This is a genomic window from Oceaniglobus indicus (assembly GCF_002751875.1).
GTDB lineage: Bacteria > Pseudomonadota > Alphaproteobacteria > Rhodobacterales > Rhodobacteraceae > Oceaniglobus > Oceaniglobus indicus.
In genome coordinates this window covers 57,672-113,127 of sequence record NZ_NMZM01000006.1, presented here as the reverse complement: position 1 = coordinate 113,127, position 55,456 = coordinate 57,672, and the positions used below count along the sequence as shown (strand labels likewise).

The 55,456-nt window shown below is 65.6% G+C and carries 58 protein-coding genes and 1 tRNA gene (2 of these 59 only partly in view); 30 read left to right on the top strand and 29 right to left on the bottom strand.

Features of this window, described 5'->3' with window-relative positions; translation table 11 throughout:
* Positions 1–494 carry the 5' portion of a DNA/RNA nuclease SfsA gene (gene sfsA / locus CFP68_RS11025; protein ID WP_099826981.1) on the bottom strand. Its footprint begins 211 nt before the window's first position, so the window shows 494 of its 705 coding nt (coding positions 1–494); the start codon lies at positions 492–494; its stop codon lies off the left edge, out of view.
* 106 nt (positions 495–600) lie between these two features.
* Between sfsA and CFP68_RS11020 the strand changes: the two genes are divergently transcribed.
* Genes CFP68_RS11020 through CFP68_RS11005 form a run of 4 tightly spaced genes read left to right on the top strand, consistent with a single transcriptional unit; the run spans position 601 to position 3,549 of the window.
* Positions 601–1,332, top strand: a complete 732-nt coding sequence (locus CFP68_RS11020; protein ID WP_099826980.1) for a competence/damage-inducible protein A — start codon at positions 601–603, stop codon at positions 1,330–1,332.
* Positions 1,329–2,057, top strand: coding sequence for a GNAT family N-acetyltransferase (locus CFP68_RS11015; protein ID WP_099826979.1), 729 nt, complete (start codon positions 1,329–1,331; stop codon positions 2,055–2,057). The genes CFP68_RS11020 and CFP68_RS11015 overlap by 4 nt, the downstream gene beginning before the upstream one ends.
* Complete coding sequence (locus tag CFP68_RS11010) at positions 2,054–2,626, top strand: peroxidase-related enzyme (RefSeq protein WP_099826978.1); 573 nt, start codon at positions 2,054–2,056, stop codon at positions 2,624–2,626. The genes CFP68_RS11015 and CFP68_RS11010 overlap by 4 nt, the downstream gene beginning before the upstream one ends.
* The gene (locus CFP68_RS11005; protein ID WP_099826977.1) at positions 2,623–3,549 is read left to right on the top strand and encodes an OmpA family protein; all 927 of its coding nucleotides are present in this window, start codon (positions 2,623–2,625) and stop codon (positions 3,547–3,549) included. The genes CFP68_RS11010 and CFP68_RS11005 overlap by 4 nt, the downstream gene beginning before the upstream one ends.
* A gap of 1 nt (position 3,550) precedes the next feature.
* On the opposite strand, the gene CFP68_RS11000 is transcribed toward CFP68_RS11005, so the two are convergent.
* The 6 genes from CFP68_RS11000 to CFP68_RS10975 all read right to left on the bottom strand — a co-directional run bounded on the left by CFP68_RS11000 (position 3,551) and on the right by CFP68_RS10975 (position 9,817).
* The gene (locus CFP68_RS11000; RefSeq protein WP_099826976.1) at positions 3,551–4,456 is read right to left on the bottom strand and encodes a LysR family transcriptional regulator; all 906 of its coding nucleotides are present in this window, start codon (positions 4,454–4,456) and stop codon (positions 3,551–3,553) included.
* 153 nt (positions 4,457–4,609) lie between these two features.
* Positions 4,610–5,569, bottom strand: coding sequence for a 2-hydroxyacid dehydrogenase (locus CFP68_RS10995; RefSeq protein WP_206601911.1), 960 nt, complete (start codon positions 5,567–5,569; stop codon positions 4,610–4,612).
* A gap of 15 nt (positions 5,570–5,584) precedes the next feature.
* A complete protein-coding gene (locus tag CFP68_RS10990; RefSeq protein ID WP_099826975.1) occupies positions 5,585–6,433 on the bottom strand; it encodes a fumarylacetoacetate hydrolase family protein in 849 nt (282 codons plus the stop codon).
* A gap of 23 nt (positions 6,434–6,456) precedes the next feature.
* Positions 6,457–8,241 carry an IlvD/Edd family dehydratase gene (locus CFP68_RS10985; protein WP_099826974.1) on the bottom strand — a complete coding sequence of 595 codons (1,785 nt, stop codon included), beginning with the start codon at positions 8,239–8,241 and terminating at the stop codon, positions 6,457–6,459.
* 104 nt (positions 8,242–8,345) lie between these two features.
* The gene (locus CFP68_RS10980; protein ID WP_099826973.1) at positions 8,346–9,092 is read right to left on the bottom strand and encodes an SDR family oxidoreductase; all 747 of its coding nucleotides are present in this window, start codon (positions 9,090–9,092) and stop codon (positions 8,346–8,348) included.
* Between the two features lie 47 nt (positions 9,093–9,139).
* Positions 9,140–9,817: a GntR family transcriptional regulator gene (locus tag CFP68_RS10975; protein ID WP_099826972.1), complete on the bottom strand. Its 678-nt coding sequence runs from the start codon at positions 9,815–9,817 to the stop codon at positions 9,140–9,142.
* A 180-nt stretch (positions 9,818–9,997) separates the two neighbouring features.
* Between CFP68_RS10975 and CFP68_RS10970 the strand changes: the two genes are divergently transcribed.
* From CFP68_RS10970 to CFP68_RS10935, 8 genes are all read left to right on the top strand, one after another.
* Positions 9,998–11,014, top strand: a complete 1,017-nt coding sequence (locus CFP68_RS10970; protein ID WP_099826971.1) for a TRAP transporter substrate-binding protein — start codon at positions 9,998–10,000, stop codon at positions 11,012–11,014.
* Between the two features lie 128 nt (positions 11,015–11,142).
* The gene (locus CFP68_RS10965; protein ID WP_241524047.1) at positions 11,143–11,688 is read left to right on the top strand and encodes a TRAP transporter small permease subunit; all 546 of its coding nucleotides are present in this window, start codon (positions 11,143–11,145) and stop codon (positions 11,686–11,688) included.
* Between the two features lie 65 nt (positions 11,689–11,753).
* Positions 11,754–13,343: a TRAP transporter large permease gene (locus CFP68_RS10960; RefSeq protein WP_099826969.1), complete on the top strand. Its 1,590-nt coding sequence runs from the start codon at positions 11,754–11,756 to the stop codon at positions 13,341–13,343.
* A 160-nt stretch (positions 13,344–13,503) separates the two neighbouring features.
* The gene (locus tag CFP68_RS10955) at positions 13,504–15,006 is read left to right on the top strand and encodes a UxaA family hydrolase (RefSeq protein WP_099826968.1); all 1,503 of its coding nucleotides are present in this window, start codon (positions 13,504–13,506) and stop codon (positions 15,004–15,006) included.
* Positions 15,007–15,030: 24 nt separating this feature from the next.
* A complete protein-coding gene (locus CFP68_RS10950; protein ID WP_099826967.1) occupies positions 15,031–15,924 on the top strand; it encodes a phytanoyl-CoA dioxygenase family protein in 894 nt (297 codons plus the stop codon).
* Positions 15,921–17,033, top strand: coding sequence for an NAD(P)/FAD-dependent oxidoreductase (locus tag CFP68_RS10945; RefSeq protein ID WP_099826966.1), 1,113 nt, complete (start codon positions 15,921–15,923; stop codon positions 17,031–17,033). Before CFP68_RS10950 ends, CFP68_RS10945 begins: the two co-directional genes overlap by 4 nt.
* The gene (locus CFP68_RS10940; RefSeq protein WP_099826965.1) at positions 17,030–17,911 is read left to right on the top strand and encodes an NAD(P)-dependent oxidoreductase; all 882 of its coding nucleotides are present in this window, start codon (positions 17,030–17,032) and stop codon (positions 17,909–17,911) included. The genes CFP68_RS10945 and CFP68_RS10940 overlap by 4 nt, the downstream gene beginning before the upstream one ends.
* Positions 17,912–17,916: 5 nt before the next feature.
* On the top strand, positions 17,917–18,828 hold the full coding sequence (locus tag CFP68_RS10935) for a DMT family transporter (RefSeq protein ID WP_099826964.1): 912 nt from the start codon (positions 17,917–17,919) through the stop codon (positions 18,826–18,828).
* Here the strand turns inward: CFP68_RS10935 and CFP68_RS10930 are convergent.
* The 4 genes from CFP68_RS10930 to ilvD all read right to left on the bottom strand — a co-directional run bounded on the left by CFP68_RS10930 (position 18,825) and on the right by ilvD (position 23,872).
* Entirely contained in the window at positions 18,825–20,852 is a 2,028-nt protein-coding gene (locus CFP68_RS10930) for an NADPH-dependent 2,4-dienoyl-CoA reductase (RefSeq protein WP_099826963.1), read from the bottom strand. The two genes, CFP68_RS10935 and CFP68_RS10930, sit on opposite strands and share 4 nt — an antisense overlap.
* Before the next feature lie 78 nt (positions 20,853–20,930).
* Positions 20,931–21,308, bottom strand: a complete 378-nt coding sequence (locus CFP68_RS10925) for a hypothetical protein (RefSeq protein WP_099826962.1) — start codon at positions 21,306–21,308, stop codon at positions 20,931–20,933.
* Between the two features lie 15 nt (positions 21,309–21,323).
* A complete protein-coding gene (locus tag CFP68_RS10920) occupies positions 21,324–22,097 on the bottom strand; it encodes a DUF6478 family protein (protein WP_099826961.1) in 774 nt (257 codons plus the stop codon).
* An 11-nt stretch (positions 22,098–22,108) separates the two neighbouring features.
* Positions 22,109–23,872 (bottom strand): dihydroxy-acid dehydratase, encoded by a 1,764-nt coding sequence (gene ilvD, locus CFP68_RS10915; RefSeq protein WP_099826960.1) that lies wholly within the window; start codon positions 23,870–23,872, stop codon positions 22,109–22,111.
* A 132-nt stretch (positions 23,873–24,004) separates the two neighbouring features.
* On the opposite strand from ilvD, the gene CFP68_RS10910 reads away from it, so the two are divergent.
* The 4 genes from CFP68_RS10910 (at position 24,005) to CFP68_RS10895 (ending at position 28,151) form a co-directional block, all read left to right on the top strand.
* Entirely contained in the window at positions 24,005–24,892 is an 888-nt protein-coding gene (locus CFP68_RS10910; protein WP_099826959.1) for a CPBP family intramembrane glutamic endopeptidase, read from the top strand.
* Between the two features lie 86 nt (positions 24,893–24,978).
* Entirely contained in the window at positions 24,979–25,935 is a 957-nt protein-coding gene (gene accD, locus CFP68_RS10905) for an acetyl-CoA carboxylase, carboxyltransferase subunit beta (protein WP_099826958.1), read from the top strand.
* Complete coding sequence (locus tag CFP68_RS10900) at positions 25,922–27,211, top strand: bifunctional folylpolyglutamate synthase/dihydrofolate synthase (RefSeq protein ID WP_099826957.1); 1,290 nt, start codon at positions 25,922–25,924, stop codon at positions 27,209–27,211. Before accD ends, CFP68_RS10900 begins: the two co-directional genes overlap by 14 nt.
* 130 nt (positions 27,212–27,341) lie before the next feature.
* Positions 27,342–28,151 carry a division plane positioning ATPase MipZ gene (locus CFP68_RS10895; RefSeq protein ID WP_099826956.1) on the top strand — a complete coding sequence of 270 codons (810 nt, stop codon included), beginning with the start codon at positions 27,342–27,344 and terminating at the stop codon, positions 28,149–28,151.
* Here CFP68_RS10895 and CFP68_RS10890 read toward each other — a convergent pair.
* Positions 28,091–29,080 carry a hypothetical protein gene (locus tag CFP68_RS10890; RefSeq protein ID WP_099826955.1) on the bottom strand — a complete coding sequence of 330 codons (990 nt, stop codon included), beginning with the start codon at positions 29,078–29,080 and terminating at the stop codon, positions 28,091–28,093. The genes CFP68_RS10895 and CFP68_RS10890 overlap by 61 nt on opposite strands.
* 166 nt (positions 29,081–29,246) lie before the next feature.
* Between CFP68_RS10890 and CFP68_RS10885 the strand changes: the two genes are divergently transcribed.
* A tRNA-Met gene (locus CFP68_RS10885) sits at positions 29,247–29,323 on the top strand.
* 95 nt (positions 29,324–29,418) lie between these two features.
* Here the strand turns inward: CFP68_RS10885 and CFP68_RS10880 are convergent.
* The 4 genes from CFP68_RS10880 to ubiT all read right to left on the bottom strand — a co-directional run bounded on the left by CFP68_RS10880 (position 29,419) and on the right by ubiT (position 32,819).
* A complete protein-coding gene (locus CFP68_RS10880; protein ID WP_099826954.1) occupies positions 29,419–30,240 on the bottom strand; it encodes a Crp/Fnr family transcriptional regulator in 822 nt (273 codons plus the stop codon).
* Between the two features lie 149 nt (positions 30,241–30,389).
* Positions 30,390–31,295, bottom strand: coding sequence for a ubiquinone anaerobic biosynthesis protein UbiV (gene ubiV / locus CFP68_RS10875; protein WP_099826953.1), 906 nt, complete (start codon positions 31,293–31,295; stop codon positions 30,390–30,392).
* A gap of 4 nt (positions 31,296–31,299) precedes the next feature.
* Positions 31,300–32,277: a ubiquinone anaerobic biosynthesis protein UbiU gene (gene ubiU / locus CFP68_RS10870; protein WP_099826952.1), complete on the bottom strand. Its 978-nt coding sequence runs from the start codon at positions 32,275–32,277 to the stop codon at positions 31,300–31,302.
* A complete protein-coding gene (gene ubiT, locus CFP68_RS10865) occupies positions 32,277–32,819 on the bottom strand; it encodes a ubiquinone anaerobic biosynthesis accessory factor UbiT (protein ID WP_241524046.1) in 543 nt (180 codons plus the stop codon). The genes ubiU and ubiT overlap by 1 nt, the downstream gene beginning before the upstream one ends.
* A 138-nt stretch (positions 32,820–32,957) precedes the next feature.
* Here ubiT and CFP68_RS10860 point away from each other — a divergent pair, with 138 nt between their 5' ends.
* From CFP68_RS10860 to CFP68_RS10850, 3 genes are all read left to right on the top strand, one after another.
* Complete coding sequence (locus CFP68_RS10860; RefSeq protein WP_099827117.1) at positions 32,958–34,466, top strand: UbiD family decarboxylase; 1,509 nt, start codon at positions 32,958–32,960, stop codon at positions 34,464–34,466.
* A complete protein-coding gene (locus CFP68_RS10855) occupies positions 34,463–35,041 on the top strand; it encodes a UbiX family flavin prenyltransferase (RefSeq protein WP_099826951.1) in 579 nt (192 codons plus the stop codon). Before CFP68_RS10860 ends, CFP68_RS10855 begins: the two co-directional genes overlap by 4 nt.
* Before the next feature lie 286 nt (positions 35,042–35,327).
* Positions 35,328–36,074, top strand: a complete 747-nt coding sequence (locus CFP68_RS10850) for a Crp/Fnr family transcriptional regulator (protein ID WP_099826950.1) — start codon at positions 35,328–35,330, stop codon at positions 36,072–36,074.
* Here the strand turns inward: CFP68_RS10850 and CFP68_RS10845 are convergent.
* The 13 genes from CFP68_RS10845 to CFP68_RS10785 all read right to left on the bottom strand — a co-directional run bounded on the left by CFP68_RS10845 (position 36,071) and on the right by CFP68_RS10785 (position 45,356).
* The gene (locus tag CFP68_RS10845) at positions 36,071–36,487 is read right to left on the bottom strand and encodes a CBS domain-containing protein (protein ID WP_099826949.1); all 417 of its coding nucleotides are present in this window, start codon (positions 36,485–36,487) and stop codon (positions 36,071–36,073) included. The genes CFP68_RS10850 and CFP68_RS10845 overlap by 4 nt on opposite strands.
* Before the next feature lie 12 nt (positions 36,488–36,499).
* A complete protein-coding gene (locus tag CFP68_RS10840) occupies positions 36,500–37,402 on the bottom strand; it encodes a F0F1 ATP synthase subunit gamma (RefSeq protein WP_099826948.1) in 903 nt (300 codons plus the stop codon).
* Complete coding sequence (locus tag CFP68_RS10835) at positions 37,386–38,900, bottom strand: F0F1 ATP synthase subunit alpha (RefSeq protein WP_099826947.1); 1,515 nt, start codon at positions 38,898–38,900, stop codon at positions 37,386–37,388. Before CFP68_RS10835 ends, CFP68_RS10840 begins: the two co-directional genes overlap by 17 nt.
* Positions 38,890–39,648 (bottom strand): F0F1 ATP synthase subunit B family protein, encoded by a 759-nt coding sequence (locus tag CFP68_RS10830; RefSeq protein ID WP_099826946.1) that lies wholly within the window; start codon positions 39,646–39,648, stop codon positions 38,890–38,892. Before CFP68_RS10830 ends, CFP68_RS10835 begins: the two co-directional genes overlap by 11 nt.
* A 1-nt stretch (position 39,649) precedes the next feature.
* The gene (locus CFP68_RS10825; RefSeq protein ID WP_099826945.1) at positions 39,650–39,934 is read right to left on the bottom strand and encodes a F0F1 ATP synthase subunit C; all 285 of its coding nucleotides are present in this window, start codon (positions 39,932–39,934) and stop codon (positions 39,650–39,652) included.
* Complete coding sequence (locus CFP68_RS10820) at positions 39,931–40,617, bottom strand: F0F1 ATP synthase subunit A (protein WP_099826944.1); 687 nt, start codon at positions 40,615–40,617, stop codon at positions 39,931–39,933. The genes CFP68_RS10825 and CFP68_RS10820 overlap by 4 nt, the downstream gene beginning before the upstream one ends.
* Positions 40,617–40,904 carry an ATP synthase subunit AtpR gene (locus tag CFP68_RS10815; protein ID WP_099826943.1) on the bottom strand — a complete coding sequence of 96 codons (288 nt, stop codon included), beginning with the start codon at positions 40,902–40,904 and terminating at the stop codon, positions 40,617–40,619. Before CFP68_RS10815 ends, CFP68_RS10820 begins: the two co-directional genes overlap by 1 nt.
* Entirely contained in the window at positions 40,901–41,182 is a 282-nt protein-coding gene (locus CFP68_RS10810; protein ID WP_099826942.1) for an AtpZ/AtpI family protein, read from the bottom strand. Before CFP68_RS10810 ends, CFP68_RS10815 begins: the two co-directional genes overlap by 4 nt.
* Complete coding sequence (locus CFP68_RS10805) at positions 41,179–41,592, bottom strand: ATPase (protein WP_099826941.1); 414 nt, start codon at positions 41,590–41,592, stop codon at positions 41,179–41,181. Before CFP68_RS10805 ends, CFP68_RS10810 begins: the two co-directional genes overlap by 4 nt.
* Complete coding sequence (gene atpD, locus CFP68_RS10800; RefSeq protein WP_099827116.1) at positions 41,589–42,986, bottom strand: F0F1 ATP synthase subunit beta; 1,398 nt, start codon at positions 42,984–42,986, stop codon at positions 41,589–41,591. The genes CFP68_RS10805 and atpD overlap by 4 nt, the downstream gene beginning before the upstream one ends.
* Before the next feature lies 1 nt (position 42,987).
* On the bottom strand, positions 42,988–43,758 hold the full coding sequence (locus CFP68_RS10795; RefSeq protein ID WP_099826940.1) for an SDR family NAD(P)-dependent oxidoreductase: 771 nt from the start codon (positions 43,756–43,758) through the stop codon (positions 42,988–42,990).
* A 316-nt stretch (positions 43,759–44,074) separates the two neighbouring features.
* Positions 44,075–44,425: a DUF1127 domain-containing protein gene (locus CFP68_RS10790; protein WP_206601910.1), complete on the bottom strand. Its 351-nt coding sequence runs from the start codon at positions 44,423–44,425 to the stop codon at positions 44,075–44,077.
* A gap of 289 nt (positions 44,426–44,714) precedes the next feature.
* Positions 44,715–45,356 (bottom strand): peroxiredoxin, encoded by a 642-nt coding sequence (locus tag CFP68_RS10785; RefSeq protein ID WP_099826938.1) that lies wholly within the window; start codon positions 45,354–45,356, stop codon positions 44,715–44,717.
* Between the two features lie 85 nt (positions 45,357–45,441).
* Between CFP68_RS10785 and CFP68_RS10780 the strand changes: the two genes are divergently transcribed.
* From CFP68_RS10780 to CFP68_RS10735, 10 genes are all read left to right on the top strand, one after another.
* Positions 45,442–45,894 carry an RrF2 family transcriptional regulator gene (locus tag CFP68_RS10780; protein WP_099826937.1) on the top strand — a complete coding sequence of 151 codons (453 nt, stop codon included), beginning with the start codon at positions 45,442–45,444 and terminating at the stop codon, positions 45,892–45,894.
* The gene (locus tag CFP68_RS10775; protein WP_099826936.1) at positions 45,891–46,559 is read left to right on the top strand and encodes a Crp/Fnr family transcriptional regulator; all 669 of its coding nucleotides are present in this window, start codon (positions 45,891–45,893) and stop codon (positions 46,557–46,559) included. The genes CFP68_RS10780 and CFP68_RS10775 overlap by 4 nt, the downstream gene beginning before the upstream one ends.
* A gap of 117 nt (positions 46,560–46,676) precedes the next feature.
* The gene (locus CFP68_RS10770; protein WP_099826935.1) at positions 46,677–46,889 is read left to right on the top strand and encodes a YgaP family membrane protein; all 213 of its coding nucleotides are present in this window, start codon (positions 46,677–46,679) and stop codon (positions 46,887–46,889) included.
* 338 nt (positions 46,890–47,227) lie between these two features.
* The gene (locus tag CFP68_RS10765; RefSeq protein ID WP_099827115.1) at positions 47,228–48,901 is read left to right on the top strand and encodes a bifunctional protein tyrosine phosphatase family protein/NAD(P)/FAD-dependent oxidoreductase; all 1,674 of its coding nucleotides are present in this window, start codon (positions 47,228–47,230) and stop codon (positions 48,899–48,901) included.
* Between the two features lie 26 nt (positions 48,902–48,927).
* Positions 48,928–50,685: a SulP family inorganic anion transporter gene (locus CFP68_RS10760; protein WP_099826934.1), complete on the top strand. Its 1,758-nt coding sequence runs from the start codon at positions 48,928–48,930 to the stop codon at positions 50,683–50,685.
* Positions 50,686–50,698: 13 nt separating this feature from the next.
* Positions 50,699–51,139: a YeeE/YedE family protein gene (locus CFP68_RS10755; protein ID WP_099826933.1), complete on the top strand. Its 441-nt coding sequence runs from the start codon at positions 50,699–50,701 to the stop codon at positions 51,137–51,139.
* Entirely contained in the window at positions 51,139–51,570 is a 432-nt protein-coding gene (locus CFP68_RS10750; protein WP_099826932.1) for a DUF6691 family protein, read from the top strand. Before CFP68_RS10755 ends, CFP68_RS10750 begins: the two co-directional genes overlap by 1 nt.
* A gap of 3 nt (positions 51,571–51,573) precedes the next feature.
* The gene (locus CFP68_RS10745; RefSeq protein ID WP_099826931.1) at positions 51,574–52,485 is read left to right on the top strand and encodes an MBL fold metallo-hydrolase; all 912 of its coding nucleotides are present in this window, start codon (positions 51,574–51,576) and stop codon (positions 52,483–52,485) included.
* Positions 52,486–52,765: 280 nt separating this feature from the next.
* The gene (locus CFP68_RS10740) at positions 52,766–53,926 is read left to right on the top strand and encodes an efflux RND transporter periplasmic adaptor subunit (protein WP_099826930.1); all 1,161 of its coding nucleotides are present in this window, start codon (positions 52,766–52,768) and stop codon (positions 53,924–53,926) included.
* A gap of 34 nt (positions 53,927–53,960) precedes the next feature.
* Positions 53,961–55,456, top strand: partial view of an efflux RND transporter permease subunit gene (locus CFP68_RS10735; RefSeq protein WP_099826929.1) — the start only. The gene runs 1,621 nt beyond the window's last position; the window shows 1,496 of its 3,117 coding nt (coding positions 1–1,496); its start codon is at positions 53,961–53,963; its stop codon lies off the right edge, out of view.

The following is a 55,456-nucleotide window of genomic DNA, read 5'->3' as shown; positions in this document are numbered from 1 at the left end:
ACCAGTTCGCGCAAGTGTTTGGCCCCGCGTTCGGTGACGCAATCGGGAAACTCGGCCCAATCTTCGGTGCGCCGCAGATGCACGTTCTTCACCTCGACATAGGCGTCGGGCAACCCGTCGCCGCGCAGCAGGAAATCCACCCGGCTGCGGGTGCCATAGGCGACTTCGGGGCGCACGGTGTCATAGGCGGCCAGTTCCGGCACCGCCCGGGCGCGCAGCGCTTCGCCAACAACACGGTTCGGCACGGCGGTGTCGATGCCCGCCCAATGCCCGCCGCCCAGATCGACCAGCCGCCAGCCATACCGCAGCTTGCGCCTTGGATCGTCGTTCGGCTCGACCCAGACGCGCATCCCCGGATCCTTCAGCCCCAGCATCGCGCCGGGATTGGGGCAATGGGCGCGCACCGTTTCGCCGTTGTCCAGCGTCACTTCGCACAGGAACCGGTTCCAGCGTCGCACAAGGCGACCGGGCAGCAGGGGGGAGGCGAACTTCATGCGCGGTCCCTATCAGACCGGCACATGGTGGAAAAGTCGTCGTGCATCTGGTCCGGTCGCGCGATCCGGCCTAGATCTGGGGCGCAACAACCAGGAAAGCCGCGCCATGCCGAATCCCACCGCTGCCATGCTCGTCATCGGGGACGAGATCCTGTCGGGCCGCACCCGCGACGCCAACATGCACCATCTGGCGGCCGAGCTGACGCGCCACGGGATCGCCCTGTCCGAAGTGCGCATTGTGTCGGACCAGCGCGACGCCATCGTCGCGGCGGTCAAAGCGCTGAGCGACGGCTTCGATCACGTATTCACTTCGGGCGGGATCGGGCCGACCCATGACGACATCACCGCCGATTGCATCGCCGCCGCCTTTGGCGTGTCCATCGACGTGCGCGACGATGCCCGCGAGTTGCTGGCGGCACATTACGACCGGCAGGGATCGGCGCTGAACGAGGCCCGCCTGCGCATGGCGCGTATTCCCGAGGGGGCGACCCTGATCGAAAACCCGGTGTCCATCGCGCCGGGCTTCACGATCAACAACGTGCACGTCATGGCCGGCGTGCCGAACGTGTTCCAGGCCATGGTCGCCACCGTCCTGCCGACCCTGACCGGTGGCGCACCGTTGCAAAGCCAGACCTTGCGCGTGGACCGCGGCGAAGGCGACGTGGCCGGGCCCCTGGGCCGGCTGGCCGAAGAATACCCCGAATTGTCCATGGGTTCCTATCCGTTCCAGCGCAACGGCGCCTATGGCACCAACGTCGTGATCCGGGGCAGCGATGGACCGATGGTCAGTGAAGCGATGGCGAAACTGGTGGCATTGTTTCCCGGCACCCCCGCATGACACCGACCCCCGACGCGCTGTTCACGGCGATGGAGGCGACGTGGCCGCCCGCGCGCCGGATCGCGCTGAACCCTTTCGTTCTGCGCGACGGACAGGGGGGTGGTCAGCGGGTGTCGGCGGCCACCGCCGATGGCCCGGTCGGTCCGGGCGATATCGATGCGGCGGCCATGGCCATGCGCGCCATGGGGCAGGCGGCGCTGTTCCGGCTGGACGAGGCGGGCGGTGACCTGGACGCGCAACTGGCCGATGCCGGATACCGCATGGCCGATCCGACCTTGGCGCGTTGCTGCCCGATTGCGCGCCTGTGTGATGCGCCATTGCCGCCGGTCTCGGGCTTCACGATCTGGCAGCCGTTGCAGATCATGCGCGACATCTGGGCCGAGGCCGGCATCGGGCCCGCACGCCTGGCCGTGATGGCGCGCGCGCCGGGTCCGAAGACCGCGCTTCTGGGCCGCACCGACGACAAGCCGTCGGGCGTGGGCTTCGTCGCCCTGCACGACGGCATCGCGATGGTGCATGCGCTGGAAGTGCGCGCCGCCTTTCGGCGTCGCGGCACGGCCGGCCACCTGATGCGCCACGCCGCGCGTTGGGCCGACACGCAGGGCGCCCATACCATGGCCGTGCTGGTGACCGAGGCGAACACCGGCGCCAGCGCATTCTATGAAACGCTTGGGATGGATGTGCACGCGCGCTACCATTACCGCATCAAGGGAGATGAAACATGACCGACACCGACCGACCGACCGCGCTGGACCTGCCGCAGGTCGATCCGCTGCCCGCCGACAAGCAGAAGTATTTCGACATTTGCCAGGAAAAGCTGGGAATGGTGCCGAATGTGTTGCGGTCTTACGCCTTCGACATGGCCAAGTTCGATGCATTCACGGCGATGTACAACGACCTGATGCTGGGCGACAGCAACCTGACCAAGCTTGAGCGCGAGATGATCGCGGTGGTTGTTTCATCCATAAACCGTTGTTTCTATTGCCTTGCGGCCCATGGTGCGGCGGTTCGCCAGTTGTCGGGCGATCCGATCCTGGGGGAACAGATCGTGTTGAACTGGCGTGTGGCCAAGCTGGACGCACGCCAGGCAGCGATGCTGGGCTTTGCCGCAAAATTGACAGAATCATGCCATACTGTCGTGGATGCGGATCGGCAGGCGCTGCGCGACGCAGGGTTTTCCGACCGCGATATCTGGGACATCGCATCGGTCGCGGCGTTCTTCAACATGAGCAATCGCGTTGCCAGCGCAACGGACATGAAACCAAACCCGGAGTATCACGCTTCATACCGATGATGATACGAACCGCCATAACCGCGTCGGCCCTTGCCATTGTCCCGCTTGCGAGTGGGGCCCTGACGCTTGACCTTCCGGCGCAGGGGCGGGTCACGGTCGATGCGGTCGTCGCGGGCGACCGGACACGGCTTCCGGTGTCGCCCTTCGCCAACGGCACGGTCGAGACGCGCGCCTTCACCGGCCAGATCCGCCGCACGGCGTGGAAGCTGTCGTCGCAGGGTCTGACCACGTTCCAGATTCTCGATCCGTTGCGTGCCCAGCTGACCGCAAACGGATACGACGTGGTTTTCGATTGTGCCGACCGCACCTGCGGCGGGTTCGACTTCCGCTTTGCCACCGATGTGGTGCCGGCGCCGGCCATGTATGTCGATCTGGGCGATTTCCGCTATCTTCTGGCCGAGCGTGGGAAGGACGACGCCATTGCCCTGATGGTCAGCCGCGCCCCCGGTGCCGGCTTCGTCCAGATGACCGAGGTGACGCCGCAAGACAGCGAAGCCGTGCGTGTGGTCACATCAAGCAAGTCGATGGATCCGCTTGCGACGGTGGCCGAGGGCGATCTTGCCGATGCCTTGCGCAACACGGGCGCGGCGCCGCTGGATGACCTGTTGTTCGATACCGGGTCGTCGGACCTGTCGGACGGCGATTTCACGTCGCTGCGGGATCTGGCGGATTACCTGCGCGATACGCCGGCGACGGTGGTGACACTGGTGGGCCATACCGACGACGAAGGCGGCCTGGCCGGCAACATCGCCCTGTCCAAGCGGCGCGCGCAATCCGTACGCCAAAGGCTGATCCGCGATTATGAGGTTCCGGCCGATCGCCTGCGCGCCGAAGGTGTGGGGTTTTTGGCCCCCCGGGCCGCGAACACATCGGACGAGGGGCGATTGGCGAACCGGCGGGTCGAGGCGATCGTGACGCGCTGATCTACCAGGTGTCCGGACCCTTGTCGGAAAACGAATGGGCCAGGAAGTCGATGAACGCGCGCACCTTGGGCTGGGTGAACCGGCCCGGCGGATAGACGGCATAAATGCCTTGGGTTTCCATTGGCAGGTCGGGAATCGCCTCTTCGACCAACCCCTTTGCCATCGACTCGGCATAGAGGAACGAAGGCAGATAGGCGATGCCGAGACCCGAGATCGCGGCGTTCAACAGGCTTTGGCCATCGTTGACGGAAAGCCAGCCGGCGGTGCGCACCTGACGTTTTTCGCCCGATGGCGCGGTCAGTTTCCAGACGGCGCCGTTTGACTGGCTGGAATAATGCAGCAGCTTGTGCTCGTTCAGATCGTCGATCTTCAAGGGCCGGCCGTAGCGCTGGAAATACGCGGGCGCGCCGATCATGCGCTTGTTGGTTTCGGTCAGCTTGCGCGCGCGCAGGGTGCTGTCTTCCAGCTCGCCGATCCGCACGGCCATGTCGAAGCCTTCCGAGATCAGTTCGACGAATCGGTTGTTCAGCACCATGTTGACCGTGATGTCGGGAAATTCGGACAGGAATTCGCCCAGGATCGGCGACAGGTGATTGACGCCGAAATCGGTGGCAACGCTGATGCGCAGCAACCCCGAGGGTGCCGATTGCATGGCGGTCACCAGTGAATCCGCCTCACCTGCGTCGTTCAGCACGCGGCGCGCGCGATCGTAATAGGCCAGGCCGATTTCCGTCGGGCTGACCCGTCGGGTCGTGCGGTTCAGCAGTCGCGCGCCCAGACGCGCCTCGAGCGACGAGACATGTTTGGACACCGCGGATTTGGAAATGCCCATCTTCTTGGCCGCATCGGTGAAACCGCCCTGGTCCACCACGGTCGCGAAGGCCTCCATCTCGGTCAGTCTGTCCATCTTCGTCCTCGATTCCGTTGGCCGCTAGAACCCGAGTGATCGCAGGCAATTCAGGCAGGAATGCGGAGAGGCGAAGACAATAAGGGGGTCAGGCCGTAATCGTGAAGGGATTGGAAACGCCCCGCGGCCAGACGGCGGGGCGTTTCCGAACGCTTATTGCAGGTGCGCGCACTCGGGCACCGGCGTTTCGACCGTGCCATCCTTCAGGAAGGAGGACAGGTTCTGGCAGACCAGATCGCCCATGGCCTGCCGGGTCTCGTGCGTGGCGCTGGCCACGTGGGGCAGCAGGGTGACGTTGTCGAGGTCATAGAGTTCGGACGGAACCTTGGGTTCCTCGCGGAACACGTCCAGACCGGCCCAGCCCAGGCGCCCGTCGCTGAGCGCCTTCACCATCTCCTCCTCGTCCACGACCGTGCCGCGGGCGACGTTGATCAGGGTGCCTTGCGGTCCCAGCGCCTCGATCACCTGCTTGTTCACCAGCTTGTCGGTGGCGGCGCCACCGGGTGTGATGACGATCAAGTAATCGCTGTCCTCGGCCATCTTCACCAGGTCGGGATAGTATTCGTAATCGACCCCGTCCTTCTTGTTGCGTGAATGATAGACGACCCTGGCGTTGAACGCCGCCAGCTTTTCGGCGATCGTTTCGCCGATCCGGCCCAGCCCGACGATGCCGTAGGTCTTGCCTTCCGGTGATCGGGTCAGGGGCGTGTTGCCCTCTTTCTCCCACCGTCCGGCGCGCACGTAGGCATCGTTGAATACCAGATCGCGCGAGGCCGCCAGCATGAGCAGGATGGCGGTGTTGGCCACGTCGTCGTTCAGAACGTTCGGCGTGTGGGCCACCAGGATGCCGCGTTCGACACAGGCGTCGGTGTCGACGCCGTCGTATCCCACGCCATAGCAGCTGACGACCTTGAGGTTGGGCAGCCCCGCCATGATCTCGGGCTTCACACCCGCATGACCGTTGGTGGCGACGGCTATGATGCCCTCACCGTTCTCGGCCAGCCAAGCCTGCAGATCGTCGATCTCGGCCAGCTTGTGCACCGTGAATTCGGCGTCGAAACGGTCCAGCATCCGCTGGGTCGCGTCGCCGATAAGAAGAAGTCCGGGTTTCATCGCGGGGCCTTTCGCTCAAGCGTCCATCTTCACGGACTGTTTCTGTTCACCCAGCTTTTCGATCGACAGGGTGATGGTATCGCCCGCCTTCAGATAGACCGGGTTCGGCTTCATGCCCATGCCCACGCCCGGAGGTGTGCCGGTCGAGATCACGTCGCCCGGATGCAGGGTGAACATGCTGGACAGGTGCGCGATGATCTTGGCGACCGTGTGCACCATGGTGTCGGTGTTGCCGGTCTGCATCCGCTTGCCGTTCACGTCCAGCCACATGCCCAGGCTCTGGGGGTCGCCCACCTCGTCGCGGGTGACGAGCCACGGACCGGTCGGCCCGAAGGTGTCACAGCTTTTGCCCTTGGTCCACTGACCCGACAGCTTGTTCTGGAACGACCGTTCGGACACGTCGTTGATCACGCAGTAGCCGGCGACGTAGTCCAGCGCGTCGGCTTCGCTGACGTATTTCGCCGCCTTGCCGATGACGACGCCCAGTTCGACTTCCCAATCCGAGGTTTCGGAATTGCGCGGGATCGAGATGTCGTCGTTCGGGCCGACGACGGCGCTGGTGGCCTTCATGAACAGCACCGGATGCTCGGGCACTTCCAGGCCGGATTCGGCGGCGTGATCGGAATAGTTCAGCCCGATGCACATGAATTTGCCGATGCTGCCGACACAGGGGCCGAAACGCGGGTTGCCTTCGACAACCGGCAGGTCGTTCACATCCAGCGCGCGCAGCTTTTCCAGCCCGGCGTCGGACAGGGTATCACCGGCGATGTCGGACACATGGGCCGACAGGTCGCGGATCTTGCCATCGGCGTCGATCATGCCCGGCTTTTCGGCACCGGCTTCGCCATAACGGACGAGTTTCATTCACATTTCTCCTTGGTCTGTGATCAATGGTTGTCGCGGGGCAGGCCCTTGTGGGCGATGTCCTGATACTTGTCGGCACCGTCCAGGATCATGCCTTCGCTGAACGGGCGCACCTTTTCGCGGAACAGCTCCTGCCAGGGCGTCTGGCTAGGGGGCGAGAACGGCCGTTCGGGCAAGGCGGCGCGGCGCTTCTCCAGTTCGGCGTCATCCACCAGCATGTTGGCGGTGCACTTGCGCAAGTCGATGCGCACGCGGTCGCCGGTCGCCACAAGGCCCAGACCGCCACCATCCGCCGCCTCGGGCGAGGCGTTGAGGATCGACGGGCTGCCCGATGTGCCGGACTGGCGTCCATCCCCCAGGCAGGGCAGGGCGTTGATGCCGCGTTTCAGCAGATACGCGGGCGGGCGCATGTTGACCACTTCGGCGCCACCGGGATAGCCGATCGGCCCGGCGCCACGCATGATCAGGATGGAGTTCTCATCGATGCCCATGCTTTCGTCGTCGATGCGGGCGTGGAAATCCTCGGGTCCGTCGAACACGAACGCGGTGCCCTCGAAGGCCTCGGGATCGTCGGGGTTCGACAGGTAACGGTCGCGGAATTCCTTGGAAATCACCGAGGTCTTCATAATCGCGCTGTCGAACAGGTTGCCCTTGAGGTTGATGAACCCGGCGTCCTTCAGCATCGGCGTGTCGATGGAATAGATGACGTCGGCGTTTTCGGTCAGCTTGCCTTCGCAGTTCTCGCGCATGGTCTTGCCATTGGCGGTCATCGCGTCCGGATGCGGCAAAAGCCCCGCCTTCAGCAATTCGCCGATGACGGCCGGCACACCCCCGGCGCGGTGGTAATCCTCGCCCAGGTATTCGCCGGCGGGCTGCAGGTTGACCAGCAGCGGGATCTTGTGACCCAGCCCCTGCCAGTCGTCGTTGTTCAGCGCCACGTCCAGATGCCGCGCAACGCCGTTCAGGTGGATCGGCGCGTTGGTCGATCCGCCAATGGCCGAGTTCACCACGATGGCGTTCTCGAACGCCTCGCGGGTCATGATGTCCGACGGTTTCAGGTCCTCGTGGACCATCTCGACGATGCGTCGCCCGGTCTCATAGCTGATCTGCCCGCGCTCGCGGTAGGGCGCGGGAATCGCCGCCGATCCGGGCAGCTGCATGCCAAGCGCCTCGGCCAGCGAGTTCATCGTCGTCGCCGTGCCCATGGTGTTGCAATAGCCGACCGACGGGGCCGAGCTGGCCACCAGTTCCATGAAGCCGTCGTCGTCGATCTCGCCCTTGGCGTGCATCTCGCGGGCGGTCCACATGATCGTGCCCGATCCGGTGCGCTTGCCCCGATGCCAGCCGTTCAGCATTGGGCCGACCGACAGGGCGATGGCGGGGATGTTCACCGTCGCCGCCGCCATCAGCAGGGCCGGCGTCGTCTTGTCGCAGCCGATGTTCAGAACGACACCGTCCAGCGGGTAGCCGAACAGCGTTTCCACCAGCGACAGATAGGCCAGGTTGCGGTCCAGCATCGCGGTGGGCCGCTTGCCGGTTTCCTGGATCGGATGCACCGGAATCTCGATCACGGTGCCACCGGCGGCGATCACGCCGTCGCGCACCCGCTTGCTCAGCTCGATGTGGTGGCGGTTGCACGGCGACAGGTCGCTGCCGGTCTGGGCGATGCCGATGATCGGCTTGCCCGACTGCAATTCGCCCCGTGTCAGGCCATAGTTAACATACCGTTCCAGATACAGGGCGGTCATTTCCGGGTTTTCCGGGTTGTTGAACCACTTCTGTGAACGAAGCTCGGTTTTCTTGGTCATGGGATGTCCTTGGAACATGCGGGCCGCCCGTGTGCGAACCCGCTTTTTCTTGCCAGAAATACTCGCCCCGCAGGGCCGCTTTCATCCGTGTCCGGCCGGGGCGATCAGCCGGACCAGCCGCCGTCGATGATGTGGGGCTGGCCGGTGGTGAAGCCGCTCTCGTCGCTGGCCAGATAGACGGTCAGCGCGGCAATCTCTTCCGCCTTGGCGATCCGGCCCATGGGCTGGCGTGCGACAAAGGCCTTCATCGCGGCCTCGTAATCGCCCGTGGCCTTCAGCCGTTCGTGCAGCGACGGCGATTCGACGGTGCCGGGGCAGATGCAGTTACAGCGGATCCCCTTGGTGATGTACTCGATCGCCACCGATTTCGTCAAACCGATCACGGCCGCCTTGGTGGTGCCATAGACGAAACGGTTCGGCGCGCCGATGATCGACGAACAGGCCGACGACATGTTGATGATCGATCCGGTGCCGCGCTCCAGCATGCCGGGGAGGGCGTTGCGGATGGTGCGCCATTGCGACCGCACGTTCAGGTCGAACGCGAAATCCCAATCCTTGTCGGTGCAGTCCAGGACCGTGTTGGCATGGACGAACCCGGCGCAGTTGAACAGCACATCGGGCTGTGCGCGCTCGACGCCGGCCTTGACCGATTCGTCGCTGCAGGCATCCAGCACGAAGGTTTCGATGTTGTCATGGCCCATGGCGGCCAGTTCGGACAGCGCGTCCTCGTTGACGTCGGTGGCGAAGACATGGGCGCCCTCGGCCGCCATGGCCAGCGCCGAGGCGCGGCCGATGCCCTGTCCTGCGGCCGTGATCAGCGCGCGCTTGCCGGAAAGTCTCTGGTTGGTCATGTGATCGTCCTTCGTTTCGGTTGGTGTCTCAGGGAAGGTTGGGTGTCTCAGGCGAGCTTTCGCATCGGTGCCGTCGCGTCAAGGGGCAGCAGGTTGCGGGCCAGGTGTTCGTGGATACGGCGCCGGCACAACGCTTCGTCGCGAGCCAGGGCCGCTTCGACGATGCCAAGGTGTTCGGCGACGTTGTTGGGATAATAGCCGAAGTTCGTCTCGCGGGTGACAAGCTGTTGGCGAAACTGATCATAGATCGCGGCATAGGTCTGGCGCATCAGGTCGGACCCGCACGCCGATATCAGCGTCTCGTGAAACTCCCATTCGGCGGCGCACCAGGTGTCCAGCACCGGCTCGACCGCGCCCAGGGCCGCGATTCGGGCCTCGATGTGCGACAGCTTGTGATGGGCGGCGGTCAGTTGCGCTTCCCATTCAAGGCCGCCGTCCCGCATCGAGATCGCGACGCCTTCCTGTTCCAGCAGCACCCGCATCTGCGTCAATTCGTGCTGATGACGCAGCGATGATTCGCGGGCGCGAAAGCCGCGCTGATCTTGGAAGGTGACCAATCCGGCCGACGACAGCCGCAGCAGGACTTCGCGCACGGTGTTGATCGAACAGCCATAGGCGCCACGCAATTCGTCCGGCTTCAGCTTCTGGCCCGGCACGAAGCCACCGGTGATCAGCCGACGGCGCAAATCCTCATGTATATCGGGCGTTCCGATCTTGTCGGTCATCACCGCGGCCCCCTCCCAAGGTTCACGGCGATAAAATCGATATCGGGTCGAAATTTCAAGATTTATATTTTTAAATTACGTTCTTGCCCGGGCTGATCGACGTTGATACGATTTTGCGACGCGGCTAATGCGGGACGAACACGCGGCTGTCGTGACATTCATCCAGTCTGGGAGGACTCCATGACATTTATTAAGACAGCTGCGGCGACGCTCGCAGCAACGACCCTGGTGGCAACCGGTGCGTTTGCAGAAACCACGACGTTGCGGATCCAGTCGCACTACAACCCCGAGCAGACGTCGGGCAAGCTGGCACAGGAATTCGTCGACAAGATCGAGCTGATGAGCAACGGCGAGATCGAGATCGAGATGTTCTTCTCGTCCTCGGTCGTGAAAACCGTCGAAACCTTCGATGCGGCCGCAACCGGCATCCTCGATTGCGACTTCACCGGCGGCGCCTATCAGACCGGCAAGAACAGCGCGTTCCAGTTCGTCGGTGACATCATGGGCGGCTACGCGACCCCGTATCAGCAGCTGTCGTGGCTGTATTACGGCGGTGGCATGGAAGCCGCGCAGGAACTTTACAACGAATACAACATGCAGCTGGTCGGCTGGTGGATCTATGGTCAGGAAAGCCTGGCCTCGAAGAAGCCGATCACCAAGGTCGCCGACCTGGAGAACTGGAAGTTCCGCTCGCCCCCGGGCATGGAAACCAAGATCTTCGAAAAGCTGGGCGCCAAGCCGATCGTGATGGACTTCACCGAGGTTTTCACCGCGCTGGAAACCGGCATCATCGATGCGACGGACTATTCCGGCCTGGCCAACAACAAGTCCATCGGCCTCTATGACCTGGTGAAATACGCCAACTATCCCGGCTTCCATTCGATGCCGTCCGACCACCTGGCCTGCAACAAGGACAAGTGGGATTCGATGCCCGAGCATCACCGCGCGATCATCTCGACCGCGATGGAATCGCTGGCGCTGCGCACCGCGCTGACCTTCGAGAAGCTGAACGCCGAAGCCGCGGCCGAGCTGCGCGAAGAAGGCGTCACGGTGAGCGCATGGGCCGAGGAAGACATGGCCGAATTCCGTGCCGCAGCCCAGGCCACCTGGCCCGAGTTCGCCGATACGCCGGAAGCCAAGGCCCTGGTCGAATCGCACCTCGAGTATCTGGACCAGCTGGGCCTCGTCGCCAAGTAATCCCGATCGACGCTTTGGCGGGGCCGATCATGGCCCCGCCTTTTGCCAATTTCCACTAACCGGAGGCCATGATGGTCGAACATGAACGTACGGGACCGGTAGACTTCTTCACGTGGCGGTTCAGTCGGATGGCGATGATCCTGCCCGCCGTGATCGTTACAATCATGTTCTACGAAGTCTTCATGCGGTACGTCGTCGAAGAACCCACCCTGTGGGTGAACGAGGCGTCGTTGTGGATGGGGGGCATGGTTTACCTGCTGTCCGGGCTTTACGCGATGCAGCAACGCAGCCACATCCGCATCGTCATTCTCTATGATGTCGTGCCGCGCTGGGTGCGCCGGGTCTTCGACATCATCTCGGTCTTCTGCATCATCATCTTCTGCTTTGCGGTGATCTGGGGCGGTTACGGCGAAGCGATCACCAAGCTGATGCGTTGGGAGCGGTTCGGCACCGCGTGGGATCCACCCATTCCCGCCACCATGAAGCCGCTGATCCTTCTGACACTGTTCCTGGTGACGATTCAGGCCGTATCCAACCTGATCTATGATTGGAACCGGGATCCGGTGGTCCACGATCCGTCCGACGAGGTCGACTTCGATATCGAGGAACTGCGCCGCGCGCAGGCCGAGATCGACGCCCGTCTGGCCGCAAAGAACAACGCGCCCAAGGTCTGAAGGGCGCGCCATCCTCCAAAAATAAGAAGCGCCGGCACGCGCCCGGTGGTGCAAGGGACGACATAATGGATATTGGAACGATTTCTCTGGTGCTGCTGGTCGGGATGCTTGTCCTCTTGGCCATCGGGATGCCGCTGGGGTTTGCAAGCGGGTTCCTTGCCGTGGTGGTCATGGTGATGAAGTTCGGGCCCGACCTGCTGTTCGGCAACTTCGGCACCGGACCGCTGAACATCCTTGCCCAGAGGATGTATGGCCTGACCACCGATTACGTGCTGATTTCCGTTCCGTTGTTCATCCTCATGGCGACCCTGCTGGAACGTTCGGGCATCGCGCGCGACATGTATTCGTCGCTTTCGATCTGGCTGAACCGGACTCGTGGCGGCATCGCCCTGGTGACCTCGGTCATGGCGGTCATCATGGCGGCGATGTCGGGCATCATCGGCGGCGAAGTCGTGTTGCTGGGCCTGATCGCGCTGCCGCAGATGCTGCGCCTCGGCTACAACCAGAACCTGGCCGTCGGCACGATCTGTGCGTCCGGCTCGCTTGGCACGATGATCCCGCCGTCGATCGTTCTGATCTTCTATGGCCTGATCACCGAAACCTCGATCCAGGCGCTGTTCAAGGGCGCCTTCGTCCCGGGCTTTATCCTGGCGTCGTTCTACATGCTCTACATCATCGTGCGCACGAAGATCGACCCGTCGCTGGCTCCCTTGCCCGAGCCGTCGGATGACGACATGACCGGCCCGCAAAAGCGGCTTTACGGTTCCGCCCTGATTGCGATGCTGGCCATCCTGTTCATGGGTGTCACCCTGATCCGGACGCTGTTCCTGATCGGCTTTGACCGCGTCGATGACCAGACCTCGATCCTGAGCAACGCGCAGATGATGACGCGCGGTGCGATCATCGCCGCCCTGCTGGCCTATCTGTTCCTTGTGGTGAAGCCTGCGCGGGTCAAGGCAGCCTGGGACGTGGGCAAGGGCATGATCGCGCCGTTGCTTGTGGTCGGCGTCGTTCTCGGCTCGATCTATGGCGGCATCACCGGCATCACCGAAGCGGCCGGCATGGGCACCATTGCGGTGATGGTCCTGATCGTGCTGCGCGGCGAATTCTCGCTCAGGCTGGTGAAAGAGGCGCTGATGCGCACCTGGCGTTCGACCGGCACGATCATCTGGGTGACGTTCGGTGCCACCGCACTGGCCGGGGCCTATACGATCGCGGGCGGACCGACCTATGTCGCCAACCTGATCTCGGGCTATGAACTGCCGACGCTGGGCGTTCTGCTGGTGATGATGGTGATCTTCCTGTTCCTCGGCGCGTTCATGGACTGGGTCGGCATCGTGCTGCTGGTCATGCCGGTGTTCCTGCCCATCGTTCTGAAGCTGCCGATCGAGGAAATCGGCGTGTTCGGCCCGCTGGCTGCCGATCCGCGGTTCCTGTCCGTGTGGTTCGGGATCCTGTTCTGCGTCAACATGCAGGTGTCGTTCCTGTCGCCGCCCTTCGGTCCGGCCGCGTTCTACCTCAAATCGGTGGCGCCGGCGCACATCACGCTGCCCGACATCTTCCGCGGCTTCCTGCCGTTCATCGGCATCCAGCTGGTCGTCCTGATGCTGATCCTGTTCTTCCCGGAACTGACGATGTTCTTCCGCGACTCGTGACGCGGCCGCGTCCGGGTGATCTTGTGACCCGGATGATATTGGATGACAGTGCGACAAGGGGTGCCGTTCGTTCGGCACCCCTGCGATATACACCGCCGGATGCGTGCGGTGCCCGGCAACACCCGAGGCAGCCCTCCGGCCACCATAACGAGGATCGACCATGACCGATTTCATTCGTCTCGACGCCGACGACAACGTCGTCACCGCAACCCGCAGTCTTGCCGCCGGACATGCGGTCGAAGGGATCGAAACCACGGGGCTGATCCCGTCCGGTCACAAGATCGCGGTGCGCGACATCGCCAAGGGCGAACAGATCCGCAAATACGCCCAGTTCATCGGTCTCGCATCCGAAGACATTCCCGCCGGCGCCCATGTCCACACCCACAACGTCGAGTTTCGCAATACAGACGTGGAATACGAATACTCGACAGATCTGCGCCCGGTCAAACCGGCCAGCGGCGATACGTTCATGGGATACCGCCGTGAAAACGGCAAGGTCGGCACCCGCAACTATATCGCCATCGTCACCTCGGTGAACTGCTCGGCTACGGCGGCACGCCGGATCGCCGATCACTTCGGCCCCGAAGAACTGGCCGCCTATCCCAACGTCGATGGCGTGGTCGCCTTCGTCCACGGCACCGGCTGCGGCATGGCCGGTGACGGTGATGGGTTCGAGGCGTTGCAGCGTGTCATGTGGGGCTATGCGCGCCACCCGAACCACGCCGGCGTGATCATGGTCGGTCTCGGGTGCGAGATGAACCAGATCGACTGGCTGCTCGAGGCATGGGGCCTGAAGCAGGGCCCGACCTTCCAGGCCATGAACATCCAGGGCGTGGCGGGCCTGCGCCGCACCATCGAGATGGGGATCAAGAAGGTCGAGGCGATGCTGCCCATCGCGAACGAGGCGCGGCGCACCGAATGCCCGGTTTCCGAACTCAAGGTCGCGCTGCAATGCGGCGGCTCGGACGCATGGTCGGGGATCACGGCGAACCCCGCGCTGGGCTATGCCTGCGATCTGCTGGCGGCCCAGGGCGGCACCGGTGTTCTGGCCGAAACGCCCGAGATCTATGGCGCCGAGCACCTGTTGACCCGTCGCGCGACGGACCGCGCCACCGGCGAAAAGCTGGTCGCGCTGATCGACTGGTGGAAGGATTACACGACCCGCAACAAGGGCTCGATGGACAACAACCCGTCCCCGGGCAACAAGAAGGGCGGGCTGACCACCATTCTGGAAAAATCGCTGGGCGCCGCGGCCAAGGGCGGCACGTCACCCCTGATGGGCGTCTACAAATACGCCGAAGAGGTGACGGCCAAGGGCTTTACCTTCATGGATTCGCCCGGCTACGACCCGGCCTCGGTGACCGGCCAGATCGCCGGCGGGTGCAACGTCGTGGTGTTCACCACCGGTCGCGGATCGGCCTTCGGCAGCAAACCCGCGCCGACGATCAAGGTCGCGACCAACGGCGAGATGTATGCCCGCATGACCGAAGACATGGACATCAACGCCGGCGAGATGCTGACCGATGGTGTGTCGTTGGAACAGAAGGGCCGCGAGATCTATGAAAAGATCCTGCGCGTCGCGTCGGGCGAGCAAAGCAAATCCGAAGCGCAGGGACTTGGCGACTTCGAATTCGTGCCATGGCAGATCGGCGCGGTGATGTAACACGGTCGACCAAGGGGGGGAGACATGACAAAGCTTGAAACGCTGAGCGCGGAGCAGGCCGCGTTCTATAACGAAAACGGGTATCTGGTTCTTGAGAACCGGATACCCATAGACATCATCCAGGGACTGCGCGACGAGATCGCCAAGTACATCGAAAGCGCGCGCGGCCTGACCCGCAGCAACGCCGAGATCGACCTGGAAGACACCCATACCCCCGAAGCGCCGCGCGTGCGGCGCATCAAGCTGCCCCATACCCACAACGCACTGATGCGGGATCTGATGTTCTCGGACCACGTTCTGGCGCCGGTGCGCGACCTGATCGGGCCCGATCTGCGGCTGCACACCACAAAGCTGAACATGAAGTCGGCCGGGTATGGCGCGGCGGTCGAATGGCACCAGGATTTCGCCTTCTACCCCCACACCAACGACGACGTTCTGGCCGTGGCCGTCATAATCGACGACATGGAAGACGAAAACGGCCCGTTGCAGGTGTTTCCCGGCTCGCACCGTGCGCCGATCCACGACCATCACGTCGACGGCGTGTTCGCGGGCGCGATGGACCTGGCCGCCTGCGGCTATGACATGAAGGATGCCGTGCCGCTGAAGGGGCCGGCGGGGTCGATCAGCATTCACCATGGCCGGATCGTGCACGGATCATCCCTGAACCGCAGCGACCGCGACCGCCGGTTGCTGTTCTACGAAATGATGGCTGCCGATGCCTTTCCGATCACCGGCGGGCTGACCAAATGGAACGGTCTGGCCGATTACGACGACCGGATCCTGTGCGGGCAGGGCACGCTGACGCCACGGGTGGACAGCATCGGATGCCGCATTCCGGCACCCGTGCCCAGCGATGATTTCACGCTCTACGAAGTGCAGAAGCGGCTGAAAACCCGGGCGTTCGAGGTCGCCAAGTGACACGAACGGCGGTGATCGGGCGGGGCCTGTTCGGCGCGGCCGCCGCGCGGCACCTGGCGCGCGCCGGCGTCGACGTCACCCTGATCGGCCCGTCCGAACCCGCCGACACCGCATCGCATCGCGGTGTCTTCGGCTCGCACTACGACGAGGGGCGCATCACGCGCAAGAACGCGGCCCATCCGTTCTGGGTCGAGGCGTCGATGGCCTCCATCGCCCGCTATGCCGAAATCGAAGCCGAAAGCGGCATCCGGTTTTATACCGAAACCGGCGCGATGATCGCCGGGTCCGCCGCTTTCATGGCGCGGGTCGATGTGGGCCGCCGCCGGTTCGATGTGCCATGCGACAGGTTGGATGATGCGGCCCTGGCGTCGCGTTTTCCGTTCTTTCGCTTTCCGGAACATTTCAGCGGCTTTCACGAACGAACCCGCGCCGGCCACATCAGCCCGCGCCGCCTGGTGGCGGCACAGACGAAGGCGGCGCAAGGCCACGGCGCAAGGATCATCGACGCCACCGTGCAGGGCCTGGACGAAAGCGGCACCGCCGCCACGGTGACAACCGACAGCGCCGTCCAGAGTTTCGACCGCGTTCTGGTTGCCGCGGGCGGGTGGAGCGACAGCGTGCTGGCCCGTGCGCCGCGGCTGGAGGTCTATGCGCGCACGGTCGCATTGTTCGAAATCAGCGATGGCGAGGCCGCGCGACTGGCCACCATGCCGTCGCTGGTCTATGAAGCCCCGGAAGATCCCTATCTTTTGCCGCCGGTCCGCTATCCGGACGGACGGATCTGCGTCAAGCTCGGGGGTGATCCCGAGGACGTGAAGCTGGACGGGCCGGGCGCCGTCGGAGACTGGTTCCGCAGCGGCGGCAACGCGCAGGTGCGCGACCGCCTGCACGAGATGGTACGCGACCTGATGCCCGATCTGGTGATCGAGTCGGTTTCGATGGCGGCCTGCGTGACGTCGTGGACCCACGACCGCCTGCCCGAGATCGCCAACCTGAGCGATCGCATCGCGGTCTGCACCGGCGGCAACGGGTCGGGCGCGAAATGCAGTGATGAACTGGGGCGGCGCGGTGCCGCCCTGATACTGGAAAAAACAGGAGAGTTGACATGAGCAAGATCGGATTTATCGGCCTGGGCCTGATGGGAACCGCCATGGTGCTGCGCCTGCAGGACAAGGGCCACGATCTGACGGTTCTGGGCAACCGCAACCGCACGGGCGTCGAGCAGGCGCTCGAGAAGGGCGCGAAAGAGGCGAAGACCGCCCGCGAGCTGGCCGAAGCCAGCGATATCGTCATGCTGTGCATGGGCACGTCCGAACAGGTCGAAGGCCGGATGCAGGGCGACGATGGCGTGATCGCGGGGCTGAAGCCCGGCACCATCGTCATCGACTTCGGCACGTCCCTGCCGTCGTCCACCCGGATGCTGGGCGAAGCGGTGGCAAAGGCCGGCGGCACCTACATGGACGCGCCCTTGGGCCGCACACCGTCGCATGGCCGCGAGGGCAAGCTGAACATCATGGGCGCGGGCGACAAGGCGGCCTATGACAAGGTCAAGCCGGTGCTGGACGATCTGGGCGAAAACGTCTTCCACCTCGGCGACCTGGGGTCGGGTCACACGATCAAGCTGATCAACAACTTCTTTGCAATGACCACGGCCAATGCCATGTCCGAGGCGTTCGCCATGGCCGACAAGATGGGCGTGCCGCGCGACAACCTCTATAACGTCATGTCCGCCGGTCCGCTGAAATCCGGCATGATGGATTTCGTCAAGGCTTATGCCATCGACGGCGATCCGCAGCAGCTGGCCTTTGCGGTCGCCAACGGCAGCAAGGACGTGGGATATTACGCCCAGATGGCCGAAAACGCGGGCGTCGAAAGCATCATGTCGCAGTCCGCGCGCAAGGGTTTGCAGGCGGCGGTGGATGCCGGTTGGGGTGATCGGCTGATCCCCGAAATGGTCGATTTCTACGCCGACAAGTTCAAGGGCTAAGCCCGATGTCAGGCGTTATGGCCCGCGCGACCGAGGATCGCGCGGGCCTTGGCATCGCGATGATGCTGATGGCTTACATGTTCATGGCCACCGTGGACACATCGGTGAAATGGCTGGTCATTGCCGGTCTTCACGCGTTTCAGCTGGCGTTCATCCGCTATGCCGGGGCGTTGATCATCTCGATGATCGATATCGGGCGCGGCGGGTTCACGCGCGACCGCTTTGCCACCGACCATGTCTGGCTGGTGGTGGTGCGCGCGTCGCTGCTGACGGCGTCGACCGTGTTCAACTTCGTGGCGCTGAAATACCTGCCGCTGACGCTGACCTCGGCGATCATGTTCTCGTCACCGATCATCGTTTGCGCCCTTTCCGTGCCCTTGCTGGGCGAAAAGGTGGGCATCTGGCGCTGGGGCGCGATCCTTCTGGGGTTCATCGGCGTTCTGGTGGTGATCCGGCCGTTCGGCGTGACGTTCCACTGGGCCACGATTCTGCCGATCGGCAGCGCGATTTCCATCGCCCTCTATTCCATCCTGACGCGGCAGTTGTCGGGCAAGGTGGCGACGCAGACGTTGCAATTCTATGCGGCGGTGGTCGGCACCATCGGCCTTGCGCCGCTGGCCCTGCTGACGTGGGAAAACCCGGCCAGCGCGGGCGAGTGGATCATCATGCTGATGGTCGGGCTCTGGGCCTGGGCGGGACACGAGCTTTTGACCCGGGCGCATGGCTATGCCACGCCCAACACGTTGATGCCATTCACCTATTCGTTCCTGATCTACCTGACGATCAGCGGCTTCGTGGTGTTCGGAACGGTTCCCGACGTCTTCACCCTGATCGGTGCGGGGATCATCATGATGTCGGGCCTGATCATCTGGGTGCGTGAACGCGGGCGGGGCATCGCCGCGCCGCCCCGCGTCTAGAGGGTTGCCGCCAGACGCACGCCCTGATCGATGGCGCGCTTGGCGTCCAGTTCGGCCGCCACGTCAGCCCCGCCAATGACGTGGTGGGCGATCCCGCGTTCGCGCAACTGATCGGCAAGGCCGCGTTCCGACACCTGTCCCGCGCACAGGACGATCGTGTCCACCTCGATGCAGGTGGGATCGCGGCGGTCTTCACCGAAGGTGACATGCAGCCCCCGCGCATCGATCCGTTCGTAATTCACGCCACCGATCATCGTCACGCCCTTCATGGCAAGGGTTGCCCGGTGGATCCAGCCCGTCGTCTTGCCCAGCCTCTTGCCCAGCTTCTCGGCCTTGCGCTGCACCAGCGTGACCTGTCGGGCGGGCTTTTCGGGTTGCGGGCCTTCGGGGGCGATGCCGCCACGCTGGGCCGCGGGATCGGCCACGCCCCATTCGGCCAGCCATTCGTCCAGGTTCAGCGTCGGGCTTTCGCCGGCCTGGGTCAGGAACTCGGCCACATCGAACCCGATGCCCCCGGCGCCGATCAGCGCGACCCGGTCACCGACCGCGGCACCGTGGCGCAGAACATCGATATAGTTGACGACGTTCGGCCCGTCCTGGCCGGGAATGGCCGGATCGCGCGGCAGAACGCCGGTGGCGATGATGATATCGTCGAACCCGGTCAGGTCGTCAGGCGTCGCATCGCAGTTCAGCCGCAGGGTCACGCCGCGCGCGGCGACCATGGTTTCATACCATTCGACCAGCCCGTGAAACTCCTCCTTGCCGGGGATCACGCGGGCCATGTTCAACTGTCCACCGATGCGGCCGGCGCGGTCGAACAGGGTCACGGCATGGCCCCGCTCGGCCGCTGTCAGCGCGGCGGCCAGACCCGCCGGACCGGCGCCGACAACCGCAACCCGGTGCGGAGTTTCGGCGGCGATGATCGGCAGTTCCGTCTCGTGGCAGGCCCGCGGATTCACCAGGCAGGACGACAGTTTGCCGGCGAACGTGTGATCCAGGCAGGCCTGGTTGCAGGCGATGCAGGGGGCGATCTGTGCCGCGCGTCCCGCCTGCGCCTTGGCCACGAAATCGGCGTCGGCAAGGAACGGGCGCGCCATCGACACCATGTCGGCGCAGCCGTCGGCCAGGACGGCTTCGGCCACCTCGGGTGTATTGATCCGGTTCGACGTGACGACGGGTATTCCGACTTCGCCCATCAGCTTTTTCGTGACCCATGAAAACGCGCGCCGGGGAACGGATGTGGCGATGGTCGGGATCCGCGCTTCGTGCCAGCCGATGCCGGTGTTCAGGATCGACGCGCCCGCCGTCTCGATGGCGCGGGCCAGGGTCACAACCTCGGCCCAGGTTGATCCGTCGGGGATCAGGTCGATCATCGACAGCCGATAGATCACGATGAAATCCGCGCCCACGGCGGCGCGCACGCGGCGAACCACCTCGATCGGCAGGCGCATCCGGTTGTCATAGCTGCCGCCCCATCCATCGGTGCGCTTGTTCGTGTGGGTGACCAGGAACTGGTTCAGGAAATATCCTTCACTGCCCATCACCTCGATCCCGTCATAGCCGGCCTCGCGGGCGCGGGCGGCGGCGGTGGCGATGTCGGCGATCTGTTTTTCGATCCCGGCCTCGTCCAGCTCTTTCGGGCGAAACGGCGAGATCGGCGATTTGATCGCCGATGGGGCGACGCATTCGGGCGAATAGGCATAACGCCCGGCGTGCAGGATCTGCATGGCGATGCGCCCGCCGTCGCCATGCACCCGGTCGGTCACGATGCGGTGGTTCGCGATATCATCGGGTGTGAACAGGCCGGCCGCGCCGGGAAACACGCCGCCCTCGCGGTTCGGTGCCATGCCGCCGGTGACCATCAGCCCGACACCGCCCCGCGCCCGCGCCGCATAGAATTCGGCCACGCGGTTCCAGTCTTTCGTTTCCTCAAGACCGGTGTGCATCGACCCCATGAGAACACGGTTCGGCAGGGTCACATGGCCCAGGTCCAGCGGTGCCAGAAGGTGGGGATAGGTCTGCATGGCGTCCTCCGATATGTGGCGCCAGTGTTGCCAACGGCCGCCGGCAAGTCACCCCCAACGCCGCGTCACGCCGCGTTCTCAGGCGGTTTCGACGCAGTGCCGGCGAAAGGCGCGCTTCAGCATGTCCAGCTCGGCGCGCAACAGGTCGATTTCGGCGCGGATATCGCCGTCCAGCGCATCGCCCATGGCAATGACGAACGTGCCAAGCCGCGCGCCGTCGCCATCGGCGATCAGGATCGTCTGGACCCCGTCCGACAGGGCGCGCGGGGGCAGGGGAAACGACACCAGCCAATGTCCGGGCGTGTCGCCCCGGTCCAGCGTGACGTCGGGCACCGGTTGTTCCTGGTGGGTGACGTGGATCGCCGGTGCGGCGTCGTCTTCGGGCGGCGCGCCGTGAAGGATACCGTGCCAGACACCTTCGTTGACGCGGGTCGGGATCAGTTCAAGCTGGGTCATCTGCGGCCTCTCTGCTCAGAGTTCGGTGCGCGGACGCCGTGTCAGCGTCACGTCGCGCAGGATGATCTGGTTCATCTCGGGATCCTCGAAGATCAGGTCGATCCACAGTTTCTCGACCCGCTTTTCGTTCAGGTCGGTATAGGCCAGGTCGAATTCGACGCTGAGGATATCGTCACCCATGGGCATTTCGCGCACCACCTGTTCGGTGTTCGGGCCGTGCTTGATGTTCAGGCGGGCGAAGATCTCGATCGGTTTCTCGATCTCGACGATCATGTCCAGCTGCAGGATGTGCCGCTTGCCCAAACCGGCGGCAGCGCCCTGGGGCAGGTCCAGCACGACGGACAGGAACGAGCCGTCGAAGCGGAACACGTCCATCCGCAACCCGAAGGGGGCAAGATCGGCCTCGCGCCCGTTGCGCACCTGGCGATAGGTCAGTTCCGAGATCCGGCAGTCGTGGAAGATCGTCGCCTCGGCGCCGATTCCCGTGCGGCTTTCCACGGCAACGGCCCCGGGCAGGGCCAGTCTCTCACGCCAGAGTTCCGGGCGATGCGCCCAATCGGTACCCAGGGGGCGCTGGATGGCGTTGCTGCCGATGTGGGGCAGGGCCAGCCGATGGTCGGCCGCCCGGATCACCCGGTCCAGCCGGTCGCGCAACCGCAGCGCGCGGCCGCGCAGCGTGTTCAGGGTACCCAGGTCCAGCCGGACCGACCGCCGCGCCAGCCGGGTCCAGCGCCGCAGAACGCTTTTGTCGAATGCGCGCTCGAGCCTGCGTCTGAACCTGCTCGCCATCGGCCGTCGCCTCAGAGATCCATATAGACGTGGGTTTCTTCGTCGCCGCCCGGATGGGTGACGGCGCCGCGATAGGTCGGGCCGACGAGTTGTGCGTATTTCCACAGCGCCCCGGCGGCATAGTTCGTCGGTTTCGCACCGGTCCAGTCGGCGCGCCGCGCGTCGAGCGTCGCGTCGTCCAGATCGACCGACAACTCGCCGGTTGTGGCGTCGATGGTGATCATGTCGCCGTCACGCAACAGCGCGATCGGGCCGCCGTGCGCCGCTTCGGGGCCGACGTGACCCACGCAGAACCCGCGCGTCGCGCCTGAGAACCGACCGTCGGTGATCAGCGCGACGGACTTGCCCATGCCTTGGCCGGACAGGGCGGCGGTGGTGGACAGCATCTCGCGCATGCCCGGGCCGCCTGCAGGGCCTTCGTTGCGGATCACCAGAACCTCGCCTTCCTTGTATTCGCGGGCCTTCACGGCGGCAAAGGCGTCTTCCTCGCATTCAAAGACGCGGGCGGGGCCGGTGAACACCTGTTCCGCCGCGCTCATCCCTGCGACCTTGACGATGGCGCCTTCGGGGGCAAGGTTGCCTTTCAGGCCGATGACGCCGCCGGTCTTGGTGATCGGCGTCGCGATCGGGTGGATGACGCGGCCATCCGCCTCAAGCGATATGCGGTCGATCTCCTCGCCGATGGAATAGCCGGTGACGGTCATGCAATCCTCGTGGATCAGACCGGCCTTGCGCAATTCCTTCATCACGACGGGCAGGCCGCCGGCCTCGTACAGGTCCTTGGCCACGAATTGTCCGCCCGGCTTCAGGTCGACGAAATACGGCGTATCCCTGAAGATTTCGCAAACATCATCAAGGAAGAAGTCGATCCCGGCCTCATGCGCCATGGCGGGCAAATGCAGGCCCGCGTTGGTCGACCCGCCGGTGCAGGCCACGACGCGGGCGGCATTTTCCAGCGATTTGCGGGTCACAATGTCGCGCGCGCGGATGTTCTTCGCGATCAGGTTCATCACTGCCTCGCCGCTGGCCACGGCGTATTGATCGCGCGATTCATAGGGCGCGGGCGCCCCGGCGGAATTGGGCAGCGCGAGGCCGATCGCCTCGGAGACGCAGGCCATGGTGTTGGCGGTGAACTGGCCGCCGCAGGCCCCGGCCGACGGGCAGGCCACCCGTTCGAGGATTTCCAGCGCCGCGTCCGACAGGTTGCCGTTCTGATGCTTGCCGACCGCTTCGAACATGTCCTGCACGGTCAGGTCGCGCGCGGCATAATCGGCCGGCACATCGGCACCCGCGGGCACCCGACCGGGCAGGATCGACCCGCCATAGAGGAACACCGACGGCGTGTTGAGCCGGATCATCGCCATCATCATGCCCGGCAGGGATTTGTCGCATCCGGCAAGACCCACCAGCGCGTCATAGCAATGGCCGCGCATGGTCAGCTCGACGGTGTCTGCTATCGCCTCGCGCGAGGCGAGCGAGGATCGCATCCCTTCGTGGCCCATGGCGATGCCGTCGGTGACGGTGATCGTGGTGAATTCGCGCGGCGTGCCATGGGCGGTTTTCACCCCCAGTTTCACCGCCTGCGCCTGGCGGTTCAGGGCGATGTTGCAGGGGGCCGCCTCGTTCCAGCAGGTGGCGACGCCGACGAAGGGCTGGTCGATCTCGGCTTCGGTCAGGCCCATGGCGTAATAATACGACCGGTGCGGCGCGCGCGCGGGGCCTTCGGTCACATGGCGGCTGGGCAGTTTCGATTTATCGGTTTTGCCGTTCGTCATCGTGCGGTTCCCCCTCGCTGCTGTGTCTTTCGGCATAGGCGAGGGGGGGCGTTTTCACAAGGCTGATTGCTCTGGCTCCACCGCCGCCCTAGGGTCCGCGCCAATCCGTTTCACCCGAGTTCAGGCGCCTTGATGCAGCAAACACCTTTCGAATTGTTTATCGCGCCCCCCCGGAGACGACCGCAGATCTGGCGGCTGGTGCTGGGTGTCGTGATCGTGATCGTCTGTGCAATGGCGTGGGTCGCGGGCCTTCTGGCGGCCATCTGGCTGGACGGTGAAGGCGGGGCGGTGATGGCGTTTGCCCAAGATCTGGGCGCCCCGGAGACGCCGGTGGCGACGCTGGTCCTGTTGGCGACCTTCATTGCCATGGCCCTTGGGCCGGTGGTGGCGGTGCGCCTGTTGCATGACCGTCGGCCCGGCACGCTGTTCGGACCACGCGCGCGGGTGCGGCGCGACTTCGTCACCTCGGCGGCGGTGGTATTCGCGATCTACGGCGCAGGCATCGCGTTCTGGCTGTTGGGTGAGCGGCCGGAGGCAGGGTTGGCGCCCGGCCTGTGGTTGCTTCTGTTGCCTCTGGGACTTGCGGGAATCGCCGTGCAGACCATGGCCGAGGAACTGATCTTCCGCGGCTATCTGATGCAACAACTGGCGGCGCGCTTTCGCAGCCCGGCGGTGTGGTTCATCCTGCCCGCCCTGGCCTTCGGTGCGATGCATTACGATCCATCGACGGCGGGCGAAAACTGGTGGTTGATCGTCGGCTCGACCACCCTGTTCGGGCTGATCGCGGCGGATCTGACGGTGCGCACCGGATCGCTGGGGGCGGCGTGGGGGTTTCACTTTGCCAACAATGTCGTTGCGTTGCTGATCATCGCCACCAAGGGCACGATCACCGGGCTGGCGGTGTTCCTGACGCCCTATGCGGTGGATGATCCCGATCTGCCCCGCTGGCTGCTGTTCGCCGACATGGGGCTGCTGGTCGTCGCATGGCTGGTCGTGCGGCGTCTGACGGCGCCGCGCTAGATTGCAATCCGGCGCGTCGGGGCTTATGTCGTCGCCACGCGCTGCCACCGATCGGCAAGGGCACGAAGTTTCGCAAAAGGGCCGCCATGAACTGGATCTCCAACTACGTCCGCCCGAAGATCAATTCGCTGTTTTCGCGCCGTGAGGTGCCCGAAAACCTGTGGACCAAATGTCCCGAATGCGGAACGATGCTGTTCCATCGCGAGCTTTCGGACAACCTGAACGTCTGTTCCAACTGCAACCACCACATGCAGATTTCACCGCGTGACCGGTTCGCGGCGCTGTTCGACACCGGCGTCTTCGTCGAGGTGCCGGTGCCCGCGCCGCTGGTCGATCCGTTGCAGTTCCGCGATCAGAAGAAATACCCCGACCGCCTGCGCGCCGCCCAGAAAACCACGGGCGAGGCCGAGGCCATGCTGGTGGCCGAGGGCGAGATCGGGCGCACGCCGGTGGTCGTTGCGGCGCAGGACTTCAGCTTCATGGCCGGATCCATGGGCATGTATGTGGGCAACGCGATCATCGCCGCCGCCGAACGCGCGATTCAGCGGAAGTGCCCGCTGATCCTGTTTTCCGCCGCCGGTGGTGCGCGGATGCAGGAGGGTATCCTGTCGTTGCTCCAGATGCCGCGCACGACCGTTGCGGTCGAGATGCTGCGCGAGGCCGGACTGCCCTATATCGTCGTGCTGACCCATCCGACGACCGGCGGTGTGACCGCCAGCTATGCGATGCTGGGCGATGTGCATATCGCCGAGCCGAACGCGCTGATCTGCTTTGCCGGGCCGCGGGTGATCGAACAGACCATCCGCGAGAAGCTGCCCGAGGGGTTCCAGCGCGCCGAATACCTGCTGGATCACGGGATGCTGGACCGGGTGATTGCCCGTGGCGACATGCGCGACGAGCTGATCACGATCACGCGGATGCTCATGGGCCTGTCGCCGGTCGTGGCGGGCAAACTGCCGCCCCCCGGCGACACCGCCCATACCAAGGACAGCCCGGCCGAACTGGCCGAAAAGATCCTGGACGCGGCGGATGAAAAGCCCTGACGGGGTGCGCGCCGGATCGGATGTCATTCTGTCCCGGCTCATGGCGCTGCACCCCAAGATCATCGATCTGACACTGGATCGGATGTGGCGGTTGCTGGCGGCGCTGGGCCATCCCGAACGCGCCCTGCCGCCGGTGATCCATATCGCGGGCACCAATGGCAAGGGATCGACACAGGCCATGCTGCGGGCGGGGCTGGAAGCGTCCGGCCCCCGCGTTCATGCCTATACCTCGCCGCACCTCGCGCGGTTCCACGAACGGATCCGCCTGGCCGGCGATCTGGTGAGCGAACCCGCGCTGGCCGCCCTTCTGGACGAATGCGAGGCGGCGAACGGCGACGTGCCGATCACCTTCTTCGAGATCACGACCTGCGCCGCCCTTCTGGCCTTTGCCCGCACGCCGGCGGATTATACGCTGCTCGAGGTCGGGCTTGGCGGGCGGTTGGACGCGACCAACGTGATCGACACCCCGCTGCTGTGCGCGATTACCCCGGTGTCCATCGACCACCAGCAATACCTTGGCGACACCCTGCCCGAGATCGCCGGCGAAAAGGCCGGTATCCTGAAACGCGGCGTGCCCTGTATCGTCGGCCGCCAGGACGAAGCCGCGCTTGACGTGATCGAGGCGCGGGCGGCCCGGCTGGGCGCACCGCTTCTGGTGCATGGACAGCACTGGCACGTGACGCGCGAAGGCGGGCGGCTGATCTATCAGGACGAAACAGGCCTGCTGGATCTGCCCGCGCCGCGCCTGCCCGGTGCACACCAGTTCGACAACGCCGGAATGGCCATCGCGGCCCTGCGCCACCTGGGATTTGGCGAAGCGGAATGCGCCGCCGCCGTCACCGACGCCGAATGGCCCGCGCGGATGCAGCGCCTGAGCCACGGACCGCTGGCCGATCTGGCCGGCCGCGCGCAACTGTGGCTGGACGGGGGCCACAATCCCGCGGCGGGACAGGCGATCGCCGCGCTGCTGGCCGAACGGGCGGGGCCGCAAACGCACCTGGTTTGCGGGATGTTGAACACCAAGGATGTTGCCGGTTTCCTGACGCCGCTGGCCGAGGTGGCCGAAAGCCTGATCGCGGTCGACATCCCCGGCGAGGCGAACACGCTGCCTGCGGAAAAGACGCGGGATGCGGCGGCCGGCGTGGGCCTGGCGGCCAGCACCGCGCCCGACGTTGCAACGGCCATCGCGCGGATCGTGGCCGACGCCCCCGACGCGCGGATCCTGATCTGCGGCTCGCTCTATCTGGCCGGCCGGGTGCTGCGCGACAACGGCTAGGCGGCCCGAACGGCAACACCCCGTCGCCGGAGACAGCATTTTACCCAAGGCGTGCTTTTATTGGCGGGAACCTGCCCATATAGTCGCGCAAAATCGCGCAGCGCGCAGCAGCACAGGCAAAGGCGGGACCGTGGCCCATATCATTGTTGTCGGAAACGAAAAGGGTGGATCGGGCAAATCGACCACATCGATGCACGTCGCCACCGCGCTGGTGCGGATGGGGCACCGCGTTGGCGGTCTGGACCTGGACCTGCGGCAGAAGAGCTTTGCGCGCTATGTCGAGAATCGCCGCACTTTCCTTGAGCGCAAGGGTCTGGACCTGCCCAGCCCGGATTATCACGATCTGCCCGAGATCGATCAGAACGCGCTGGAACCCGGCGAAAACGTCTATGACCGGCGGTTGTCGGCGGCCGTGTCGGCGCTGGAGGACACCAGCGATTTCATCCTGATCGATTGCCCCGGATCGCACACCCGGCTGAGCCAGGTGGCCCATTCGCTGGCCGATACGCTGATTTCACCGCTGAACGACAGCTTCGTCGATTTCGACCTTCTGGCGCGGGTGGATTCCGAGACGAACAAGATCCTGGGCCCGTCGGTCTATTCGGAAATGGTGTGGAATGCGCGCCAGTTGCGCGCGCAGGCCGGTCTGAAACCCATCGACTGGATCGTGGTGCGCAACCGGCTTGGCGCGCAGCAGATGCACAACAAGAAGAAGATGGGCGAAGCCCTGAGCCATCTTGCCAAGCGGATCGGCTTCCGCGTCGCGCCCGGATTTTCCGAACGGGTCATCTTCCGCGAATTGTTTCCGCGTGGCCTGACCCTGCTGGACCTCAAGGATATCGGTGTCGGCAACCTGAACCTGTCGAATATCGCGGCGCGTCAGGAATTGCGCGACCTGATCAAGGAGTTGCGCCTGCCGGGGGTCACACCCGACTTCTGATCGCCGGTCTGGGTCGGCTCGGGGCGGTTGAGACGTTTGCGCGTGCCTTGCACGGTGACGCGGACGCGCTCGGCCAATGTTTCGCGCCCGGTCTTGGCGTCGGCCCCCGCATCGTCGGTCAGTTCGGGTTGTGGTGTCAGCGGCGCCAGACGCCGCCGCCCCTTTGCGCCCGTGGGCTTGCGCGGAAGGCCGGGGGTGACATCGCGCCCGCCCTCAGCCATGTCGCCGGCGCGGTCGCGTGCCATGCGATGACGCACCACGAAGCGCACCAGCGCCCCCAGAAGCAGCAACGCGGCCAGCCCGAGAAAGCCCAGCCGCCACATGGAGGGGCGCATGGCGCCCAGCACGTCGGCGCGGTGCGCGCCGAAGGGTGCAATGGAAAGCGCCGGGCCGGTCAGGGGCCGATTCATCGACGCCAGCAGGTCCGACACCTCGGATCGCAATGCCGCCGGACCATCGGTCAGCCCGTTCAGGGTGACGATCGGCCCGACCGATCCGATCCGGCTGAACTTGGGGATGAAGGTGCTGGGGTCGAACACTTCGATATTGCGCCGGGGCGCGTCGAAATAGGCATATCCCAAGACGGGAGGCGCTGCGCCGGTTGCCGGGTCTGCCACATCCGTCGCCACGAGGGGGAACACCACCGCGCGCCGTTGTTCGACACCGTCACCATAGAGCGCGAGAATCGGCAGCGACACATCGATCTGCGCCACGGCGTTGACCTCGCCGATGCGGGTGATGTCGTTGGCAGGCTGGAAATCCTGGATCTGGATCACCGGCGGCGGGCCGCCGCGTATGGCCATCTTGCGTTCCGCGGCCTTCTGCGCGTCGAAATAACCGACCACGACGGACAATGCGACAGCCGCCCACGATAAGATCAGGTAACTCCTGGCCTTGCGATAATCGAAGAGGGCACTGATACGCTGCATGATCTTGATACTCCGAACTTACACCTCGTGATTGTAGCGACCACGACGGCAGGACTAAGGCGAAGTTCGGGCCGTTTGCGCGTAAGTCCGGGTGACCCCGCGTGACCCACCGCGTTTTTCCGTTTGACACCCCAGCCCGGCTTGAGTATTTCGCGCTCCTGTGGATGGCGTTGTAGCTCAGCTGGTTAGAGCACAGCACTCATAATGCTGGGGTCGGCGGTTCAAGTCCGCCCAACGCTACCACTTGTCCCCCCTTATCGTGAACGCCTTTGCGGGCCGCCGCCGATGGTGGCGTTTCCCCCCCGCACCCCGAAGGACCGGGCACCGCAAGACGGGCCTCAGCGATCGCTGGTCGTGGCTGGATGGCGATCGGGCGGGGCGGGCATGCGATCGGCGCCGGACCGCGTGGTCGCGGGGCGATTCGCCGGCCTGCGATGCGGCGGCAGGGGTGTCGCCTGCGTCTCGGGCGGCTGCCCTGTCGGGGCGGTGACCATCGCGATTTCGCGCCCTGAAACGGTCAGTGTTCCGTCCTCTTTCAACTGCCGAAGCAGCCGTGACATGGTTTCCGGCCGCACGCCGATCAGGTCGGCAAGGTCGGATCGCGAAAGCGGCAGGTGCATGCACAGCCGATCGCCCTCCCGTTGGCCGTGCCGCTGCATCAGTTGCATCAGAAGATTGCGAAGCCGGTCGCGGTTCGAGCTGACCGAGGCGGCGATGATGCGGTCGTGGTTGCCGTCGATCTCGGTCAGGCAGCGGGCGGTGATGCCGTGCAACACGCCCGGGTTCGCGTCGATGATACGGGCCACGTTGCGCGGCGCGACGGCGCACACCCGCGATGGCACCAGCGCGCGCGCCTCGGTCTTGTGGCGGGCGTTGCTCAGGAACGACCGATAACCGATGACGTCGCCGGGATAGGCCAGCTTGATCAGGGTCGAGGTTCCGTCACGGTGGTGCGTGCGCACCGCGATCAGCCCGGCCGAGACACAGAAAACCCCCCGGTTTTCATCGTCCTGCGCGTAAAGAACCTGTTGCGCGGCCAGGCTGTTGCGCGAAAAGCCGCGTTTCAGGTCGGACAGGCCGCAAGCATCGACCGGCCGCCAGACGCTGTCGTCGTAGAAGGCGCATCCACCGCAGGGGTGGTCTGGTGTGTTCGTGTTCATGGCCGCGTGACTGTCCGCTGGGGCGCTGTGCGGGCACGCTATCGGGGTCGGGTGGCGGTGTCGATTGCGGCGTATGACCACGGGTGGGATGACGCCGCCGCCGTCGGCCCCTGTGCGGCGGGTGACAGGGGCGACCGCGGCCGTCGCGCTCAGCCCGACATCGCCTTGCCCGACCAATCCACGCCGCGCGCCCCTGTCAGGAACCCGTCGGACAGCCGCGCGCCGGTTTCGTCCCTGCCGATCGCCTCGACCAGTTGATCGCCACTCAGATGGCCATCCAGCAGCTGCCGGTAAAGGCGGCACAGGGCGTCGAAGCCGCTCGATTGCGGCGACAGGCGCAGGGCGCTGACACCGGCATCGGCCAGCGCGTCCGCCTGATAGGCGGCGCAGGCATGGGTGTCGGACAGGGTCTGCACCCCGTTCATCGCCAGAAACGGCTGACCGTCCAGCGTTTTCACGTCCAGCCCGTCGGGATCGTCTTCGCAGGCGAATTGACAGTTGTCCTTGGTGCGCCCGTGCATCCGCGCATGATAGCATCGCCCCGAAATCGCCAGCGGCAGGCGGCCGTGGCCCCAGACCTCGATGGCCACGCCCAGATCGGCCCCCGTGCGCGCCAGCCGTGCCACGGAGTCGAGCGGCAGTTCCGGTGGCAGGCAGATGCGCGTCGCACCCCGCCCCGCCAGCCACGAAATCGTGCCCTCGTTATAGACGTTGACCAGCGGCCCCACCCAGAAGGGCATGCCTTCGGGAAGATGGGCCAGTGCGGTCAGGTCATTGACCTCGATCGGGATGCCCATCTCGGCCAGCGCGCCGGTCGCCTTTCGCTCGCGCTTGAGCGTGACCAGGGCAAGACTGGTCAAGGCGACCTCCTTGCCGGCGTCGGTCAGCGTTGCGATCGCGTCGGGGATGCGGTCCTGGAAGAACGGCAGGCGCTTGGAGCAGACGAGTTCGCCCAACACCAGCCGGTCGACCGGCGCCTGGGCCAGGTCGTCGTAAAAGGCGCTCCAGCGCTCTGCCGACCAGAAGAACTGAACGGGCCCGACTGTCAGATCCATGTCGTCATCTCCATGTTTTCTTGTAGGCGCCGGTGGTCATCGCCTGGCCTTCGGACAAACGGGCCAGCATCCCTTCGGGCATCGGCCGCCCCGCCTCGAGCGCATCCACCGCGGCCCGGAAATTACGCACGACTTGGGCCACATAGGAGCGCGACCGCTGCCGCCCCTCGATCTTGAGCGCGGTCACCCCGGCCTTCTGCAACTGCGGGATCAGCTGTTCGGCGTTCAGGCTGACGGGATCCTCGAACAGGTGGGTGGTTTTCTCGCCGGCGCTGAAACAGCCCTTGCACAAAGTGGGATAGGGCGCCGGTTCGTCCTTACCGACGCGGTGGATGATGTAACCGCCCAGCTTTGCATCCAGAACGCCGCCCTGGTCGTGGTATTCCACGTGGCTTGCGGGGGAACAGACGCCGTTCATGTTGGGCGAACGTCCCGTGGCATAGGACGACAGCGAACACCGCCCCTCGGCCATGACGCACAGGCCGCCATAGACGAAAACCTCGGTCTCGACCTCGGTTTCGGCGTTGATCGCCGCGATCTCGGGCACCGACAGCACCCGCGGCAGGACCACCCGTTTGACGCCGAAGGTATCGGCATAGAAGTTGAGCGCATCCGCATTCGACGCCGCCGCCTGGACCGACAGGTGCCGACGCAGACCCGGATGGTGGCGCGCGGCATGATCCAGCAGGCCAAGATCGGCCAGGATGGCCGCATCGGCGCCGCAGCTTTCGGCATCGGCCACGGCACGGTGCCAGAGCGCCTCGTCACCGGCGCGCGGGAACGTGTTGATGGCCACCAGGACCTTGGCGCCATGGTCATGGGCAAAGGCGATGCCGGCGCGCATCTCGTCGCGCTGAAAGTTCAGGCCGGGAAAGTTGCGCGCGTTCGTTTCGTCGGCAAACCCGCAATAGATCGTATGCGCCCCGGCGGTCACGGCGGCGCGCAGGGATGCCGGCGTGCCGGCCGGACAGACGATTTCCATTACCATGCCCCATTCTCTTCGGCGCGGGTCAGGCTGACTCCGCTGTGTTTTTCGATCTGTGCGAAAAGCCGTTGCAGCGGGCCCTTCATCGGGCCGCAGAAAAACGTCATCTCCTGCGACAGGTCCAGTTCGCTGTCATCGATCGCGTTGCGCAGCGCCAGCGCGGCCGAGGTGTCGCCCTCGATCACCAGATCGCGCGAGAAGAACAGCGCATCGCCGTCAAACGCGCCATGCACCAGCCCCAACAGCGCCGCCAGTGGCCCGGCGATCCGCGCCGCGCCGTCGCCGCCCCCGCGCGCCAGGCTGACGCGCGGTGTGCCGCCCCCCGGTTCAAGGTGGATGACGAACGGCAGGTCTGTCGGGTCCAGCACGAACCGCGTCCGGTCATAGTCGCCCAGCCTGCGAAACAGCCCCGGATGCCGGCGGGCGATGCTGCGCGAAAACGCGGTCAACGCAAGCGACATCGGCGCCAGCGGCAGCATGCGAAGCGGGATCGCCAATGCCGCGGGAAACAGCGGGATTTGCCCGGGAAGCGGTGACACTTGGCAGGTTCCTTCAGCGGTCGTCCGAACGATTGCCACCGTCTTAGGCCCCGGTTTGGCAAATGAAATTGACGATCGTCAATTTCAGCCGGATTCATTGCTGATACGTGCAGACCAGTTTGCCTGACAGGATTGCCCGTGCGCGTTTTACCTTCGTTTCCCAGCCTGCGCAGTTTTCTTGATTGGTGCGGCCGGACCGACCAGCTTGCGGGCATTTCCGAGCCTGTCCCGACCCGGCACCGGATGACGGCCGTGCATCGCGCCGTGCTTGAGCGTGGCGGCCCGGTCCTGCGGTTCGACCGTCCGGTGCTGGATTGCGGCAAGGTTGCGGATATTCCCGTCATCACCAATCTGTTCGGCACGCCGGGCCGGGTTGCGGCGGGCCTTGGCATCGCCTGTGACGGTCTGGACGATCTCGGCACGTTCCTTGCGGCATTGCGCGCACCGGCGCCGCCCGACGGGCTGCGCGATGCGCTGTCGCGCTGGCCGATGCTGAAGGCGGCATTGGCCACGCGGCCCCGGATCGTGTCGGCCGCGCCGGTGCACGAACAGGTTTCAGCGGGCACGCAGATCGATCTGGGTGCGCTGCCGGTGCAGACACATTGGCCGGGCGACGCCGGCCCGCTGATCACCTGGCCGGTGGTGGTGACCCGGCCGCACGGATCGGGGCGGGCCGAGATCAACCGCTATAACGCAGGTGTCTATCGCGCCCAGGTCATCGCACGCGACAAGATCATCCTGCGCTGGTTGCCGCACCGCGGCGGTGCCGCCCACCACCGCGGTTGGGCGCGGCACGGCAACGCCATGCCTGTTGCCATCGTGCTGGGTTGCGACCCCGCAACCTTGCTGTCGGCCGCGCTGCCGTTGCCAGAAACCGTGTCCGAGCTGAGCTTTGCGGGCGCGCTGAACAACGCCCGCCCCCGGCTGGTGCCTGCAAAAACCGTCGACCTGATGGTGCCGGCCGATGCCGAAATCGTGCTGGAGGGCATGGTGTCGCCCACCGAACTGGCGCCCGAGGGGCCGTTCGGCGATCACACCGGCTATTACAACCGGGCCGAGCGTTTCCCGGTGATGCAGGTCACCGCGATCACGCACCGGCGCAAGCCCCTTTACCTGTCCACCTACACCGGGCGCCCGCCGGACGAGCCTGCGATCATTGGCGAGGTCTTCAACCGGCTGGCGCTTCCGACGATCCGCGCCCAGATCCCCGAAATCCGCGATCTGTGGCTGCCGCCTGCCGCCTGCTCATATCGGATTGCGGTGATCAGCATCGACAAACGCTATCCCGGTCAGGCCCGGCGCGTGATGATGGGGCTGTGGGGGATGCTGCCGCAGTTCAGCTATACCAAGATGATCATCGTGGTGGATGCCGACCTGGACCCGTCGAACTGGGACGATATCGCCTGGGCGCTGGCCACGCGGATGGACCCGTCGCGCGACGTCATGATGCTGGAGAACACACCGATGGATTACCTGGACTTTGCCTCGCCCCAGGCCGGGCTGGCCGGAAAGATGGGGATCGACGCAACCGTCAAGATCGACAGCGAAACCTCGCGCGAATGGGGCGAGGTGATGCAGACCGCGCCGGCGGATGCCGCATTCGCCGCCGACCTGCTGTCGCGCGTCATGCCCGGGCGGCAACCATGACGGCGCCGCGGGTCATCCTGGGGATCGCGGGCGCGTCTGGCGCCGGGCTGGGCCTGTCCTGCGCGCGCCAACTGGCCGCGCTGGGCGTCCAGATCGACCTTGTGATCAGCGCGGCGGCAGAACGCACGTTGCGCACGGAATGTGGCGCCACCGCGCAGGACGAATTGCGCGGCTACGCGACGCGCCTCCATGGCATCGCCGATATCGGCGCAAGCATCGCCTCGGGGTCGGTTCCGGTGGCGGGCATGATCGTGGCGCCGTGTTCCATGCGCTCTCTTGCGGCGATCGCCCATGGGCTGGACGACAACCTGTTGACCCGCGCCGCCAGCGTGCAACTGAAGGAACGCCGCCGCCTGGTCCTGCTGACGCGCGAGGCGCCTCTGACCCTTGCGCATCTGCGCAACATGACGGCCGCCACCGAAATGGGCGCGATCCTGTTGCCACCGGTTCCGGCCTTCTATCTGAACCCGCAGAGCCTGGCCGAGATCGTCGATCAGATCGCCGCCCGGGCGATCGACGTCCTTGGGGTCGCGCCGCCGGTGGCAAGTCAATGGACCGATCCGCCGGTGCCGTAAGCACGGCGTGTCCCGGCCGGTGGCTGTTGTCGTGCCAATGGCCTATGTTGGCGCACCCGGCTGTTTTCGGCCACGGGGCGACAGATTTGATCTTGCTCAAGGCGTGACGCTTCCGCCGGGGGTAATGTGGCCCTGTCCGGGTGGTTGAGGCTCGGGGATCGACCGCGACGCGCCCCGCCGCGATGGGGCCACGCGGCGAACGGTTGCGCCCGCGCGTGCGGCGCAGTGCACCAAAGCGGCCGCGGGCACCGCTCGGCTTGTCCATTTGACCAAAAGGCCTTTTGCGATGACATTTCGAACCGCCACCGCCACGATGCCCGACATTCGACGATCCGAGTTCCGCTCGCTTCTGCTGGGCTGTCCCGGAATGCGTGTGCAGAGGGATCCGCGAGGCACGATCCTGAGTCACGAGGGCGATTTCGCCGATCATTCGATGCTGCTGCTCGAAGGGTGGATCGGCCTGTCGAAAAGCCTGCCCCATGGCGATACGCAGATCATCGACATCATGCTGCCCGAGGATTTTGCCCTGATCGGCACGCAGATCGTGCCCGTCGCGGCCTGCACGGTCGAGGCGCTGGATGACGTCGAATACATCCTGATCCATCCGGCCACGGCGAACGGGCCGTCGCCCGCCCTGGCGCGTCTGCGTGAAATCATGGCCGCGGCGATCCTGACGACCCAGTCGCGCACGTCCGAGTTGCTGTTGCGTCTTGGCCATGGCAATGCCGCCAACCGCCTTGCCTATGCCCTGCTGGAATTGTTCGTCCGGCTTGAATACGTCGGACGGACCGCCGGCACGACGTTCGATTTCCCCATCACCCAGCAGAAGCTGGGCGAATTCACCGGGTTGACCAACGTGCATGTCTGCCGGACCCTGCGGCGTTTCGAACGGGCCGGCGTGATCGCCTATCCCGACCGCCGATCCATCCGGCTGAGCGATACCGGTGCGCTGGCGGATCTTGCCGGGGTCGACATGGCGATCCTGCGCGACGAGATCCTGATGCGCGCGCCCTGTCCGCCGGTGGCCTCCTAGCGGTATTCGACGATCTCGCCCAGGGCCTGACCGGCCAGTTCCTCGCTTGCGTCGCGCGCGATATCGCCAAGCGACACGATGCCGACAAGCGTTCCGTCGGAATCGCAGACCACCAGCCGCCTGACCTGGTATTCGCCCATCAGCCGCGCCGCTTCGACAACATCGACATCGGGGCCGCAGCTGTGCACGTGGGGGGTCATGATGCGGCTGACCGGGCCATCGGCCGACCAACCGGTTTCGGTCAACAGCCGGATCGTCAGATCGCGGTCGGTGACGACACCGACGGGGCGTCCGTTGTCCATCACCGGCACCATGCCGATGTCCCGGTCCTTCAACAGCGCGGCCACGGCATGGATCGACGTTGCCGGTGTGGCAACCGATACCCGCGCGCGCATCACCTGTCGCACCCGCATGGATTTGTTCCCCTATACACTTGGCTGTTTTCGTTTCCGTTTTCGGTCACGATCCTTCAGCGCCTCGAAGCCCACGATCACGTCCAGAAGTTCGGTCGTGATCTCGTCCTGGCGCACGGTGCGGGTTTCCGCCTGAAGATCGTCAAGCCGGTCGTCCACCGATTGCTCGGCCTGCTGCATCCGCGCCAGGCGGGCGGCATTCTCGGTCAGCAGCGCCTCGGCCGACGCGCGATAGATCGTGGCATGGATCAGGTTGCGGATCAGCACGGCCAGCAGTTCGGGCGCGGGCATCGGCGCACTTGGCAGGCTGCGCGATTGCCACCGGCGCGCGGCAAGATCCTCCAGCAGGGCGGCATCCAGCGGCAACAGCGGTCGACAGACCGCGCGCTGCTGTCCGTGATCTGCGCGCTGGGTAAAGACCAGCGCGATGGCGGGGTCTCCGCCGGTGTCGGCTGCGCGCATCGCTTCCAGGCGGGTCACCAACTCGCCCGCCAGTCGGTTCAGCCCGTCCGCATTGGCGGGGGGCAGAAGGGTTGCCTCGGGCGTCATGCCCTCGCCGCCAAGCGCATCGCGCATCTGGGCGCCGACGCACAGGATGCGGGTGTCGGCGGCGGCGTGCCTGCGCGCCTCAACCGCCACGATTTCGTTATAGTTGCCGCACAGCCCGTGATCGGACCCCATCACGACAAGGATCCCGCGGCCCTTGTTCGCCGATGCCTGGCTGAGTGCGCCGTTCACCGTGATGAAGGCATGCAGCCCGTCAAGCACGGTATGGTGCCACGCCTCGATGGCGCGGGCCGCCTGTTCGTAGGGCGCGGCGTTGATCGCCGACATCGTCTTCATCGTGCGCACGATCCCGCGGATGCTTTGCATCGTGTCGGTCTGGCGCGTCAGGCGTTCAAGCGTCTGGGCCATGGCCGACCTCGCTCAGCGCGTCGCGGGCCAGACCGGCGATCCGCGCGCGGTCATCGGGTGTCATGCGCCGGCCCGAGCCGATCAGCGCCGCCGTCTCGCCGTTGTCGTGACGGACGGCGGCGCGCACGGCGGCCGCGCCCGTTGCGGTCGTGGCCTCGTCCATGGCGTCGAACAGGCCCTCGATCGCCGCGATGAGGATGGCAAGCTGTTCATCGGCCGGCATCGGGTCACGCTCGGGCTGGCGCAGCGCACCGCGCACCGCCGCGCCGCGCGTCAGGTTTCGTTGGGTCGCGTCGTCCAGCCGTGTGCCGAAGCGGGCGAATTCTTCCAGCTCTTCGAACTGCGACAGGGTCACGCGCAGGTTGCCCGCCACGTCGCGCAGGGCAGGGGCCTGGGCCTTGCCGCCCACCCGGCTGACCGACACGCCCAGATCGACGGCGGGAAACTGGTTGCGCCGCACCAGGCGCGGCGACAGGTAGATCTGTCCGTCGGTGATCGAGATCAGGTTGGTGGGGATATAGGCCGACAGGTTCTCGGCCTGGGTTTCGACCACCGGCAGCGCGGTGATCGACCCGCCGCCGATGCGCGGCGCGAACTGGCCGGCACGTTCCAGCAGGCGGGCGTGGACATAGAAGATGTCGCCGGGAAACGCCTCGCGACCCGGCGGTCGGCGCAGCAGCAGCGACAGCTCGCGATAGGAATGGGCATGGTGGGTCAGGTCGTCGAACACGATCAGAACATCGCGCCCCGTGGCGGCCAGCGCCTCGGCCATGGTCATGGCGGCATAGGGCGCGACCCACGACAGGCCGGGGGCCTCTTCGTCGCCGGCGGTCACGACGATGGTGTGATCCATGGCGCCACCGTCGTGCAGCGCGCCGATCACCTTGGCGACGGCATCGCCGCGCTGGCCGATGGCGCAATAGATGCACAGAACACCGGTGCCGCGCTGGTTCAGGATGGCATCGACCGCGATCGAGGTCTTGCCGGTCTGCCGGTCGCCGACGATCAGTTCGCGCTGGCCCATGCCCACCGGCACCGCGGCGTCCACGGCCTTCAGCCCGGTGGCCAGGGGTCGAGTCACGGGCGCGCGATCCAGGATGCCGGGCGCGTCGGTTTCGATGGGGCGCAAGCGGTCCGTCGCGGGGGGATCGCCGCCGTCACGGGGCCGTCCCAGCGCATCGACAACCCGGCCCAGCATGGCCGCGCCCACCGGCACGCTGACGACACGGCCGGTGCGCCGCACGTCCGATCCGGGCACCACCGCGCCCGAGGGGCCCAGCAGGACCACGCCCAAGCGGTCGGCCTCAAGGTCGAAGACGATACCGACGAGGCCACCGCCGAATTCCAGCACCTCGTCCAGCAGGGCGCGGGCAAGGCCGGTGACAATGGCGATGCCGTCACCGATTTCCGTGACCGTCCCGATCTCGTGCAGGTGCGGTTCAGGCGCGGGCGCGTCGAGCAGCGCCTGAAGCAGATCATCCGTGGTGTCATGCGGCATCGGAGTGCCCCCTGCGCGTGCTTGCGTCGTCCAGCATGTCCTGCAACCCGTCGACATAGCCGTCGACGGTCCAGCCCAGTTGCGCGCCGCCAAGACGCAGCGACAGGCCCGGCGAAAGCGTTTCGTCGGTCGTGAAGCGGACCTGGGTGCCGGGCAGCGCCCCGGCGACCGCATCGCCGATGCGCGACCGCAGGTCGTCGGACAACGCACGCTGCGTCGTCACCACCGCATCGCGGCTGTCGCCCGCCGCATCGCGCAGATCGCCCGTCATCCGCGGCAGGCGCGACAGGGCGCGCGCGACGATCCGTTCCTCCAGCGTTTCGCCGGCAAGATCGTCCAGCGCCTTGCGCAGCAGCGCGATCAACGCCGTGGCGCCCTTGTGGTGCAGATCCTGCGCATAGCGACGCGCCTCGTTCTCGCGCTCGGCCGCGCGGGTGGCCTGTTCGCGGGCGATCCGGTCACGTGCTTCGGCCAGCAGGGCATCGCGCTCGGCCTCGGCCTCGCGGCGCACCTGCGCCAGCGCGCCCTCGCGGCCCTCTTTCAGGCGGGCGGCTTCGGCGCGGTGTTCGGACTCGGCCGCCTTCGCCGCCTCGCGGATCCGGGCGGCTTCGCCCATGCGGGCGGCGATGGCAGCTTCGCGGGCGTCGATCCCCGCCAGGATCGGCCCGTAGAGAAACCGCTTCAACAGCCAGACCAACACCAGAAAGTTGACCAGTTGCGCGGCGACGGTGATCCAGTCGATGGACATGTCAGCTGCCCTGTGCCGCCGCTTCCAGCGCCGCGTTCCAGAACGGGTTGGCGAACAACAGGATCATGGCGACAACGAAACAATAGATCGCGGTGGATTCGATCATCGCAAGGCTGACGAACAGGGTGCGCGACAGGGTCGAGGCCGCGTCGGGCTGCTGGGCGATGGACGACAGCGCCTGGGCAGCGGCGCGCCCTTCGCCCAGTGCGGGGCCAAGCGCGCCGAACGACACGGTCAGTCCGGCGGTGAAGATGGAAATGGCGGCGATGATGGCGAGGTCGGTCATGATGGCTCCTGTGCGGGGTCGGGAACGGCCGTGGCCGATGAGATATAGACGGTGGCGAGGATGGCGAAGATGTAGGCTTGGATGACGCCGGTCAGCAGGCCCAGCATGTCCATCACCACGGGAAAGAAGAACGGTGCGACGCCCAGCAGGATCGCCGCGATCACCGCCCCGCTCATGACGTTGCCGTAAAGCCGGATCGCCAGCGAGATGCCGCGCGACGCCTCGCCGATGATATTGAACGGCAGCATGATCACGTTCGGCTCGAGGTAGCTGTGCAGGTAACCGCCGAGGCCACGCGCGCCGATCCCGAACAGCGGAACGGCGACCAGCACGGCCAGCGCAAGGGCGGCGGTGGTCGAAAGCGACGCGGTGGGCGACCGCCAGCCGGGGACGATCATCAGCAGGTTCGATGTGACGATGAACAGGAACAGCGTGCCCGCGAAATGCAGCAGGCGGCGGTCGGGGCGGGCGCTGATTTCGTCGATCTGGCCCTGGATCGTCAGCACGATGGTTTCCAGCACGGTGCGCCAGCGGTCCGGCGGCACCTCGGGCTTCAGACTGCGGGTGATCAGGATCGACGCGATCGTCAGGATCGCCATGACCGCCCAGGTGAACACGATGGTGGCGTTCACGCCGAAACCGGCGATGTGGAAGACGATGCTTTCATCGGGGCTGAGTTCCATCACGCACGTCCTTTCGCCGGGCGCAGGACCGCGACCAGGATCGTGCGCGTGGCGACAAAGGCCAGCGCGAATCCCAGCGCCGCAACCGCGCCCAGGGTGGCGACCCACCAGCCGGCCGCCAGCAACAGCGCGATGCGCAGGGCCGCGCTGGGCAACAGCACGGCCATGGGCCGCGCCGCGCGCAGCGCCAGCCGCATCCCCCATCCCAGCCCGGCAAAGAACAACGCCGCGGCAACGCCGCCGAACGCCACGCCGGTGGCGAACAGGGTCCAGTCGATGTCGGTCATTTGTCTTTCTCCCTGTCGATCCAGCGCCATGCGAGGAACGCGCCGATCACGGCACCCCCAAGGATCAGCGCGATGGTCCACGAAAAAGTCTGCGGCGCCACGCGGTTCAGCCAGAGGCCCAGGAAGGCCCCCGCCACCGTCGGCACCGCGACGGCCCAGCCGATCATCCCGAACACGCCGATGCCGCGCAGGGGGCTGGGGCCGGGGTTGTCGCGCGCCGCCTGCTTGCGTGCCGCATCGCGCCCGATGCGGTCCTGTCTGTCGCGGTCGCCCGTCATGGCCGCGGCTCCGCCCGCAGGCCGGCAAACCGGCGCACCATGTCGGCTTCCAGCCGCGACAGGGCCGAACGGGCCACCCGTTCGTCGTCCTCAAGCGTGGCGAAGAACGCACCGACCGTTTCATGCAACGACGCAAGGTCGGCGCTTTCGACACCCCGGCGCACGGCGATGTCGATGGCGTGTCCCTTCTTGACCAGCAGTCCCTCGTCGATGCCGAAGACCCGTTCGGTCCCGTCCGGTTCGCCCAGCAACAGGACCGACGGCACCAGTGCGGTGACCAGATCGACGTGGTTGGGCAGGATGCCGAACGCCCCGTCGGCGCCTTCGGCGTTCAGTTTCCGGGCGGCGCCGTCGAACAGCAGGGCACCGGGCAGGCGGATGGTGACGTGCATTTGCGATGCCATGCTCATGCCGCCACCTCGGTCTCGGGCAGGGCGCCGATCATGTAATAATCGCTCTCGGGGCGCTCGAAACTGGTCTGGGCCAGGATCGCCGCGCACCCGTCCAGGGTTGCGGACAGCGGCACCATCTTGCCGCCTTCGCCGGTGGACAGGCTGACGGTGGCGAAGGGTTGCGTCAGGAACCGTTCAAGCCGGCGCGCGCGGGCGACCACGGCGCGGTCGTGGGCCGAAAGCTCCTCGATGCCCAGCATGGCGATGATGTCGCGCAGGTCGTCGTATTCGGCCAGGGTGCGGCGCACGGCGCGGGCGATGTCGTAATGCCGCTGACCGACGACGTTCGGCGTCAGCATCACCGACGACGAGGCCAGTGGATCCACCGCCGGATACAACCCTTCGGACGCGCGCTTGCGCGACAGGACCACCGACGCCGACAGGTGAGAAAAGATGTGCGCCGCCGCCGGGTCGGTAAAATCGTCGGCCGGGACATAGACCGCTTGGATCGATGTGATCGCCCCGGACCGGGTGGACGCGATGCGTTCCTGCAACGTGGCCAGTTCGGTCGCCAGCGTCGGCTGATACCCCACCCGCGACGGCATCCGCCCCATCAGGCCCGACACCTCGGATCCCGCCTGGACATAGCGGAACACGTTGTCGATCAGCAGCAGCACGTCCTGCTTGCGGTCGTCGCGGAACCATTCGGCCATGGTCAGCGCCGATTTTCCGACAAGGAACCGCACGCCGGGGCTTTCGTTCATCTGGCCGAACAGCATCACCATCCGGTCGCGCACGCCGGCTTCGCCCATCTCGCGCCACAATTCCTCGGCCTCGCGCGAACGTTCGCCGATGCCGCAGAACAGGCTGACGCCGTGGTGGTGTTCCACGGTGTTGTGGATCAATTCGCTCAGCAGCACGGTCTTGCCCACGCCCGCGCCGCCGAACAGCCCGGTCTTGCCGCCGCGTTCGATGGGGGCCAGCAGGTCGATGGCCTTGATCCCCGTCTCCAGAACCTCGGCCCGCAGAACCCGGTCGGACAGGGGCGGCGGCGTGCGGTGGATCGAGCGGCGGTCGGCTGCGTCGGGGGGTGGCTGGTCGTCGATGGGATCGCCGAAGACGTTCAGCATCCGGCCCAGCACGGCCTCGCCCACCGGCACCTTCACCGGGCCGCCAGTGGCGCGCACCGGGGTGCCAAGGCCGAGGCCCTGCACCGGGTGCAGCGCGATACACCGCGCCGCCCCGCCATCGACGAACGACATCACCTGCAACGCGATGTCGCCGGCGTAGAGCAGATCGTCGATCTGCGGGCCGCTTTCGTCGGTTGTGGCAGGGAACAGCGCATCGACAATCCCGCCACGCACCGCGACGATCCGGCCGGTTGCCGCCTGGGTGTCGGGGGTGGCTGCCATGTCAGCCGGCCGCCAGCCCGCCATCGACGGGATACTGCCCGCCGGTGATGAAGGCCGATTCGTCCGAAGCCAGGAACAGCACCAGGTTCGCCACGTCGCGCACCTCGCCGTAACGCGCCAGCGGGATCGACGCGGCCAGGCTCGCCTGTGCTTCCTCGCCCTTGCCGGGGCTGAACCCTTCTTCCAGCGAACGCATCATCCGCGTGTTGATCGGCGACGGATGCACCGAGTTGACGCGCACGTTGGCCGGTGCCGCCTCGATCGCGGCGGCGCGGGTCAGCCCGACGATGGCGTGCTTGGACGTGATATAGGGCGCGACGTTCGGGCTGCCTTGAAGGCCGGCGATGGACGACATGTTGATGATGCTGCCGCTTTTGCGGTCGATCATGCCGGGCAGGACGTGTTGCAGGCCCAGGAATGCACCGCGCACGTTGACGGCCATCACCTTGTCGAAATCGTCGATCTTCTGGTTGATCAGCGGCGCGACCTTGCCTTCGATCCCGGCGTTGTTGAAGAACACGTCGATCCGCCCGCCCCAGTCCAGCGTTTCGCGGACATAGCGGGCGGTATCGTCGGCCGAGGACACATCGGCGGCGATGCACAGCACGTCGTCGCCACCGCCCAGTTCCCCCGCGGCCTTCGCCAGATCGTCATCGTTCAGATCGACCAGCGCGACCCGCGCGCCTTCGTCAAGAAACAGCCGCGCGGTGTCGAGCCCGATGCCCGCGGCACCACCCGTGATCAGCGCGATTTTTCCGTCGAGTCGTTTCATGGGGTTTTCCTTCTGACTGGTTTGCAATCCGGGAACCGGCCATGCCCGCAAGAAAACACGCCGCCCGGCACGACCGCGCGGTGTGGTGCCGCCGTCGCCACGTTCTTGTCCGACTGTTGCCGGGCCGTTCCGCCGGCGCATTAACCCCGGTCAACGAAGTGCAGTGATCGGGTGCGAAATGCGCCGGTCGTCGTGGGTGAAACCATCAGCCCATGCGCTTGCGACAGCGACATCGCGGGCGCTTCGTGGGCGGGGGATGGGGCGCGTCACGGCACCCGGGATCTGTCGCGCGGTTGGGCGTGTTGGCGTGCGACGGTCAGGCGGCCAGGCGCATCGTGCCGTCTTGCGGTCGCGGTGTTGCGCCGCGCTCGCGTCCGGTCAGCAGGGTTGCCATCGACGGGATGTCTTCGCGCTGCAACCCGATATCGGCAAGCATCCGATCATCGAGCTGTTGCAATGCGGCTGTCGTGCGGTGCTTCTGCCAGCGGCGAAACGAGGTGGTCAGCCACTGGTTGAAACGGCCCTGGGCGGCGGGTGAACCGTGGGTGGAAGTGCGGGTGTTGGTATTGGTGTGCAATTTGATCTCCGGGATCTGCGATGCTGGTGCCATGACCGGACCTGTCGCGGCTTTTCGACAGTGCGGGATCTCCGCAGTGCGTCGGGCCATCGGACAGGTTGGTCGGGTGAATGATCGGGCAACGATCAGGAAAAACCCCGAGGCGACGGATGGGCCGCATGGCACCACCCCGCCCGGGGTCACCGGCGGTTCAGCAGATTTCCCGCGTAATGCAGGAACCTTGTGTGAAGGCGGAATTTGATCATGATTATTATATGGTTATCCGCCGCGCGCCTTTCAATGTCGGCGCCGGAGGTCGGCGCGAATGCGCCGACGGGCGGTGATGCGCGCGAAGGGTCAGGTGCCCCGGCTTGCGCAGGATGAGCCGGGGTGCCTTTTGTCAGTCGGTCTTGCTGTCGACCCGGGTGGTTCTCAGATACGGCTTGATCGTGTTCCAGCCTTGGGGGAACAGGCCCTTGGCGGTTTCGTCGTTGATCGAGGGCGGGATGATCACCTCGCCGCCGGGGCGCCAGTCGGCGGGGGTGGCGATGCGGTTGCGATCTGCCGTCTGAAGAGCATCGATGACCCGCAGGATTTCGTCGAAGTTCCGACCGACGTTCATCGGATAGGTCATCGTCAGGCGAATCTTCATCTCGGGGTCGATGATGAAGACCGAGCGCACGGCTTCGGTTGTGCTCTCCTCGGGGTGGATCATCTCGTAGAGTTTCGAGATCTTCAGATCGGGGTCGGCCACGATCGGAAAGGTCAGCGTCGTCGATTGCGTCTCGTTGATGTCGTCGATCCACTTGAGGTGTTCGTCGACCTTGTCGGTGCTCAGGCCCAGGGGCTTGACGCCGCGCCGGGCGAAATCGTCGCCCAGTTGCGCGGTGCGGCCCATTTCGGTGGTGCAGACGGGGGTGAAATCGGCCGGATGGCTGAAGAAGAAGACCCATTTACCGTCGGCCCATTCATGAAAACGGATCGGACCCGCGGTGGTATCCGTTTCGAAATCCGGGGCGATGTCGCCGATGCGCACACTCATGTGATACTCCTTTTGCTTTCGTCGGCAGGCTTCGTAACATACACTGCGGATAAAGCAATATACGAGTTATACGTTTAGGGTTCCGATGAAGCTGACCGCCTATACGAACTATACGCTTCGCACGTTGCAGCTTGCGGCATTGCGGGCCCCCGATCTGGTTCGCATCGACGAGGTCGTGCGCATCCACGACATGAAGAAGCCGAACATCGTCAAGGCGGTGCATGAACTGGGGAAGGGCGGATACCTTGTCACGCAACGCGGGCGGGGCGGCGGGTTCCGCCTGGCGCGCCCGGCCGATGAAATCCGGGTTGGCGATATCGTCCGCCTGACCGAAGGCAACCTGGACGTGGTCGAGTGTTTCAACCCCGCCAGCAACACGTGCCCGCTGATCGGGATCTGCCGCTTGTCACGCGCGTTCCAGAAGGCGGCCCGCGCGTTCATGGATGTGCTGGACGATGTGACGATTGCCGATATCGCGTCGAACCGATCCGACCTGCTGGACCGGATCGCCGCCGCGGAAGCACGGGCGCCGCGATGACGATACCGGTATGGGTGGATCAGTTTCCCGGCCTGTCACGACTGGATGATCCGATCCGCGCGACCCTGATTGCGCGCAGCGCGGTGGTGGATATTCCGCGCGGCGGCGTCATCTTCGGGCCGGGCAAATCGCCCGAGAACATGCTGTTTCTGCTCAGCGGCACGGTGCGGGTGCAGCAGACCTCGGATTCGGGGCGCGAGATCGTTCTGTATCGCATCCATGCGGGCGAAAGCTGTGTCCTGACGACCGCATCGTTGCTGGCGCACGAGGATTACTCGGCCGAGGGGATCGCCGAAACCGCCGTGCGTGCCGCGGCGATCCCGCGATCCGTCTTCGATGATCTGGTAGCGACATCGCCGCTGTTCCGTACCTTCGTGTTCCGGGCGTTTTCCAAGCGGATCACGGACCTGTTCCTGATGATCGACGAAGTCGCCTTCCAACGCATCGACGTGCGGCTGGCCCAGCGGTTGCTGGAACTGGCGGGCGGTGCCGTCTCGGTCGCCGTCACCCATCAGCAACTGTCGGTCGAACTGGGAACCGCCCGCGAAGTCGTCTCGCGCCAGTTGCAGGAATTCCAACGTCGCGGTTGGGTGACGCTGGCGCGCGGCGCGGTCACGCTGGCGGATCTGCCGGCGCTTGGCCGTCTGGCGCAGGAGCGCAGCTGACCGGGTACGGCATTGCGCCCGCACAGTCGGGGGGCCGATGGCCGTGTCCGTTGGTGACAAAGTCACCGACAGGGCCATCGCGCCGCTCTAGTCTGGGGCAGACAAAGGAGAAACATCATGTCTGCCAACGAAGGTAAACTCGATCGCATCGTGCGTGCGGTTCTCGGTCTGATCCTGATCCTGCTGCCGCTTGCAACATCGATCGCGCTGTTTGCGAACCCTGTGATGTACTGGGGCGCGCTGATTGTCGGTGTGGTCCTTCTCGTCACGGCCGTGACCGGGTTCTGCCCGGCCTATCGCCTGCTGGGCGTGAACACCTGCCGCCGCTGAACGGCCCGGCGATGACCTGCGCGACCGGCACGGCGCCAAGGCCCGACCGCGAAGGATCCGGGTCGCGATGAATGCCTGACGGCCGCGCCGTGCCGTCTTGGGTGACCGTGCGCGGGCAGAAGGTTCGCGACATCCCTGTCGGCGGCGGCAAGAGCCGCGCCGCCTTTGTGCGTTTCCACCGCGCACGTCCTGCGCGACCGGGGACGGCGAAACGGAGCAATTCGGCGCATCGGGTGCCATGCGTGCAGACGAGGTTGCGGTTGACGCCCGGGGGACCCCGATGCTCAAGCTGCCGTTGAACAAATTGTGATATAACCCGGGAAGAACACGCAATGACCATGGATGCCAAGAAGATCTCGACGCGGCTTTCGGTTTCGCCACAGATCACGCCGGACGATGTGGCCGAACTGAAAGCGCGGGGCTTCCGCTCGATCATCTGCAACCGGCCGGACGGCGAAGGCGCCGATCAGCCCAGTTTCACCGAGATCGCAGCCGTCGCCGGGCAGCATGGACTCGAGGCGCGGTATATCCCCATCGAGGGCGGCATGGTCAGCGATGCGGATGCCACGGCCTTCGGCGATGCCCTGGACGAGATGCCGGGCCCGACGCTGGCGTATTGCCGCACCGGCACGCGGTCGGCCACGCTGTGGTCGCTGAATGCGGCCGGAAACCGGCCGGTGGCGGATATCCTCGCCGCGACCCAGGCCGCCGGCTATGACATGAGCGGCGTGGTGCGGCGCATCACCAATGGCGGCAAGACCCCCACCGATTCCTTCGACGAACAGCATGACGTGGTGATTGTCGGCGGTGGTGCGGGCGGAATCGCGGTGGCGGCCAGCCTGAAATCGCGCCGCCCGGATCTGGATATCGCGCTGATCGAGCCGGCAGATGTGCATTACTATCAACCCGGCTGGACAATGGTCGGCGGCGGTATCTTCGAGCCGCACCAGACGGCCAAGACGATGGCCAGCCTGATCCCCAAGGGCGTGCGCTGGCTGCGGGGCGCCGTCGCGGCGTTCGAGCCGAAGGAAAACGCCGTGATCCTCGACGGCTGCCGCGTGGTGAAATACCAGCGGCTGATCGTCTGTCCGGGGCTGAAGCTGGACTGGGGCAAGGTCGACGGCCTGATCGAAACGCTGGGCAAGAACGGTGTCACGTCGAATTATCGTTACGATCTTGCGCCCTATACCTGGACCCTGGTTCAGCAGATGCAGCGCGGTCGCGCGATCTTCACCCAACCGCCGATGCCGATCAAATGTGCCGGGGCGCCGCAGAAGGCCATGTATCTGTCGTGCGATGCCTGGCTGAAGCGCGGCGTGCTGAAGGATATCGAGGTCGATTTCAACAACGCCGGCGGGGTGTTGTTCGGGGTCAAGGAATATGTGCCGGCCCTGATGGAATATGTCGAAAAATACGACGCCCATCTGAATTTCTTCCACAATCTGGTGTCCGTCGACGGCGCGACCAGAACGGCGGTTTTCGACGTGAAGGAACCTGACAAGGACGTGCGTCGAATCGAAACCGAATTCGACATGCTGCACGTCTGCCCGCCCCAGAGCGCGCCCGATTTCATCCGGGTTTCGCCCCTGGCGGACGAAGCCGGCTGGATCGACGTCGATCAGGCGACGCTGCGCCACAAGGCGTTCGACAACGTCTGGTCGTTGGGCGACGTGATGAACGCGCCAAACGCGAAGACCGCGGCCGCGGCACGCATGCAGGCGCCGACGGTGGCCGAGAACGTGATCGCCGACATCGACGGGAAATCGGCCGTGGCGCAATACAACGGCTATGGCTCGTGTCCGCTGACCGTCGAGCGGGGCAAGATCGTGCTGGCCGAATTCGGCTATGGCGGAAAGCTGCTGCCCAGTTTTCCGAAGGCGTTCATCGACGGCACCAAACCGTCGCGCGCCGCGTGGTTCCTGAAGGAACGGATGCTTCCGCCGATCTATTGGAAGGGGATGCTGCGCGGTCGCGAATGGCTGGCGGTTCCCGAACGCACCGATCCGAATTGATCCGTCCCAACCGAAGTTCTGACTGAATGTCCCGTATCGCCCAATATTTCCCGATCCTCGACTGGGGTCGCCGGTACGACCGGAGCAGGTTTTCGGAAGACATGATCGCGGCCGTGATCGTGACGATCATGCTGATTCCGCAATCCCTGGCCTATGCATTGCTGGCGGGCATGCCGCCCGAGGCGGGGTTGTATGCCTCGATCGTGCCGATCCTGCTTTATGCCGTGTTCGGCACCAGCCGGGCCCTGGCCGTGGGGCCGGTGGCGGTGGTCTCGCTGATGACCGCCGCCGCGTTGGGGCAGGTGGCAGAGACGGGCACGATGGGTTACGCCGCCGCCGCGCTGACGCTGGCGGCGCTTTCGGGCGCGATCCTGCTGGCGATGGGGCTGTTCAAGCTGGGGTTTCTGGCCAACTTCCTGTCCCATCCGGTCATATCGGGGTTCATCACCGCGTCGGGGATCATCATCGCGGTGGGGCAACTGCGCCATATCCTGGGGATCGACGGGGGCGGTGACAACCTGATCGCGCTTGTCGAAAGCCTTGCCGCCAACCTGTCGCAGATCAATCTCATCACGCTGGCGCTGGGCGGGTCTGCCACGGCATTCCTGTTCTGGGTCAGGCGCGGCATGAAACCGATGCTGCGGCGCATGGGGGTCGGGGCGCGGCTGGCCGATGTTGCCACCAAGGCGGGGCCGGTGGTGGCGGTGGTCGCAACGACGCTGGCCGTCTGGGGGTTCGGTCTGATGGACCGCGGCGTTGCCATCGTCGGTGACGTGCCGCAGAGCCTGCCGCCCCTGACGATGCCCGACCTGTCGCCGTCGCTGATCGGCCAGCTTTTCATCCCGGCGCTGCTGATTTCGGTGATCGGCTTCGTCGAATCGATTTCTGTCGCCCAGACCCTTGCCGCCAAGAAGCGCGAACGGGTCAGCCCGAACCAGGAACTGATCGGCCTCGGCGCCGCCAACCTCGGCGCGGCATTCACCGGCGGTTTCCCGGTCACCGGCGGCTTTTCGCGGTCGGTCGTGAACTTCGACGCGGGCGCCCGCACGCCCGCTGCGGGCGCCTTCACCGCCCTGGGCCTGGCACTGGCGGCGGTGTCGCTGACGCCGCTGATCTATTTCCTGCCCAAGGCCACGCTCGCGGCCACGATCATCGTTGCCGTTCTGGGGCTGGTCGATTTCGGCATCCTGCGCCGCAGTTGGGGGTATTCCCGGGCCGATTTCGCCGCGGTCGCCATCACGATCCTGGTCACGCTGGCCTTCGGGGTGGAAATGGGCGTGTCGAGCGGTGTGATCATCTCGGTCCTGCTGTATCTGTTCAAGACGTCGCGCCCCCATATCGCCGAGGTCGGCCGCGTGCCGGGCACCGAGCATTTCCGCAACATCCATCGCCATACGGTCGAAACGCATCCCAGCGTCGTCACCCTGCGGGTGGACGAAAGCCTGTATTTCGCCAACGCCCGCTTTCTCGAGGATCACATCCTTGATCGCGTGGCCCGCGACGATGCGGTGCGCCACGTGATCCTGCAATGTTCCGCCGTGAACGAGATCGACATGAGCGCGCTGGAATCGCTCGAGGCGATCAACGCGCGGCTGTGCGAGATGGGAACCAAGCTGCACCTGTCCGAGGTCAAGGGTCCGGTCATGGACCGCCTGAAGCGGTCGGATTTCCTGACCCATCTGAGCGGCGAGGTGTTCCTGTCGCAGCACGGCGCCATCACCGCGACCACCACATCCGCGCGCGCGGACCGCGAGACGACCGCCAACGCCGCGCGAACCACCTGAAAGGAGACATCGAATGTTGCCTGCAACACCAACCGATTTCACGCCCTGGGCATCGCTGGGGGGCGGGATCCTGATCGGCGTGTCCGCCGTGATGGTGATGGCGCTGTTCGGGCGGATCGCCGGGATCGCCGGCATCACCGCCGGCGCCGTCGCGCAGGGCGATCGCGCCTGGCGCATCGCCTTCATCGCCGGATTGCTGGCCGCGCCCATTATGTGGCTGATCGCGACGGGGGCCTTTCCGGCCCAGACCGTCAGCGATAATCTGCCCGGCATGGGCATCGCCGGCCTGCTTGTGGGCATCGGCACCGCGCTGGGGTCGGGCTGCACGTCGGGGCACGGCGTCTGTGGCCTGGCGCGTCTGTCGGGCCGGTCGCTGGCCGCGGTCGTCACCTTCATCGTCTTCGCCGCCGCGACCGTTTTCGTGCTGCGCCATATGATCGGAGGGTCCATCTGATGCGTCCGCTTTTCGGTTTTCTCTCCGGCCTCGTCTTCGGCATCGGGCTGATCCTGTCGGGCATGGCCAATCCCGCCAAGGTTCTGAACTTCCTGGATATCTTCGGCGCATGGGATCCCAGCCTGGCCTTCGTCATGGGCGGCGCGTCGCTGACCGCCTTTGTCGGCTATCGCCTGGCATGGCGCCAGGATCGCCCGGCGCTGATGCCGTCATTCGACATCCCCTCGGCCAGCCACATCGACGGCAAGCTTTTGTCGGGTGCTGCGCTGTTCGGCATCGGCTGGGGCATCGGCGGCTTCTGCCCCGGCCCCGCCTGGACGGCCGTGCCGATGGCGGCCACCGGTACCCTGGTCTTTGTTCCGGCGATGCTGATCGGCATCGTGATCGGACGGGCCCTGAAATCCTCGACCTTCCAGACAAGGAGCACCTGAACCATGAGCAAGTTGAACGAACCCGTCGTCCGCCATTCCGCCTCGCGCGGGCCGGACAGCCCCGACGTCTGGGGCATCTACGAACCCGACACCGGTTCGATCCAGTATATCTGTGCCTGCCCGAAAACGAAATCGGCGGCCCTGATCGACGTCGTCTGGAACTTCGATCCCAAGAGCTTTGCCACCGACAGCCGCAGCATGGACCAGGTCGTGGCGCTGGCGGAAGAGAACGGGCTGAAAATCCAGTGGGTGCTGGACACGCACCCCCATGCCGACCACCTGATGGCATCCGACCACCTGAAGGCGCGCCTGAAGGTCGAGAACGCGATCGGCGCCAAGGTGACGGACATCGCGACCCTGTGGCGCGAGATCTACAACACGCCGGGGGCCTTCGATCCCGACGCCGATTTCGCGCAGCTGTTCAACGATGGCGACAGCTTCCGCATCGGGGATCTGGACGTGCGCGTGATGCTGTCACCGGGTCACACGCTGGGCTCGATCACCTATGTCTGCGGCGATGCCGCCTTTGTCCACGACACCCTGATGATGCCCGACGCCGGCACCAGCCGGTGTGATTTTCCCGGTGGATCGGCCGAGGATCTGTGGAACTCGATCCAGGAGATCCTGCGCCTGCCGGGCGACACCCGCCTGTTCGTCGGCCACGATTACGGCACCGACACCCGCGACGAACCGGCGTGGGAGGCAAGCGTCGACGAACACAAGGCGCACAACAAGCACGTCAAGGACGGCACCACCAAGGCCGACTATATCAAGGTGCGCACAGAGCGCGACGCCACGCTGTCGCTGCCCGACCGGATGCTGGCGGCGTTGCAGATCAACCTGCGCGGCGGGCGCCTGCCCAAGCCCGAGGATGACGGCCGGTCCTATCTGAAAATGCCGGTGGATCGCTTCTGATCGGCCTGCCGGCCGGCGCCCGCGCCGGACCGGCAACCGCCGATGGCCACTGTATCGCGCTGTCGCAAACGGCCGTGACGTCAGCCAGTGCCAAGGGGCCCGGCTGGCGTCGTGCCGTTTGTCATTCTCCACACCCGGCCCCGCATCCTGGCGGCCTTTGTCGGCGGGGCTGCCACGGCGTTGTGATACCGTGTTATACGGGTGCCGCTCGACCTTTGGGGCCGTGGCGTTAATTATGTGTGCAACGGCGGGACCACCAAGCCGGGCATGGAGAGTGTGGATGTCCATTTTCAAGCAGTTCCTGATCGGACTGGTCGTCCTTGCCGGCGCCGTTGCGGTCTGGATTGCCTATGTTCCGGCCGCCCGCGACGTTCTTGACCGTGTCGGCGTCACCGAACTGTTGGGAATTGCGCCGGGCGAACCACCGGCCGAAGGCGGCGCGTCGGGGCGGCGGGGGCCGGGCGGCGCGGCGCGCGTCGTTGCCGTGCCTGTGACACTGGGTGTGCTGAACGATTCGGTCAGCGCGATCGGCGATGCGCGGGCGGTCCGGTCGGTGACGGTGCGCACCGAGGCGGCGGGCCTGGTGACGCGCGTCGCCATCGAGGACGGCGGCACCGTCGAGGCCGGCGCGATCCTTGTCGAGCTGGACGATGTCGCCGAACGCATCGCGGTGGAAACGGCCCGCGTCATGCTCGAGGATGCGCAGGCCGATCTGGAGCGTCAGACCAGGTTGCAGAAATCCGGCGCCTCGGCGGCGGTCACATTCCAGGCGGCGCAACTGGCGGTGCAGACGGCCGAACTGGCCGCCCGCGAGGCGCAATACAAGCTGGAACAGCGGACGGTCCGCGCCCCCATTGGCGGGCGGATGGGGCTGCTGTCGGTCGAACAGGGCGCGCGGATCGCCGCGCAGACGGCGATCGGCCTGATCACCGATCGATCCGAGATGCTGGTCGACTTTCGCGTGCCCGAACGGGTGATCCGCCAGATCGACGTCGGCCAATCGATCCATCTGACGCCGCTGGCGCAACCCGACCGCACCCTGACCGGCCAGGTCCGCGCCATCGATAACGTGGTCGATCTGGCCAGCCGGACCCTGCGCGTGCAGGGCGTGGTGGACAACGACAATGACGATCTGCGCTCGGGCATGGCGTTTACGGTGACGCTGCGGTTCGAGGGCGAACAATATCCGGTGGTCGATCCGCTGGCGTTGCAGTGGTCGAATGAAGGATCCTATGTCTGGGCCGTCCGCGACGGCAAGGCCGCGCGCGTGCCTGTGGTGATCCGACAGCGCAACGCCGACCGGCTTCTGGTCGAAGGCGAACTGGGCGAAGGCGAGCCGGTAATCACCGAGGGCCTGCAAACCCTGCGCAACGGCGCCGAGGTCGAGGTTCTGCCTTCGGACGCCGCCCGCGCATCCGTCGATGCGGCGCCCCGGCTGTGAGACCGGCGCATGAACCCAGCCGCAAGGGCCGGCCATGAACGATACCGTCAAGGATAGCGACAAGGTCGCGCTGGGCGGAACGGCCCTGTTCGTGCGGCGGCCGATCCTGGCCTTCGTGCTGAGCGCGCTGATCGTCCTTGCGGGGATTGCCGGATTGCTGGGCGTCGAGGTGCGCGAACTGCCCGACGTCGACCGGCCGGTGATTTCGGTGCGGACCGATTTCGACGGCGCGTCGCCCCAGACCGTGGACCAGGAATTGACCGGCCGGATCGAGGGCGCGCTGGGCCGCGTGTCCGGCATCCGCAGCATTTCATCACGGTCGCAGTTCGGCAGCAGCCGCGTCACCCTGGAATTCGGCGACGACGTCGATCTTGACGTGGCGGCCACCGATGCGCGCGACGCGGTTGCGCGCATCGTCAACAGCCTGCCCGATGGCGCGGATGAACCACGCATCGTCAAGGCGGATGCCAACGCCCAGCCGGTGATCCGCCTCGCGGTGACGTCGGACACGCGATCCCCCCAGGCGCTGACCGACATCGTCCAGGAGCGGATCGAGGACCGGCTGATCTCGGTGGCGGGGGTGGCCGATCTTCAGGTTTATGGCGACCGCGCGCCGATCTTTCGCGTCGATATCGACATGGCGGCCCTGGCCAGCCGGGGCCTGACCCTTGCCGACATGCGCCGTGCACTGGCCGATGTGGCCTTCGATGCGCCCGCCGGAGATCTGTCGGGCAGCCGACAGTCGATCAACGTGCGCACCACCGCCACCGTCGTGACACCCGAAGCCTTTGGCGATCTGGAACTGGCAAGGAACGTCTTCATCCGCGATGTCGCCTCGGTCACCCTTGGCCCGGCACAGAACGAAACCGTGCTGCGGGCCAACGGACAGACCGGGATCGGCATGGGCGTGATCCGGCAAGCCACCAGCAACACGCTCGAGATTTCGCGCGCCGTGCGCGAGGTTGTGGCGGAACTGGACCGGACGTTGCCCGACGACGTGAACATCTTCGTCACCTCGGACGATGCGGTGTTCATCAACGGCGCGATCTCCGAGGTGCTGAAGACACTGGGCCTGGCGACGGGCATCGTCGTGGTGATCATCTTCATCTTCCTGCGCGATTGGCGGGCGACCCTGATCCCCGCGCTGACCCTGCCGGTGTCTTTGATCGGCACGCTGGCGGCGGTCTATATCGTCGGCTTCTCGGTCAACATCCTGACGCTTTTGGCGCTGGTGCTGGCCACGGGCATGGTCGTGGACGATGCGATCGTCGTGCTGGAAAACATCGTGCGCCGCCGATCCGAAGGCATGGGACCGCGGGCCGCCGCCGTTCTGGGCACGCGTCAGGTGTTCTTTGCCGTCGTCACCACCACCGCCACCCTTGCCGCGGTGTTCGTGCCGCTGTCGTTCCTGCCCGGCCAGGCGGGCGGGTTGTTCCGCGAATTCGGCTTTACCCTGGCGATGGCGGTGCTGCTGTCGTCGCTGGTGGCGCTGACGCTGTGTCCGGTGCTGGCCAGCCGCCTGTTGACCGG

Coding starts and splice junctions, on each gene's coding strand:
- CFP68_RS11020 (WP_099826980.1), top strand. CDS start 601: ATGCCGAATCCCACCGCTGCCATGCTCGTCATCGGGGACGAGATCCTG.
- CFP68_RS11015 (WP_099826979.1), top strand. CDS start 1,329: ATGACACCGACCCCCGACGCGCTGTTCACGGCGATGGAGGCGACGTGG.
- CFP68_RS11010 (WP_099826978.1), top strand. CDS start 2,054: ATGACCGACACCGACCGACCGACCGCGCTGGACCTGCCGCAGGTCGAT.
- CFP68_RS11005 (WP_099826977.1), top strand. CDS start 2,623: ATGATGATACGAACCGCCATAACCGCGTCGGCCCTTGCCATTGTCCCG.
- CFP68_RS11000 (WP_099826976.1), bottom strand. CDS start 4,456: ATGGACAGACTGACCGAGATGGAGGCCTTCGCGACCGTGGTGGACCAG.
- CFP68_RS10995 (WP_206601911.1), bottom strand. CDS start 5,569: ATGAAACCCGGACTTCTTCTTATCGGCGACGCGACCCAGCGGATGCTG.
- CFP68_RS10990 (WP_099826975.1), bottom strand. CDS start 6,433: ATGAAACTCGTCCGTTATGGCGAAGCCGGTGCCGAAAAGCCGGGCATG.
- CFP68_RS10985 (WP_099826974.1), bottom strand. CDS start 8,241: ATGACCAAGAAAACCGAGCTTCGTTCACAGAAGTGGTTCAACAACCCG.
- CFP68_RS10980 (WP_099826973.1), bottom strand. CDS start 9,092: ATGACCAACCAGAGACTTTCCGGCAAGCGCGCGCTGATCACGGCCGCA.
- CFP68_RS10975 (WP_099826972.1), bottom strand. CDS start 9,817: ATGACCGACAAGATCGGAACGCCCGATATACATGAGGATTTGCGCCGT.
- CFP68_RS10970 (WP_099826971.1), top strand. CDS start 9,998: ATGACATTTATTAAGACAGCTGCGGCGACGCTCGCAGCAACGACCCTG.
- CFP68_RS10965 (WP_241524047.1), top strand. CDS start 11,143: ATGGCGATGATCCTGCCCGCCGTGATCGTTACAATCATGTTCTACGAA.
- CFP68_RS10960 (WP_099826969.1), top strand. CDS start 11,754: ATGGATATTGGAACGATTTCTCTGGTGCTGCTGGTCGGGATGCTTGTC.
- CFP68_RS10955 (WP_099826968.1), top strand. CDS start 13,504: ATGACCGATTTCATTCGTCTCGACGCCGACGACAACGTCGTCACCGCA.
- CFP68_RS10950 (WP_099826967.1), top strand. CDS start 15,031: ATGACAAAGCTTGAAACGCTGAGCGCGGAGCAGGCCGCGTTCTATAAC.
- CFP68_RS10940 (WP_099826965.1), top strand. CDS start 17,030: ATGAGCAAGATCGGATTTATCGGCCTGGGCCTGATGGGAACCGCCATG.
- CFP68_RS10935 (WP_099826964.1), top strand. CDS start 17,917: ATGTCAGGCGTTATGGCCCGCGCGACCGAGGATCGCGCGGGCCTTGGC.
- CFP68_RS10930 (WP_099826963.1), bottom strand. CDS start 20,852: ATGCAGACCTATCCCCACCTTCTGGCACCGCTGGACCTGGGCCATGTG.
- CFP68_RS10925 (WP_099826962.1), bottom strand. CDS start 21,308: ATGACCCAGCTTGAACTGATCCCGACCCGCGTCAACGAAGGTGTCTGG.
- CFP68_RS10920 (WP_099826961.1), bottom strand. CDS start 22,097: ATGGCGAGCAGGTTCAGACGCAGGCTCGAGCGCGCATTCGACAAAAGC.
- ilvD (WP_099826960.1), bottom strand. CDS start 23,872: ATGACGAACGGCAAAACCGATAAATCGAAACTGCCCAGCCGCCATGTG.
- CFP68_RS10910 (WP_099826959.1), top strand. CDS start 24,005: ATGCAGCAAACACCTTTCGAATTGTTTATCGCGCCCCCCCGGAGACGA.
- accD (WP_099826958.1), top strand. CDS start 24,979: ATGAACTGGATCTCCAACTACGTCCGCCCGAAGATCAATTCGCTGTTT.
- CFP68_RS10900 (WP_099826957.1), top strand. CDS start 25,922: ATGAAAAGCCCTGACGGGGTGCGCGCCGGATCGGATGTCATTCTGTCC.
- CFP68_RS10890 (WP_099826955.1), bottom strand. CDS start 29,080: ATGCAGCGTATCAGTGCCCTCTTCGATTATCGCAAGGCCAGGAGTTAC.
- CFP68_RS10880 (WP_099826954.1), bottom strand. CDS start 30,240: ATGAACACGAACACACCAGACCACCCCTGCGGTGGATGCGCCTTCTAC.
- ubiV (WP_099826953.1), bottom strand. CDS start 31,295: ATGGATCTGACAGTCGGGCCCGTTCAGTTCTTCTGGTCGGCAGAGCGC.
- ubiU (WP_099826952.1), bottom strand. CDS start 32,277: ATGGAAATCGTCTGTCCGGCCGGCACGCCGGCATCCCTGCGCGCCGCC.
- CFP68_RS10855 (WP_099826951.1), top strand. CDS start 34,463: ATGACGGCGCCGCGGGTCATCCTGGGGATCGCGGGCGCGTCTGGCGCC.
- CFP68_RS10850 (WP_099826950.1), top strand. CDS start 35,328: ATGACATTTCGAACCGCCACCGCCACGATGCCCGACATTCGACGATCC.
- CFP68_RS10845 (WP_099826949.1), bottom strand. CDS start 36,487: ATGCGGGTGCGACAGGTGATGCGCGCGCGGGTATCGGTTGCCACACCG.
- CFP68_RS10840 (WP_099826948.1), bottom strand. CDS start 37,402: ATGGCCCAGACGCTTGAACGCCTGACGCGCCAGACCGACACGATGCAA.
- CFP68_RS10835 (WP_099826947.1), bottom strand. CDS start 38,900: ATGCCGCATGACACCACGGATGATCTGCTTCAGGCGCTGCTCGACGCG.
- CFP68_RS10830 (WP_099826946.1), bottom strand. CDS start 39,648: ATGTCCATCGACTGGATCACCGTCGCCGCGCAACTGGTCAACTTTCTG.
- CFP68_RS10825 (WP_099826945.1), bottom strand. CDS start 39,934: ATGACCGACCTCGCCATCATCGCCGCCATTTCCATCTTCACCGCCGGA.
- CFP68_RS10820 (WP_099826944.1), bottom strand. CDS start 40,617: ATGGAACTCAGCCCCGATGAAAGCATCGTCTTCCACATCGCCGGTTTC.
- CFP68_RS10815 (WP_099826943.1), bottom strand. CDS start 40,904: ATGACCGACATCGACTGGACCCTGTTCGCCACCGGCGTGGCGTTCGGC.
- CFP68_RS10810 (WP_099826942.1), bottom strand. CDS start 41,182: ATGACGGGCGACCGCGACAGACAGGACCGCATCGGGCGCGATGCGGCA.
- CFP68_RS10805 (WP_099826941.1), bottom strand. CDS start 41,592: ATGAGCATGGCATCGCAAATGCACGTCACCATCCGCCTGCCCGGTGCC.
- atpD (WP_099827116.1), bottom strand. CDS start 42,986: ATGGCAGCCACCCCCGACACCCAGGCGGCAACCGGCCGGATCGTCGCG.
- CFP68_RS10795 (WP_099826940.1), bottom strand. CDS start 43,758: ATGAAACGACTCGACGGAAAAATCGCGCTGATCACGGGTGGTGCCGCG.
- CFP68_RS10790 (WP_206601910.1), bottom strand. CDS start 44,425: ATGGCCCGACGCACTGCGGAGATCCCGCACTGTCGAAAAGCCGCGACA.
- CFP68_RS10785 (WP_099826938.1), bottom strand. CDS start 45,356: ATGAGTGTGCGCATCGGCGACATCGCCCCGGATTTCGAAACGGATACC.
- CFP68_RS10780 (WP_099826937.1), top strand. CDS start 45,442: ATGAAGCTGACCGCCTATACGAACTATACGCTTCGCACGTTGCAGCTT.
- CFP68_RS10775 (WP_099826936.1), top strand. CDS start 45,891: ATGACGATACCGGTATGGGTGGATCAGTTTCCCGGCCTGTCACGACTG.
- CFP68_RS10770 (WP_099826935.1), top strand. CDS start 46,677: ATGTCTGCCAACGAAGGTAAACTCGATCGCATCGTGCGTGCGGTTCTC.
- CFP68_RS10765 (WP_099827115.1), top strand. CDS start 47,228: ATGGATGCCAAGAAGATCTCGACGCGGCTTTCGGTTTCGCCACAGATC.
- CFP68_RS10760 (WP_099826934.1), top strand. CDS start 48,928: ATGTCCCGTATCGCCCAATATTTCCCGATCCTCGACTGGGGTCGCCGG.
- CFP68_RS10755 (WP_099826933.1), top strand. CDS start 50,699: ATGTTGCCTGCAACACCAACCGATTTCACGCCCTGGGCATCGCTGGGG.
- CFP68_RS10750 (WP_099826932.1), top strand. CDS start 51,139: ATGCGTCCGCTTTTCGGTTTTCTCTCCGGCCTCGTCTTCGGCATCGGG.
- CFP68_RS10745 (WP_099826931.1), top strand. CDS start 51,574: ATGAGCAAGTTGAACGAACCCGTCGTCCGCCATTCCGCCTCGCGCGGG.
- CFP68_RS10740 (WP_099826930.1), top strand. CDS start 52,766: ATGTCCATTTTCAAGCAGTTCCTGATCGGACTGGTCGTCCTTGCCGGC.